Below are 55,048 nucleotides of genomic sequence, written 5' to 3'. Positions count from 1 at the left end.
TCAACCCGTTCGGCTGGCGTTTCATGGTGGCGGTGCTCGGCACGCTGTCGGTGCTGCTGCTCTGCCGGATCGGGCGGCGGCTGTTCCGTTCGACGTTCCTGGGGTGCCTGGCGGGGGCGCTGCTGACCGTCGACGGCCTGCACTTCGTCATGAGCCGTACGGCACTGCTCGACCTGATCCTGATGTTCTTCGTACTGGCCGCGTTCGGATGCCTGCTGATCGACCGCGACTGGGCCCGGCGCAAGCTGGCCGCCGCGCTGCCCGAGGACGCGGAGGGTGTCCTGCGCCCGGACGTCAGGATCGCGGAGAACCTCCGGCTGGGCTGGCGGCCCTGGCGGCTCGCGGCCGGGGTGATGATCGGGCTGGCGATCGGGACGAAGTGGAGCGGTCTGTACGTCCTGGTCGCCTTCGCGATCATGACGGTCCTGTGGGACGTGGGCGCGCGCCGCACGGCCGGTGCCGTACGTCCGTACCGGGCTGTGATCCTGCGGGACATCCTGCCCGCCTTCGTGTCGACGGTGCCGGTGGCGGTGGCGACGTATCTGGCGTCGTGGACGGGCTGGTTCGTCACGGACGACGGCTACTTCCGGGACTGGGCGACCAAGGGCGAGGGCAAGGGCGGGCACTTCACGTGGCTGCCGGACCCGCTCCGGAGCCTGTGGCACTACGAGTACGAGGTCTTCCAGTTCCACACGAACCTGACCTCGGGCCACACGTACCAGTCGAACCCGTGGAGCTGGATCGTCCTGGGCCGGCCCGTCTCGTACTTCTACGAGTCCCCGACGGCCGGCACGGACGGCTGCCCGGCGACGACGACGGGCAAGTGCGCCCGCGAGGTCCTGGCGCTGGGGACGCCGCTGCTGTGGTGGACGGCGGCGTTCGCCCTGCTCTTCCTGCTGTGGCGGTGGATCTTCCGCCGCGACTGGCGGGCGGGCGCGATCGCGTGCGCGGTGGCGGCGGGCTGGCTGCCGTGGTTCCACTACCAGGAACGCACGATCTTCCTCTTCTACGCGGTCATCTTCGTCCCGTTCCTGTGCCTGGCGGTCGCGATGATGATCGGCGCGATGGCGGGCCCACCGGGCTCGGACGAACGCCGCCGCACGATCGGCGCGGTGGGCGCGGGCGTGCTGGTCCTGCTGATCGTCTGGAACTTCATCTACTTCTGGCCGCTGTACACGGGGACGTCGATCCCGGTGGACTCGTGGCGGAACCGGATGTGGTTCGACACGTGGGTGTAGCTGTCCCCGCGCACGTCCCCGCACACCGCGCGCCGGGGGCGAACGTGATTCCGGCCGGCCGCTGCCGGAGCCGTGCGGTTCGGGCTCAGGTGTCGAGGTGGGGGCGGAGCGAGTGGGCAAGGTGGTCTGCCCGGTCGGGCGTCACCTGTTGCTCCTTCGGGAGTTGGAGCATTCCGAAAACGCCTGGTCCACGGTGCTCAGGGGGCAGGTCCGCCGGGCGCGGCACGATGTGGAAGTGCACGTGGGCGAAGCCTTCGGCTTCGGCGAACTGGACGACGTAGGTCTTGGCGCATCCGGTCGCGGCGCGCAGGGCCCGGGAGAGCTTGACCTGCCAGGTGCCCAGTGACGCGGCCTCGGTGTCGGTGAGGTCGTGGACAGCGGTGACATGGCGGCGGGGCAGCAGCACCAGCCAGCCGGGCAACGCGGTGTTGAACGCGTGGGCCACCCGCCAGTGCTGGTCGAAGGCGACGCGCTCCCGTGCGGGGAGTTCGTCGAACCGCGATTCCTGGGCGCACGCGTAGCAGGCGGGAGTCGTCATGATCAGGATCGTAGGACCGTCTCGCCCCGGACACGGGCCACGGCGGGCGCGGGGAGTGTGACAGGCCTGTTGCCGGAATTGTGTGGTCCGTCACATTCCGCGTGGGGGTGGGCTGGTGCACTCTGCGGATGGTGCTTCTGCTGCTCATCCGGCCGGTCTGGTCACCGCCTTCGGGTTTGCCGGGTACGGCTTCGGCGGGCTCGGGCGGGCGCGGAGGACGAGGGCGCCGGCTCCTCGCCGCTCTTGCCCTGCCGGACGCCGGGGCAGTGGGAGCGCGCGTCGCGAGTCATCGACTACGTACCCTCCGCTTCACCTGCGAGACGACGGACGGCGGAAGCTTCGCCGCCGACGCCATTCCCGGTTACGTCAACCCGGTCGTCGTGGGTTTCGCCCTGGGCGCCGTCGTCTGCGCCGGAACGTCCGCCGTCATGGCGGAGATGTCCGAGCGCCGGGCGGCGAAGGGGCCGGTGCGTGAGCGGCCGGTGCGTGAGCGGCCGCCCCTCTTGTCTTGTGGGGCGTCAATCCGTCAAGGGGTGCCAGTCGTCCTCCTCCCCGCCCCACACCAGCGCCCCGTCCCTCAGGCCCGGCCTGTCCCTCGTCGCCAGGGCCGGGGCCTGGAGCATGTCGGCCGCCTCTTCCAAGTACGTGACCAGGGTGTCGAGTTCGTCGGCCGGGGGTTCGTCGTAGCGGGACCAGCCGCCCAGGAAGCCGGTCTCGGTGTCCAGGTACAGGCCCGACGTGCTGTCGGCCGGGGACAGGGAGACCACCGGAATCCAGGTGGCCCTCCACGCGGTGAACCGGTCGTATTCCGGGCGATGGGCCCGGGTGGTGTCCATGCGGTGCCGGTACGACTCGGCCACGGCGTCCAAGGTCATCAGGGCCCGGTTGCCCGGCAGGCATCCCCGGCCGCCTACCCCGTCGTCGCCCGCCGTCAGGGACCACAGGGCACGCAGCGCGGGGGGTATCGGGGTGCCGAGGTGGTGTTCCAGGGCGGTGAGGGTCGTAGGGTCGGCGCCGGGGCGGAGGGCCGCGTGGGAGGCGGGGGCGTGGCGCCGGAGCCAGTGGGTCACGCGCTGCCAGGCGTCCTTGACCTCTCGTACGGTGAGCGCTTCCGCCGCCGGGTCCTCCGGCTGGTCCCGGGGCCGGGCGCGTGCGGCCGGACCGGCGCCGTGGGTCGCGGTCGCGTGGCGTATCTCGATCCTGTCCGGCCCCCGGAGGTAGTCGACCGCCAAGGTAGGGCATTCCTCGAACAGGTCACCGTCCACCATCACGGTGAGGACGCCCGGCGGACCCATGGGCCGGCCCAGCTCCGGCTCCTCTGCCAGCCGGCCGGCCAGGACCTTCAGGGCGTAGGGGACCCCCGCCCCCAGTTCGGTGGCTGCCTCGCGTAAGCGCGGGGAGATCTCGACGTTCATCACGGCCTGGTGCTCCTTGTCGGTGGTCCGGGGGTGGTACGGGCGTGGTACGGGGGGCCGGGGGGCCGAGGGGGTGGTGCCCGGCCTGGGGGCGGGAGAGACTTCGGAAAGTCTGTAGCAGTGTTACGAACAGCAAGGACGGATCAGCGGATGCGCCATTACGACCTCGTCATCATCGGTTCCGGTTCCGGTAACTCGATCGTGGACGAGCGGTTCGCCGAGTGGGACGTGGCGATCGTGGAGAAGGGCATCGGGCCCGACTCCGTGTACGGAGGGACGTGTCTGAACGTCGGGTGCATTCCGACGAAGATGTTCGTGCACGCCGCCGACACCGCCCGTACGCCCGCCGGTTCGGCACGGCTCGGGGTGGATCTGGAGCTGCGCGGCGTGCGGTGGGGCGAGATCCGGGACCGGATCTTCGGCCGGATCGACCCCATCGCGGCCGGTGGTGAGCGCTATCGCGCCGAGGGCAGCCCCAACGTCACGCTCCTCAAGGGGACCGCCCGCTTCACCGGCGTACGGGAGTTGGTGGTCGAGACCGCCGCCGGTCCCGAGGCCGTCACCGCCGACCGGGTCGTCGTCGCCGCCGGGAGCCGGCCCGCCGTCCCCGCGCTGCCGGGGATCGACACCTCCGGTTACCTCACCAGCGACACCGTGATGCGCCTGGACGAACTGCCCCCGCGCATGATCATCATGGGCACGGGGTTCGTGGGCGTCGAGCTGGCGCACGTCTTCTCCGCCCTCGGCGTCGAGATCACCGTCATCGGGCGCTCGGACCTGCTGCTGCGCCACGAGGACACCGACATCGCCCGCCGCTTCACCGACCTTGCCGGGCAGCGCTGGGATCTGCGCATGGACCGGACCGCGTCGCGTGTGGAGCGGGAGGGGAGTCTTGTACGGGTGTACGTGGACGGGCCCGAGGGGCCCGAGACCATCGAGGCCGAGGAACTCCTCGTCGCCACCGGCCGCGTCCCCAACACCGACCTGATCGACGCCGCCGCGGGCGGGCTCAAGCTCACCGACGACGGGCGGGTGTACGCCGACAGCACCCAGGCCACGTCCGTGGAGGGCGTCTGGGCGCTGGGCGACATCAGCTCCCCGTACCAGCTCAAGCACGTCGCCAACCACGAGGCGCGGGTCGTGCAGCACAACCTGCTGAACCCGGGCGCCCCCATCGAGTCCGACCACCGGTACGTGCCGCACGCCGTGTTCTCCGCGCCGAAGATCGCCTCGGTCGGCCTGACCGAGGACCAGGCGCGCGCGGCCGGGATCGAGTACGTCAGCGCGACACACGCGTACGCGGACATCGCGTACGGCTGGGCGATGGAGGACACCACCGGCTTCGTCAAACTCCTCGCCGACCCGATCACCGGCCTGCTCCTCGGCGCCCACCTCATCGGCCCCGAGGCGCCCACCCTGATCCAGCCGGTCATCCAGGCCATGCACTTCGGCCTCGACGCGCGCACGATGGCGCGCGGTCAGTACTGGATCCATCCGGCGATGCCGGAGCTGGTCGAGAACGCCCTGCTCAAACTGGATCTGCGGATGGCGCCCGCGTAGGTGGGACCGTCGACGCCGGGGGTACGGGGCACCCGTACGTCATCCGTACACCGCCCGAATGTCGACCGTACGCCGCCCGAATGTCATCGTCGCAGTCCGATAACACCCGGCCGATCTGTCACACCTGTCCCGTAGAGTTCCCCCGACTGCCTCCTTGAACATGTTCAAAGGAGGCCCGGGGGAGGGGACAGCAGGATGCGCAGCGGAGCGAAAGTGGCCATCGTCGGCGGGGTGTTCGCCGTGGTTGTCGGTGGGGTGGGGTACGGGGCGGTCAACGTCTACAACGGGCTCGGCGACAGCGGGACGGACGGCACGACCACCACCTCGCAGTCCGAGGAGGTCAAGACCGGACCGCTGAGCGCCGAGGAGATCGACACGGCGGCCAAGGGCTTCCTCGCCGCGTGGGCGAGCGGCAAGGACCCGGCCGCCGCCGCGCAGTTGACCAACAACGCCGCCGAGGCCCAGTCGGTGCTCACCGACTACCGGGACACGGCGCACGTCGCCTCCGCCGTCATCACCCCCGGGACCCCGGTCGGCGCGAAGGTGCCGTACACCGTCAAGGCCACGGTCACGTTCGACGGCAAGAGCAAGCCCTGGTCGTACAGCTCCGAGCTGACGGTGGTGCGCGGCCTGACCACCGGCAAGCCGCTCGTCGACTGGGCGCCGAGCGTGATCCACCCCCAGCTGACCGCGACCACGTCGCTGGTCACGGGTGAGGCGTCCGTCCCGCCGATCGAGGCGGTCGACCGCAACGGGACGGCGCTGACGGCGGAGAAGTACCCGTCGCTCGCGAGCATCCTGGACGAGCTGCGCAAGAAGTACGGCGAGGACGCGGGCGGCACGCCCGGCATCGAGCTGTCGCTGAGCAGCGACGACGCCACCACGCCCAACCGGACGCTGCTCACGCTGGCGAAGGGCAGGACGGGCAAGCTGCGGACGACGCTGGACGCGACCGTCCAGGCGGCGGCGGAGACGGCGGTGAAGAAGTTCAGCGAGGCGTCGGTCGCGGCCGTGAAGCCGAGTACGGGCGAGATCATCGCGGTCGCCAACAACCGGAGCGACGGCTGGAACGCGGCGATGCTCGGCAAGCAGGCGCCCGGCTCCACGCTCAAGATCCTGACGGCCGCGATGCTGATGGAGAAGGGCCTCGTCTCCCCGGACGGAGCGGCGGACTGCTCCCCCGATGTGCTGTACCAGGGGCGTACGTTCACCAATCTTGAGGGGTTCTCGATCCCGGGCGGCACCTTCGCGCAGAGCTTCGCCCGCTCGTGCAACACCGGCTTCATCCACTTCATCGACGACACCCACGACGACGCGGCGCTGAGCAAGGAGGCCCAGGAGGTCTTCGGGATCGGGCTCAACTGGCAGACGGGCGTGACGTCGTTCGACGGCAGCGTGCCGGCCGCGGCGGGCGGCGAGGCGGCGGCGCAGTACATCGGGCAGGGCACGGTGCAGATGAATGTGCTCAACCTGGCGTCGATCACGGCCACCGCGAAGAACGGCACCTTCCGGCAGCCGGTCATCGTGTCCAAGACGCTGGACGACCGGCAGATCGCCTACGCGCGGCGCTCGCTGCCGTCCGCCGTGTCGCAGAACCTGCGGTACCTGATGCGGCTGACCGCGACGAGTTCGTACGGCACGGCGACGCAGGCGATGTCGGGGCTCGGCGGTGACAAGGGCGCGAAGACCGGCTCCGCCGAGGTCGACAACCAGGCCGACTCCAACAGCTGGTTCACCGGCTACCAGGACGACCTGTCGGCCGCGGCGGTGGTCCAGTCCGGCGGACACGGGGCGGACGCGGCGGGGCCGGTGGTGGCGGCGGTGCTGGGGGCAGGGTGAGCCGGCAGCACGCCGGTCGCGGGCGCGAAAGCGGTTCGCGGAGCCCGTACCCCGCCGACTAGCGTGCCAGCCATGAACGAACCCGACACCACGGCACCCGGCGCCATGGCACCTCACACCGCGGCACCCACCACCGCGGCACCCGCCTCCGCCGCTCACCCCCGCTTCGCCGAGGCCCTGCGCGAGCTGGGCCTCGGCCACCTGGCCGGGGAGATCCGCCGCTTCCCCGACGCCACCCGCACCGCCGCCGAAGCCGCGGCGGCGGTCGGCTGCGCGCTGGACGAGATCGTGAAGTCCCTGGTCTTCGAGGCCGACGGGGTCCCGGTCCTGGTGCTGATGGACGGCGCCTCCCGGGTCGATCTGGAGCGGGTACGGCAGGAGTTGGGCGCCGTGGCCGTCACCCGGGCGAACGCCGATCGGGTACGGGAGACCACCGGGTACGCCATCGGCGGCATCCCGCCCTTCGGCCACCGTACGAAGACAACCGTCCTCGCCGACCGGGGCCTGCTCGACCACGCCCTGGTGTGGGCGGCGGCGGGCACCCCGCACACCGTCTTCCCGATGGACCCCGCGTCCCTGGTGGCCCACGCCGGCGGCACCCTGGTGGACGTCCGCGAGCGCAAGGCGTGACTCCGCTCGTCGCCCTGGCGGTCCTGGTGGCCGCGCTCACCCACGCGACCTGGAACGCCATCGCGCACACCATCCGCGACCAGCTCCTCGCCTTCACCCTGATCGCCGGGGGCGGCGCGGCGCTCGGCGCGGTGGCCGCCTGCTTCGCCCCGCTGCCGCACGCGGCGGCCTGGCCGTACCTCCTCGTCTCGGCGGCGCTGCACATCGCCTACCAGGCGCTGCTGATGCGGTCGTTCAGCCTCGGGGACTTCGGCCAGATGTACCCGATCGCGCGCGGTACGGCGCCGCTGGTGGTCACCGTGCTGGCCGCGCTCTTCGTGGGCGAGAAGCTCGACGCCTGGCAGGCGGCGGGGGTGGCGGTGGCGTCGGCGGGACTCGTGGGGGTGGCCCTGTGGGGCATCAAGGGCTCGCGCACCAAGCCCCACTGGCCCGCGCTGGTGGCGGCGCTGGCGACGGGCCTGTCGATCGCCGCGTACACCGTCGTGGACGGGGTGGGGGTACGGAACTCGGGTTCGGCGGTCAGCTACCTCGCGTGGCTGATGATCCTGGAGGGCGTCCTGATCCCGGCGTACGCGCTCCACGTGCGCGGCGCCCGCGTCCTTCTCCCCCAACTCCGCCCGCACGCCGCGCTGGGCCTGCTGGGCGGCTTCCTGTCGGTCATGGCGTACGGGCTGGTCCTCTGGGCCCAGACCCGGGCGGCGCTGGCCCCGATCGCGGCGCTGCGGGAGTCGTCGATCATCGTGGGGGCGGCGATAGGGGCGGTGTTCTTCAAGGAGCGCTTCGGCACGCCGAGGATCGCGGCGGCGGGGCTGATGGTGGTGGGGATCGGTCTGATGCTGCATACGTGAGAGCCCCGGACCGCATTTGTCCGGCTCACGTACGGGGCGCGCGCACCAGCTCCCGTACGTACGTGATCCCCGGCCTCCCGCCCAGGACGCTCTCGCCCGTAGGGGTGAACCCGGTGCGGGTCAGGACGGCCCGCGACGCGAGGTTGTCGCGCGCCGCGCCCGCGCGCAGGGAGGTCAATCCGTACTCCGTGGCGGCGAGGGTGAAGATCCGGCGGACGGCGACGGTCGCCAGCCCTCTCCCCGCGGCCTTCTCGGCGATCCGGAACCCCAGTTCGGCGGAACCGTCCGCCACGTCCACCAGGTTGACGCGCCCCACCACCTCTCCCCCGCGCTCCACCAGCAGGTGGAAGTGGCAGAGCCCGGCGGCCTGTTCCGCGAGCAGCGCGTCGTGGCGGGCGTCGAAGTGCGCGAAGTACGCGTCGCCGCGATCCGTCACCGACGCGGCGAAGTAGGCCCGGTTCCCGCGCTCGAACGCGAGGAGGGCCGGGGCGTGGTCGGGGCGCAGGCGCTGGAGTTCGGGCATGGGGAAACGGTACGGGGACGCGTGAGGGCGGCGCGGCGGCAGGTGGCCGTCGCGGCCGCCGCGTACCGGACGACCCGGCTCAGTCCTCGCCCCCGAGGGCACGTCGCAGGCCCAGGTTGCTCGTCAGGATGCCGCCGTCCACCGGGAGCGTCACGCCGGTGATCCACGCCGCGTCCGCGGACGCGAGGAACGCCACCGCCGACGCGATGTCCCCCGGGGTGCCCACCCGGCCCGCCGGGTAGTGCGCGGCCGCGCGGTCCAGCGCGTCCTCGCGGCCCGCCCAGCCCTCCGTGCGGATGGTGCCGGGGGCGACGAGGTTCACCCGTACCCCTCGGGGGGCGGCGTGTCCCGCGAGGGTACGGGTGAGGCTCGCGAGGCCCGCCTTGGCCGCGCTGTAGGCGTGGTTGCCGAAGTCCTGCTCGCCGTTGACGGAGCCGATGGAGACGATCGCGCCGCGCCCCGAGGCCGCCAGGTGCGGCAGCGCGGCCCGCGCGCAGCGGAACGCCCCGGTCAGGGTGATGTCGAGGTCCCTGGCCCAGACGTCGTCCGGCTCGTCCTCGAAGAGCGGGGCGTCGGGTGCGCAGGCGTACGCGTTGTTGACCAGGACGTCGAGGGAGCCGAAGTGCTCCACGGCGTACGCGACCGCCGCCTCGATCTCGGTACGGTCGGCGACGTCGCAGCGGTACGCGAGGGCGCCGGGGAGGGACTCGGCCGTGGCCCGCGCCCGCTGCTCGTCCAGGTCGGTGACGAGGACGCGGGCGCCCTCGGCGGTCAGCCGGCGTGCGGTGGCCGCGCCGATGCCCCGGCCGGCGCCGGTGATCAGCACGCCGTACCCGTCGAACCGCCGGACACCGGGCGGCACCTCCCCAGCCGTTGAAGGGCCCGCCCCGGTCCGTCCCGCCTCCGGCTGATCCACCTGTCGCATGCCACTCACTCCGTCCGGCCACCCGGCCCGTCCGGCCGGTGGTCCGGTGATCATGCCGCCGAACGCACCTCCCGCACCAGAGCCGGGCGCCGGTCGGTCGCTTCCAGGCGTGGCCACACTGATCCATCCGCGCCACGACCTCCCACGCGCTTCTCCTCGTCCCCGGTCGGCATTGACAACCGCCCTCGCACCCCTCCATCATCATTCCACTAATCAAGTAGTGGAATGGTGGTGAGCGTGGAGTACCGCATCGACAGGCGGAGCGGGGTCCCCGCCTTCCAGCAGATCGTGCAGCAGACCAAGCAGGCCCTGCGGCTGGGCGTACTCGTGCCGGGTGACCGGCTGCCCACCGCCAAGGAGGTCGCCGCGACCAGCACGGTCAACCCGAACACCACCCTCAAGGCGTACCGCGAGCTGGAGCGCGAGGGCCTGGTCGAACCGCGACCGGGCCAGGGCACGTTCGTACGCCGCACGCTGGGCCGCCCCGAGACGGGCACCGACTCGGCGCTGTACGCGGAGCTGGTGGCGTGGATGTCGAGGGCGGCCGGGGACGGTCTGGAGCAGGAGGACGTGGCCGCGCTGGTCGCGTCGGCGATGGAGAAGCAGTACGCCGCCGGGAACGTGGCGGCGACGAGGTCCACGACAACGGGGTCCACGGGGGCCACGACAACCAGGAGCACAGGTGAGTGACGGTATGTACGCGGGGGAACCGGCGATCGAGGCGTACGGGCTGGGGATGCGCTACCGGCGGGGCTGGGCGTTGCGGGACTGCTCCTTCCGGCTTCCGGCGGGACGGATCTGCGGCCTGGTGGGACCCAACGGGGCGGGCAAGACCACGCTGCTGAGCATCGCGGCCCATGTCCTCCAGCCGACGAACGGCTCGATCAGCCTGTTCGGTGACGCTCCGGGCTCGGTGGAGTCCGGCCGGCGCACAGCGTTCCTCGCCCAGGAGAAGCCCCTGTTCCGCCGCTTCACCGTGGCGGAGACCCTGCGTCTGGGCCGGGAGCTGAACCCCGGTTGGGACCAGCGCGCCGCCGAGGACATCATCCGCGCGGGCGGCGTGCCCTTCGACGCGAAGATCAGCACCCTCTCCGGAGGCCAGCGCACCCGCGTCGCCATCGCCCTCGCCTTCGGAAAGCGCCCTGACCTGCTGATGCTCGACGAACCGATGTCGGACCTCGACCCGGTCGTGCGCCACGAGATCATGGGCACCCTCCTCGCCGAGGCCGCCGAGCGCGGAACCACCGTGCTGATGTCCACCCACGTCCTCGCCGAACTGGAGAACGTGTGCGACTACCTCGTCGTCGTCTCCGGCGGCGGAGTGCGCCTCGCCGGTGACGTGGACGAGCTGATGTCCGTGCACACCCTGGTCACGGGCGCCAAGGACGGTGACGGCATGCCTCCCGCCCTCGGGCACCACACCCTCGTCGAGTCCCGGACCAGCGGACGGCAGTTCACCGCGCTCATCCGCCCCGTGGGCCCGGTCACCGGCCCCTGGGACATCAACGCCCCGAACATGGAGGAACTCCTGCTCGCCTATCTCCGCTCACCCGACGCACCACCGCTGATCACCCCCACCGCCCAGGTCCACGGCCAGGGGTTCGGCACCGGGGCGGTGGCGGCATGAGCACCTCCACCCGCGGCTCGACCAGCACCTCGACCAGCACCTCGACCGGCTCCACGAGCGACGGCAAGAACGGGACCATGAACGGGACCACCGGCGGGACCTTGGACACGATCACCACGAAGGTCGGCCGGCGCCCCCGGCTCAGCGGTATGACCTGGCTGATCTGGCGCCAGCACCGGGCCGCGTTCTGGACGATCCTCGCCGGCACCGCCCTCGCCGCGGCCTGGATCGTCTACCAGCGCGGCCAACTGGTCGACTTCCTCGACGGCTACGGCTATCCCGGCAAGAGCCTCGCCGAGGCGGGCGGCACGTTCCAGCAGTACGTCGACGCGTTCTCCGTCGTCTCCATGGGTCTCCAGGCGATACCCATCCTGCTCGGTGTCTTCCTCGGCGCCCCGCTCGTCGCGGGCGACCTGGAGAACGGCACCGCCAAGCTGGTCGCCGCCCAGTCCACGAGCCGGACCCGCTGGCTCGGCACGAAGCTGGCGCTGGCCGGACTGGTGGTCGTGGTGAGCACGGGCGCGTTGTCGGCGGTGTTCGGCTGGTGGTGGAACCCCGTCAAGTCCGAGGCCATGGTCGTCATGGACTGGACCTCGGCCCAAGCGTTCAACACGACGGGCCCGGTGCCCGTCGCCCTCAGCCTCTTCTCCGTCTTCGGCGGGGTAGCGATCGGTGTGGTGCTGCGGCGCACGCTGCCGGCCATGGTGGTCACCTTCGGTTTCACCGTCGTGCTCCAGCTCGTCTGGGGCTACTTCCTGCTGTCGCTCGGCAACGTCGTCACGGTCACGACGGACAAGGGGGTCACAGGCGGGAACGAGTCCCCCTCGCTCCCCCACGGCGCCTATGAAATCGACCAGTCGTTTGTCACCGGCAGCGGGGATCTGCTGGGCTGGGGCACCTGTTCGAACTCGCAGACCGAAGCGGCACGGCAGGTGTGCCTGGACAAGGCCGATGTCGTGGGCTGGTCGGTGCGGTACCTCCCGCTGTCGCAGATGAACGCCATGCAGTGGTTCGGGGCGGCGATCCTGTTCGCCCTGACCGCCGGTGTCGTGGCGTTCCTCTTCTTCTGGGGTCGTAAGCGGCTCCTCTGAGGGGCCGGACCGGCATCGAGCTCCAGCGCCTGGCCCCGTGGGGGTCGGTGGCCAGGCGCGTGGTCCACGAACCGAGTGAAGCGCGGGTCGAACTCGTCATCCCGAAGCGGCGGATGTCCGGCTCCCCCGATCCCCTCACGGAGCCCCCCGCCCCGGCGGTCAGATCGCCGCGCGCACCGCCCGTACCAGCGCCTGCGCCCTCGGGTCCGCCGTGACGCCCTGGCGCATGCCGTTCGTGACGTACCCGAAGGCGATGCCCGACTCGGGGTCCGCGAAGCCCAGGGCGCCGCCGCGGCCCGGGTGGCCGAAGGAGCCGGGGCCCAGCAGCGGGGCCGCCGGGCCGTGGAGCATGAAGCCCAGGCCGAAGCGGGTGGCGACGACCAGGACCCGGTCCGGGCCCGCCGACTCCTCCGTACGGGCCAGCGTGAGGGTGGCGGGTGCGAACAGCCGGTGGCCGTCGACCGGTCCGAGCATCGCCGCGTAGACGCGCGCCAGCGCCCGCGCCGTGGAGATCCCGCCTCCGGCGGGCAACTCGGCGGCGCGGTAGGCGGGATCGTTCTCGTCCGCGCGTGGGGCGATCGCACCGAACGCCCGCCGCGTCAGCGACTCCGGGTCCTTGTACGCCTCCGACACGGACCGCTTCGGCCGCAGCCGCAGCTCGCCGCCTCCCTCGGCGGCGGGCGGGGCCTCGGCGGGGCCGATACGGCCGACCCGGTGGGCCTCCTCGGCGGGCAGCCCGACCCAGAAGTCCAGCCCCAGCGGTCCGGCGATCTCCTCCGCGATCCAGCGGCCGACGCTCCGGCCGGTGACCCGGCGGACCAGTTCGGCGATGAGCCAGTTGTGGGTGAGCGCGTGGTAGCCGTGGTCGGTGCCCGGCTCCCACAGGGGCCGCTGGGCGGCGAGCGCCCGCGCGCCCGATTCGCCGTCGATCGCCTCGGCCGGGGTCAGCGGCCGGTCCAGGACGGGGAGTCCGGCACGGTGCGTGAGCAGATGCCGTACGAGCACCCGTTCCTTGCCCGCCGTCTTGAACTCCGGCCAGTACGTGCCCACCGGGGCGTCGAGGTCGATCTGCCCGCGCTGGTGGAGCAGGAGGAGGACGGCGGCGGCGATGCCCTTGGTGGCGGACCGGACGGTCTGCGCGGTGTCCAGGGCCCAGGGTTCCGTCCCGTCGACGTCCCGCGTGCCGGCCCACAGGTCCACGACCTTCCGCCCGTCGCGGAAGACGGCGACGGCCGCGCCGCGTTCACCGAGCCGCTCGAAGTTCCGTACGAAGGCATCCCTGACCGGCTCGAAGCCCGCCGCCACCGTGCCCTGGACGTCCACGCCCGCACTCCCGCCCGTCGTACCGCTCGTTGTTCCGATCCGGTCGCCGCTTCCGCGCGCGTACCGCTCGGAAGAAACATACCTACGACGCGACGGGTCCCGGCGCCACGGACTTCGGGTCGAAACCGAACGGCAACTCCAGCCGGTGCGCGCCCATCAGCGCCTCGTCACCGAGCAGATCGCGGGTGGCACCGTCCGCGACGATGGCGCCCTCGCTCAGGATGACGGCGCGGGGGCAGAGTTCGAGCGCGTACGGCAGGTCGTGCGTGACCATCAGCACGGTGATGTCCAGCGACCGCAGGATGTCGGCGAGTTCACGCCGGGACGCCGGATCGAGGTTGGACGACGGTTCGTCGAGGACGAGGATCTCCGGCTCCATGGCCAGGACGGTCGCGACCGCGACCCGGCGGCGCTGGCCGAACGACAGGTGGTGCGGGGGGCGGTCCGCGTACTCCGCCATGCCGACCCGTCCGAGCGCGGTGGTGACCCGCGCCTCCAGCTCGGCGCCGCGCAGCCCGGCGGCGGCCGGGCCGAACGCCACGTCCTCCCGGACGGTCGGCATGAACAGCTGGTCGTCCGGGTCCTGGAAGACGATGCCGACCTGCCGCCGGATCTCCGCCAGGTTCCGCTTCTCGACGGGCAGCCCGGCGACGGTGACCGTGCCGGCCCCGGCGTCGAGGATGCCGTTGAGGTGCAGGACGAGCGTGGTCTTGCCGGCCCCGTTGGGCCCGAGCAGCGCCACCCGCTCCCCGCGCGCGACGGACAGATCGACGCCGAAGAGCGCCTGGTGGCCATCGGGATAGGCGTAGGCGAGGCCCCGGACATCGAGGGACACCGGCCGGGCGGCGGAGGGAGCGGGCGCGCGGTCCTGAGGTGTGGGGTCCTGGGGCGCCGGGTCCTGGGGCTTGGGGTCCAGGGGCTTGGGGTCCAGGGGCATGGCGTCCTGCGGTACGGAGTCCGGCCGAGTCATAGGGTCCAGCCAAGCAGACACACGGCGAGCGCCGACACCGGGAGGGCGGCGGCGTAGCGCCACTGGGCCCGCGAGGCCGTCACCTCGTCGATGACCGGCATCGTGCCCGTGTACCCCCGGCTCACCATCGCCAGGTGGACGCGCTCGCCGCGCTCGTACGAGCGGATGAACAGGGCGCCCGCCGTCTTGGCCAGCACCCCCCAGTGCCGTACGCCCCGCGCCTCGAAGCCGCGCGAGCGCCGGGCGATGGACATCCGGCGCATCTCGTCCGTGATGACGTCGCCGTACCGGATCATGAAGGAGGCGATCTGGACGAGCAGGGGCGGCAGCCGCAGCCGCTGGAGGCCCAGCAGCAGCGACCGCAGCTCGGTGGTCGAGGCGAGGAGGACGGACGCGGCGACGCCGAGGGTGCCCTTCGCGAGGACGTTCCAGGCGCCCCAGAGCCCGGGGACGCTCAGGGGGACACCGAGGACGTGGATCTCGTCGCCGGGGACCACGAAGGGCATCAGGACGGCGAAGGCGACGAACGGCACCTCGATGAGCATCCGCCGCAGCAGGAATCCGGCGGGGACACGGGCCGCCGCGGCGACCGCCGCCAGCAGCACCGCGTACAGGCCGAACGCCCAGACCGCCTCGCGCGGGGTGGAGACCACCACGAGGACGAAGCAGAAGACGGCGGCGAGCTTGCAGTGCGGCGGCAGGTCGTGGACCGGGCTGTGGCCGTGCCGGTAGAGCTTGTGGGCGTGACCCGCGCCCATGTCAGGCGCTCCCGCCGGCGAAGGACGTCACGGAGCCGTCCCGGTCGGCCGCGCGGCGCCGGCGCACCGCCCAGAAGATCCCGCTGCCGACGGCGACGGTGCCGGCCACGCCGATGACCCCGGCGAGGCCGCCGGAGATCCGGGCGTCGGTGATGTCCTTGACGCCGTAGTCGGCGAGCGGGGAGTCGGCGGTGTGGTGCGGCTCGGTCTTCTTGTCGATGCCCTGGTCGGCGGCGACCTTCTCCAGGCCGTCGGGGTTCGCGGAGGCGTAGAAGGACACAAAACCGGCCAGTACGAGGGCGGTGACCAGGCCCGTCGCCCAGACCGCGCGGGTGGACCGCGCCGCCACGGGCACGGGCGCGGCGGCGGGCGCCGCGTCCACCAGCTCGCCGCCGACCCGCAGCTTGAGCGGGGCGGAGAGGCCGCGGGCGCCGTGGACCAGGTCGGGGCGTACGGCGATGACCGCGCCCACGGTCAGCGCGGTGATGGCGGCCTCGCCGACGCCGATCAGCACGTGGACGCCGACCATGCCGGTCAGGACCTTGCCGATCGGGATGTCGGTGGTCCCGCCGATCGCGTAGAAGAGGGTGAAGCCGATGGCGGCGGCCGGTACGGAGACCAGCGCGGCGACGAAGGACGCGACGGTCACGGAGCGGCGGGCGCGGGGCAGGATCTTCACCAGGGCGCGGAAGAGCGCGTACGAGACGACGGTGGTGATCACGGCCATGTCCGTGATGTTCACGCCGAGCGCGGTGAGGCCGCCGTCCGCGAAGAGGATGCCCTGCATCAGCAGTACGACGGAGATGCAGAGCACGCCCGTGTAGGGGCCGACGAGTATCGCGGCCAGTGCCCCTCCCAGGAGGTGGCCGCTGGTGCCGGTGGCGACCGGGAAGTTGAGCATCTGTACGGCGAAGATGAAGGCGGCGACCAGCCCGGCCAGGGGCGCGGTGCGCTCGTCCAGCTCACGGCGCGCGCCGCGCAGGCTGACGGCGACGGCGCCCACGGCGACCACGCCGGCGGCGGCGGAGACGGGAACGTTGATGAATCCGTCGGGGACATGCATGGCGGGCTCCGCTTCCTGCGGGGGCTGTTGAGAACCGGGCGGTGGGGGAACCGTCTGTCGGCGGTGGGGGAACCATCTGTCGGCGGCGGGTGACCGTCTGATGATAGGGCCCTCTTGCGAACAGCTCGCAAGAGCAGGTTGTATGCAAACCGCCCTCCCGGGGAACGGGGGGTTGCGGGGAAGCATGAGGCGACCCGGCCTCACGGGCAGCATGTCCCCATTTGACTGTTTTGTGTGACTATGAAATGAAGGTCCGATAAAGCCTGCGGGGTCGTGACGCCAGACTCACCGTCCCCGGCTCTCACCCCAGAGGAGCGAGCCGATGCCACCCGTCGTGGAACAACCCGCCAAAGCCCGTCTGATCACGGACGCCGCCCAGCACAAGACCGTCCCTGTCACGCTGCTCTACGACGGCGCGGATCCGCTCGCGATGCGCATCGTGTTTCCCCCCGAGGTCTCCCTCGACCGGAGCGAGGTGGTCTGGGCCTTCGCCCGCGACCTGCTCGAAACCGGTCTGCGGCTGCCGTCCGGCACGGGTGACGTGCTGGTGTGGCCGTGCGGGCGGGCCCAGACCGTACTGGAGTTCCACTCGCCGGACGGGGTCGCTCTGGTGCAGTTCGACAACGCGCCGCTGCGGCGGTTCCTGGAGAGTTCGTACGCGATGGTCCCGGCGGGCAAGGAGCACCACGAGATCGAGGTGGAGAACGAGCTGGGGAACCTGCTCCACAAAACCTGATCGCCCCCGTGACGCGCCGTGGCCCGGTCCCGCACCCCCTCTCAGGGATGCGCGACCGGGCCACGCGCCGCTCCCGGCCCCCGTCCCCACGGTGCCGGTGCGTGTCCGGGGTGCTGGTGCCGCTCACACCCACCCCGGAGCACTGGGACGGCGTACTTCAGTAGCTGTACGCCGGGCCTTCGGTACGTCAGACGCGCACAAGCTCACGCTCGGAGCCGTCCGACTCCTCCGCGTCGTCCCCCAGCTGCTTGCGCAACTGCTCGCCCTCCACGTCCACGTTGGGGAGCGCCCGGTCGAGCCAGCGCGGCAGCCACCACGCCCGCGTGCCGAGCAGGGCCATCACGGCGGGCACGATCGCCATCCGGACCACGAAGGCGTCGAAGAAGACCGCGACGGCGAGGCCGAACCCGATCATCTTGATCATCGCGTCACTGGCCCCGATGAAGCCGGAGAAGACCGCGATCATGATCACCGCCGCGGCCGAGACCACCCGCGCCCCGTGCCGGAACCCGGTCACGATCGCCTCGCCGGGCCGCTCGCCGTGGACGTACGCCTCTCGCATGCGGGTGACCAGGAAGACCTCGTAGTCCATCGCGAGGCCGAAGACCACACCCACCAGGAAGATCGGCATCATCGACATGATCGGGCCGGTCTGCTCGACCCCGAGCAGCCCCCCGAGCCAGCCCCACTGGAAGACGGCGACCACGGCGCCGAGCGCCGCGACGACCGAGAGCAGGAAGCCGAGGGCGGCCTTCAGCGGGACCAGGACCGACCGGAAGACCAGCATCAGCAGCAGGAACGCGAGCCCGACGACCAGCGCCAGGTACGGCAGGAGGGCGTCGTTCATGCGCTGCGAGAAGTCGATGTTCAGGGCCGTGGCGCCGGAGACGTACACCTCGGCACCGTTCTCCGCCCGCGCCTTCGCCGCGGCCGACCGGATGTCGTGCACCAGCTCCTCGGTCTTGATCGAGGAGGGCCGGTCCTTGGGGATGACCGTGACGGTCGCGGTGTCGCCCGCCTTGTTCAGGACGGGGTCGAGGACGGTGACGACGTCGTCCATCTTCTTCACCGTGGCCGAGATGCCGAGCGCGGCGGCCTTGGCGTTGTTGTCCGCCTGGCCGTCGACCACCAGCATGAGCGGTCCGTTGAACCCGGGGCCGAAGCCGTCGGAGAGCAGGTCGTACGCCTTGCGCTGGGTGGTGCTCACCGGCTGCGAGCCGTCGTCGGGCAGGCCCAGCTCCAGCGAGGTGGCCGGGAGGGCGATGGCACCGAGGCCCAGCACACCCACGACCAGCACGGCGACCGGGCGGCGCAGCACGAACCGCGCCCAGCGGGTGCCCATGTTGGGCTTCTTCTCCACGGGCACGGCTCCGGCGCGCACCTGGGCGTCGGTGTGTTCCATGGCCTTACGGGCCTTGCGGCCGAACACCCGCTTGCCCACGAACCCGAGCATCGCGGGGGTGAGGGTGAGGGCGATGAGGACGGCGATCACCACGGTCGCGGCCGCCGCGAGGCCCATCTTGGTGAGCATCGGGAGGTTGACCACGGCGAGGCCGGAGAGGGCGATGACCACGGTGAGCCCGGCGAAGACCACGGCGGAGCCCGCCGTGCCGACGGCCCGTCCCGCCGCCTCTTCCCGTTCCCGGCCGTCGGCCAGCTCGGCCCGGTAACGCGAGACGATGAACAGCGCGTAGTCGATGCCGACCGCGAGGCCGATCATCATCGCGAGGATCGAGGTGGTGGAGCCCAGGTCGAGGACGGTGGCGAGCGCGGTGATCCCGGAGATCCCGACGCCGACCCCGAGGAGCGCGGTGACCAGCGGCAGTCCGGCGGCGATCAGCGACCCGAAGGTGATGACCAGCACCACCGCCGCGATGGCGACCCCGATGATCTCACCGGAGCCCGTCTCCGGGGCGACCTGGAGGGCGTCCCCGCCGATCTCGACCGCCATGCCCTCGGCCTTGGCGTCGGCGCCGGCGTCCTCCAGCGCGGTACGGGTCGCGTCGGTCAGCGACTCCGAGCCGACCTTGTACGAGACGCTCAGGTACGCGGTCGAGCCGTTCTTGGCGACCCCGCCCGTGGTGAACGGGTCGTTGACGGACTTGACCTGCGACGAACCCGCCTTCAGCTCGTCGGCGATCTTCTTGACCTCGGCCTTGTTGCCGGCCGCGGTGATCTTCTCGCCCGCGGGCGCCTTGAAGACGACCCGGGCGGTGGCACCGTCGCTGCTGGCCCCGGGGAACCGCTGGTCGAGCAGGTCGAAGGCCCGCTGGGCCTCCGTACCCGGGATCGAGAAGGAGCTGGAGGTGGGGGTGGACGCGGAGGCCGCGGCGACTCCGGCGAACGCCAGCAGGGCCACCCAGATCAGGGCGACATAGCGGCGGCGCCGGAAGGCGAGCCGGCCGAGCTTGTAGAGGAACGTGGCCACGAGGGCGTACTCCCGGTCTGTGGACGAAACAAGGGCATGGGGAGCCGACCCGACGGCGAGAGAGCGGCACGCGTCAGGGAAATGCGGGGTGCTACGGGGAGGTGATACGGGGACTGCGGGGACTACGGGGGACTGCTCGAACCGTCAGACGCCGAGGGCGGGGAGGACCACGGCATCCAGGTACGCGGTGAGGAACGCCCGGTCGACGGACCGGTCCTCGATGAGCTGCCGGGCGACGAAGGCGCCGACCAGCATGTGCAGGACGAACGGCAGCGCGGGATGGTCCGCGGCGATCTCGCCGCGGTCGACCGCCCGCCGGAGCAGTGTCTTGAGTCCGCTCGTCTCGGGCTCGACCACCACGTCGCGCAGCGCCTCGCGGAGGTCGGGGTTGTCGTGGACGGCATGGAAGAGCCCCCGCATCAGCGCGGAGTCCCGTTCCATCTGGGATTCGTCGGTGAGCGCCGTCATCGCGTGGAAGTCACCGCGCAGGGAACCGGTGTCGACCTCCAGCAGCGTGTCGGGCTTGGTGTGCCGCAGCGCCCGCGCGACCAGCACGGGCTTGCTCCCCCACTGGCGGTAGAGGGTGGCCTTGCTGGAGCGGGCGCAGGTGGCGATGGCGTCCATGGTCAGGGCGTCGTACCCCACCTCACGCAGCAGGTCGAGCACGGCGCCGTACAGCTCGGTCTCACGCTCGGGCGTCAGCCTGGTACCTGCCATGATCCACCTCCTGCCCGGCCATACGAACGAAACGGTTTCGTACAGTACGACGATAGCCCGGAGCCGAGCGAAACGAAACCGTTTCGCTTGTGGCCTGCGCCACAGAGGTGAGTACGACATAAATGTGGGCGCAAAAAGTCCCCTGCCAGAAGTTGCCGCACCCCCTCCGCGCGGAAAGCATTGGGGGGTGAGTGACGACGTCGCGTATCTACGGTTCCCGCACCTGCACGACGACCTGCTGTGCTTCGCCGCCGAGGACGACCTCTGGGTCGCTCCCCTCGTGCCGGCGGGGCACCGGCCCGGACGGGCGTGGCGGGTGACCGTCGACCGCACCAGGATCGGTCATCCGCGCTTCTCGCCCGACGGCCGGCAGATCGCCTACACGACGTGGCGCAGTCTCGACCCGGAGATCCACCTGGCCCCGGTGGACGGGGGCCCGGCCCGCCGGCTCGGCTACTGGGGCTCCACCGACACCCGGGTCTGCGGCTGGACCCCGCCGGGTGAGGACGGGGAGTCGCAGATCCTGGCGGTCTCCTCGCACGGCCAGCCGTTCTCGTACTACTCCTGGGCCTACAGCGTCCCCACCGACGGCTCGCCGGGCAGCCAGCTGCCGTGGGGCCCGGTCGCGGACCTGGCCGTGGCGGACGTCGACGGCGAACACCGCACCCTGCTGCTCACCGGGAAGCCGCCGCACGAGCCGGCGGCGTGGAAGCGGTACCGGGGCGGGGCGACGGGCCGCCTGTGGCTGCACGGCGAACGCCTGCTTCCCGACATCGGGGGCCACCTGGACTGCCCGATGTTCGTGGACGGGCGGGTGGCGTTCCTCTCGGACCACGAGGGGGTGGGGAACCTGTACTCGGTCCTGCCGGACGGTACGGACCTGCGCCGCCACACCGACCACGACGCGTTCTACGCCCGCCACGCCTCCTCGGACGGGCGCCGGGTGGTCTACCAGTGCGGGGGCGGCATCTGGCTGGTGGACGCGCTGACGCCGGACTCGGTGCCGCGCAAGCTGGACGTACGCCTGGGCGGCCCGCGCGCCGGCCGCCGCGCGTACCAGGTCCCGGCGGCGAGCCACGTGGACGCGATCTCGGTGGACACGACGGGCCGGGCAAGCGCGGTGTCGGTACGGGGCAGCCTCTACTGGCTCACCCACCGCGACGGCCCGGCCCGCACGATCGCGGACACTCCAGGGGTACGGGTACGGCAGCCGGACATGCTGGGCGGCGGCGGCCAGGTCGCGTACGTCACGGACGCGGACGGCGAGGACGCGATCGAGATCGCCCACCTCCCCCGGGCCACGGGCGACCGCCCCCCACGCCGCCTGGCCTCGGGCCACCTGGGCAGAGTCCACGAAATGGTCTCGTCCCCCACGGGCGACCGCATCGCGATCGCGTCGCACGACGGCAGACTGCTCCTGATCGACACGACGGAGGAGGACGGCCCGGAGGCACCCACGACTCAGCCCGGAGCGGGTACGACTCCGCCCGGGGCAGGTACGACTCAGCCCGGCGCCGACGCGAGCCCGCCCGGTACGGGTACCGCCGCCGGGACGGGAGCCCTGCCCCCGCCCCCGGCTGGGTCGACACCCACGGACGGGCCCACCGCAGGTGGCGGCCCGACATCCGAGGCCGCACACGGCCCCGAAACGGGGCCCACGCCCCCGGGCCCCACAGGGACGACACCCACGGGCGCCGAGCCCACCGCAGGTGGCGGCCCGACAAGCGGGGCAGCACGCGGTACCGGCACCGGCACCGGCACCGGCGGAACCAAGCCCGGCGGCTCCGCCGCAGGCGCCCCGGCGGCAGGGACCGCACGCGGCGCCGACGGGCCCGCGCGCGGCGGCTCCGCCTCAGACGTGCCGCCCGTCCCGCCCCCCGCAGGGGCAACACCCGCAGGCGGCCCCGGCGCCGCAGAATCCGGGCCGCACACGGCCGGGCCCGCCGCAGGTGGCCCGGCAAGTGGGGCCGCCGGGGGCGCCGCCCCCGGTGAGCCCAGCCCCGGTGGCCCGGCCGCCCACGCCGCGCCCGGCGCCGCAGGGCCCGGGCCGGCCAGCGACGGGCCCACCGCGGAGGCGCCCCCCACCGGGGCGATCCGCACCGGGTCCACCCTGTGGAAGCCCCCGGGCGGGCCCGGGATCGTCACCGAGGTCATCCGTTCCATCAACGGCCCCGTCGCCGACCTCGCCTTCTCGCCGGACGGCGACTGGCTCACCTGGTCGCACCCCGGCGTCGGCCGCACCCTGCGCCAGATCAAGATGGCCCGCATCGGCGGCAGCGCCGACCGTACGATCATCGACGTCACCAACGGCCGCTTCGAGGACGAGAACCCCGTCTTCACCAGCGACGGCCGCTATCTCGCCTTCCTCTCCTGGCGCGGCTTCGACCCCGTCTACGACGTCCACACCGGCGACCTCTCCTTCCCTCTCGGCTGCCGCCCCTACCTCGTACCGCTGTCCTCCGCGACCCCGTCCCCCTTCGCCCTCTCCCCCGACGGCCGCCCCGCCGCCGGCGGCCTCGACCCGGCCATGAGCGACGCGGACGCCGGCGAGGGCACGGTCACCGTCGAGGAGGAGGGACTCGCCGCGCGCGTCACCCCGTTCCCCGTCGCCGCGTCCAAGTACTCCGCGCTGCACCCCGTCAGCGGCGGCGGCCTCGTCTGGCTGCGCTGGCCCATCTCCGGCGCGCTCGGCGAGACCTTCGCCAACCCCGCCGACACCTCCGGCCGCCCCACCCTCGAACACTTCGACCTGACCAAGGCCCGCAAGAGCGAACTCGTCGCGCACCTCGACTGGTTCGCCCCCAGCGGCGACGGCACCCGCCTGGTCGTCGTGGACGACGACGAACTCCGCGCCGTCCCCGCCACCGAGCCCGGCGACTCCGACTCGACCGTCCACCTCGACCTCCGCCGGATCCTCCACGAGGTCGACCCGGAGGCGGAGTGGCGCCAGGCGTACGAGGAGGCCGGCCGCCTGATCCGCACGTACTTCTGGGAGCCGGACATGTGCGGCATCGACTGGGACGGCGTCCTCGCCCAGTACCGCCCCCTCGTCGAACGCGTCGCCTCCCCCGACGAGTTCGCCGACCTCCTCCGCGAAGTCGTCGGCGAGCTGGGCACGTCCCACGCGTACGTCACCCCCGCCCGCCGCAACGAGGGCCCCCGCCACTACCAGCGCGCCATGGGCCTGCTCGGCGCCAACCTCGTCTGCCGGGACGGGAATTGGATGGTCAAGCGCATCCTCCCCGGCGACTCCTCCGACTCCAAGGCCCGCTCCCCGCTGGCCGGCACCGGCATCCGCGAGGGCGCGATCCTCACCCACGTCGACGGGCGCCCCGTCGACCCCGTGGCCGGCCCCGGCCCGCTGCTCTCCGCCGCCGGCGGCACCACGGTGGAGCTGACCTTCCGCCCCGCCGGCGCCGACGGCCCCTCCCGCCGCGTCGCCGTCGTCCCCCTCATCGACGAACGCCCGCTCCGCTACCAGGACTGGGTCGCCAAACGCCGCGAGGTCGTACGGGAGATCAGCGGCGGCCGCTGCGGCTACCTGCACATCCCCGACATGGGCGGCTCCGGCTGGGCGCAGTTCAACCGCGACCTGCGGCTCGAAGTCTCCCGGCCCGCCCTGATCGTGGACGTACGGGGCAACGCGGGCGGCCACATCAGCGAACTCGTCGTGGAGAAGCTCACCCGCCGCATCCTCGGCTGGGACCTGACCCGCGACGCCCAGCCCGTCTCGTACGCCTCGAACGCCCCGCGCGGCCCGGTCGTCGCCATCGCCGACGAGGCCACCGCCTCCGACGGCGACATGATCACGGCCGCCTTCCGGCTGCTGAACCTCGGCCCGGTGGTCGGCCAGCGCACCTGGGGCGGAGTCGTCGGCATCACCGGCCGCCACCGGCTGGGCGACGGCACGGTCATCACCGTCCCGATGAACGCCGCCTGGTTCGACGCGTACGGCTGGTCCGTCGAGAACCACGGCGTGGACCCGGACATCGAGGCCCTGCGCACCCCGCTCGACTGGGCGGAGGGCCGGCACGCGCAGCTGGACGACGCCGTGTGGGTGGCGCTGGACCTGCTGGCCGCGCATCCGGCCGCGACCCCGCCGGGGTACGGCGCGGTCCCGGACCTGCGCCGCCCGAAACTCCCCCCGCGCGGGACGGCCTGACCTCGGGCCCCACCGGCCGCAGGCCGCACGGGAAGGAGGCGCACCCCACGATCGGGGTGCGCCTCCCGTACGTACGGTACGTACCGGGCCGAAGGCTCAGGCGTCGCGCGCGCCGCCGCGCATCCCGTCCCGGTCGGCCCGGTCGCGGTCGGCCCGGTCCTGGTCGCGGCTCATGTCGCGGTCCATGTCGCGGTCGCCACCCATGTCCCGGTCCATGTCGCGGTCCATGTCCCGGTCCTTACGACCGTCCGTGCCACGGCCGTCCGTGCCACGGCCGTCCGTACCACGGCCCTTGCCCTTCGCCTTCGCCTTGTCCTTCTCCTGGTCGCTCATCCGCGACCGCGCCTGGTCCTGGAGCTCCTGCGCCTTGTCCCTGAACTGGTCCGAAATACCCATGAAAAGCCACTCCTGAAAGTCTGTGGGGCGCTACGGGGGGGGTGGATCCCGACCAGACTGACACGGCCCGACATTCCGCGCATTTCGATCAGTTACGCAGCGTACGGCCCCGCTCGTCCGCCGCCCCGCCCGCCCCCACCAGCCCCGTACGCACCCCGTCCAGCCGGGGCCCGAAGCGCCGCATCTCGCGCCGCCCCACCGTGGCGATCAACCCGGGCAGATACCCCCGGACGGACTGCATCCCCCGCAGCCACCCCTGTCCGTACACATGCGCGGACCGCCGCTCGATCCCCGCGACGAGCCGGTCCACGGCCGGGCCGAGCGGATACGTACGGCTGGCCGGCCACGGCAGCCGCCGCCGCAGTTCCCGCATCACCTCGTCCTCGTCCGCGCCCCGCACCATGTCGGTGTCCGTCCAGGACAGATACCCGACACCGACCCGCACCCCCCGGTACCCGACCTCGGCGCGCAGGCTGTGCGCGAAGGCCTCCGCCCCCGCCTTGGACGCGCAGTACGCGGTCATCATCGGCGCAGGGGTGAGCGCGGCCAGCGACGCGATCTGGAGGAAGTAGCCCCGGCTCTCCAGCAGCACCGGCAGGAACGCCCGCGCCGTCACCGCGCCCCCGATCAGGTTCACCTCCACGACCCGCCGCCACGCGTCCGGGTCGGAGTCCACGAACGGCCCCCCGGACGCCACCCCCGCGTTCGCGACGACGAGGTCCACCTTCCCGAAGCGCTCCTTGACCTCCCCGGCCACCCGGGCCATCGCGGTGTGGTCGGTGACGTCCGCGTACCAGTGGCCGGCGTCACCGTGCAGCCGCCCCGCAACCCGCTTCAGCTCGTCCTCCTCCAGCCCCACCAGCGCGACCCGCGCGCCACGGGCGGAGAGCTTGCGGGCGAGGTGTTCCCCCACGCCGCGCGCCGCGCCGGTGACGACGGCGACCTGTCCTTCGAGACGGTTCGATCCGGTACGGCTCATGCCACGTCCTCCGTCGTACTGGCGTCGGCGGTACGTTCGTCGGCCGCGGGGGAGCCCTCCGCCCCCAGATACGCGACAACCAACCCTCGAATCGCCCCCGTCACCGCCTCCGGCGCCTCCACCGGCGTCATGTGCCCCACCCCCGGCAGGACGGTCAGCCCGGTGCAGTCGGGCAGCGCGGCGGCCAGCGCCCGCGCGTGTACGGGCGGGGTCATCCGGTCGGCGGTCCCCACCAGGACGGCCGTGGGCACCCTCAACTCCCGTACGTACATGTCGAGATCGAGCGTGTCGAGCACGTGCGACCACGCGACACGCGCCCGCCGCCCGCACGCGTGCACGATCCGCGCACACCGCGCGACCCGGTCCGGCGCGGTGGCGGGACCCATCGTCGCGTAGCGCAGGATCCGCCGGGAGAGCGGTGTGACCGGACCCAACGGGGCCCGCGACCCCAACACCACCCGGGTGAGCCGCGTCCGCAGCCGCCCGGCGCGCAACGGCAGCACCCGCGACTCCGCGACCAGCCCCGAGCTGCCCGTACTGCACAACAACACAGCCGCCGCGTGCTCCCGGAGGACCGGCCGCCGGGCGGCGGCCATGATCGTCATGCCGCCCATGGAGTGCCCGGCGAGCACGGCCCGCTCGCCCGGCGCGAGCGTCGCGGTGAGGACCGCTTCCAGGTCGTCGGCGAGAGCGTCGGCGGTACAGGCATCGGGGCCGGGGAACACGGTCCGCCCGTGCCCCCGCTGGTCGTAGACGATCACCCGGTGACCGGCGGCGAGTTCGGCCGTCTGCGCCGACCAGAAACGGGTCGAGCAGGTCCACCCGTGAGCGAGCACGACTGCGGGCCGACCCTCGGAGCCGTACACCTCCACATGGATCCGCGACCCGTCGGCGGAGACGGCGGTCAGCGCACGGCGGGTGGACGTGGGCAAGGGGCTCATCGGACGGTCTCCTTCGTGGCGGCCTGCTGGGGCGCCGCGCCGCCGTCACCGGCGCGGATCACGTCGTACTCGGCCAGGTCGACAGCCCGGGTCTCACGGCGGAACTCGCGTGTGGTGCCCGGCCAGATGGTGGTGTTGCGGCCGTTGGCGTCCAGATACCAGCTGGTGCAGCCGCCGGTGTTCCAGACGGTCCGGGTCATCCGCTCCTGCACCCGGCGGTTCCAGGCGCCGACGGCAAAGACGCGGGCGTCGAGGGCGGCACGCCCCCCACCGAGGCCACCCACCTGCCCCAACTGCCGCAGATAATCGGCCAGATAGTTCAGCTGAGCCTCGATCATCAGAATCATCGAGGAGTTCCCGAGCCCGGTGTTCGGCCCGGTGATCATCATCCAGTTGGGGAACCCGGCCGCCGTCGTCCCGCGCAGCCCCTCCATGCCGTTCTTCCACGCCTCGGCCAGCGTGACTCCGCCCGCCCCCACCACCCGCTCGGCGATCGGGACGTCCGTCACGTGGAAGCCGGTCCCGAAGATGATCACGTCCGCCTCCGCCTCCGTCCCGTCGGCCGCGATGAGCGTCGACCCGCGCACCTCCGCCAGCCCCGAGGCGACGACGTCCACGTTGGGCCGCGCCAGCGCCGGGTAGTACGTGCTGGAGAGCAGGATGCGCTTGCAGCCGATGCGGTACGAGGGGGTCAACGCGGCCCGCAGCGCGGGGTCCTTGACGCTTCTGGCCATGTTGGCCTTGGCCAGCAGCTCCACGCCCCCCAGCAGCTCCGGCCGCTTCGTAAAAGCCCCCACCTGCAACTCCCGTACACCCCAGAGGAATTGACGCCGGAGGGCACCGGTGGCGGGGAACGCGCGATGCAGCCGACGCTCGACCCACGAGATGGCCCGGTCGGTACGGGGCATGACCCACGGCGGGGTCCGCTGAAAGACCGTCAACCGCTCCACCTCCGGCTGGATGGCGGGCACGATCTGAATGGCGGAGGCCCCGGTGCCGATCACGGCGACACGCTTGCCGCGCAGTTCGAGGCCGTGGTCCCAGCGGGCGGAATGGAAGACCTCCCCCGGGAACGTGTCCAGCCCCGGCACGTCCGGCACCTGGGGATCGGACAGCGCCCCGCCGGCCGACACGACCACGTCGGCGGTGAAGTCCGCTCGGGAGGTGGTGACTTCCCAACGCAGCGCCTCCCCGTCCCACCGGACCTTCTCCACCTCGTGGTGGAACCGCAGATGCGGCCGGACCCCGAAGGTGTCGGCGATCCGTTCCAGATAGGCCCGGATGTACGGCTGCCCGGAGAACGTGCGCGGCCAGTCGGGTTCGGGCGCGAACGAGAACGAGTAGAGGTGGGAGGGCACATCACACGCGCACCCCGGATAGGCGTTGTCCCGCCAGGTCCCGCCGACCGATCCGGCCCGCTCCAGGACCACGAAGTCGGTGATCCCCTCACGCCGCAACCGGACGGCGGCCCCGAGGCCCCCGAATCCCGACCCGATGACCGCAACGCGTACGTGCCGCACGTGCTGACCGACAACCACAACGCCTCCCGCGACCGCGCCGAACCGTGCCAGTCATCACTGGCACGGTCAAGCAGCCTAGGGGCAGCGCACTACCCGTGGGGAGGGTCCGGACGACAGAAGTTACCGACGGTACGACATAAAGTGACGCCCATGGAGTACCGCATGGACGACCTGGCCCGCGAGGCGGGCATCACGGTGCGCACCGTGCGCTTCTACCGCGAGCGCGGCCTGCTCAGCCCGCCGCGCCGCGAGGGCAGGATCGCCTGGTACGACGACCGGCACCTGGCCCGACTCCGCACGATCGCCGCCCTGTTGGAACGCGGCCACACCCTCAGCGGCATCGCGGACCTGGCGGCGACCTTCGAGGCGGCCCAGGCCCCCGGCGGCTTCGCCTCCGCACTCGGCCTGAACGAACCCCCCACCGAGGAGACCCCGGTCCGCCTCTCCCCCGAGGAGCTGGCCGACCACTTCGAGGGCGAGGTCACCCCGGAGAACCTCGCCGCGGCCCTGGACCTCGGCTACCTGGCCGTGGACGGCAACGACATCGTCCACATCAGCCGCCGCCTCCTGGACGCCTCCGCGGCCCTGGTCCGCGAGGGCGTCCCCCTGGCGGCGGTCCTGGCAGCGGCGGTAGAGGTCCGCGCCCACGCGACGGCCCTGGCCGACCTCTTCACCACCACACTCCAAACCCACACCACCCACGCAAACCCCACCACCCTCCGCCCCCTGGCCCAGACCGTGGTGGAAGCGGAACTGTCCATGGCCCTGGACCGCAGACTGCGCCGACCGCGACAGCCCCAGGACTGAGGTCCACCACAAGGTTTGTCCAAGGTTTCCTCAAGGCCGGTGGAGCAGAGTGCTGCCACGCACGAAGCGCCACGTCGTCGGAGAGGGAGCCGCTCATGCGTCTTCGCAGGTCTTTGGTGACCGCCGCTCCTGGCGGCGCGTCCGCTCCCGCCGAACCCGCCACACCGCGGGGGTCAGCGAGTTCCGTTGAGATTCCTTCGAGGGAGACGTCTGTGTCCAATCGACTGTCCAACCACCTGCGGCGCACGATCGCGACCGTCGCCGCTTCGCTGGCGACCCTGGCCGGCCTGGGACTTGCCCTGCCGTCCTCGGCACAGGCGGCGGGGTGTACGACGCTGAGAGCCACCGTGACCAACTCGGCGGGAAATCCCGGCGGCCACGTGCAGGCCACGCTGTGCTCAAGTTCCTCCGCGCCGTACTCCTGGGACCTCAACCAGTCCTACTTCAACTTCGTCGAGGACTACCAGGCCGACGGTGTCGCCGCCCGCGCCTACATCCAGAGCGGAGGTATCACCAACGGCCCCCTGGGCGTGGACGACACCTCAACCTCCGGGGGGACGCAGCTGGACTGGTGGGAGAGCACCGTCTCCAGCAGCACTGCCCGTGCCTACGTCTGTCTGGGCACAAAATCCCCCGGAACCTCCGGAGCGCGCTGCGCGTACGCCTCCGCGTCGGCCTGACCCCTGTCCTCGTAGAACATCCGTGCACGGGCCTTGAGGAGAACCAGCACCATGCATGTACGCCGCATCGCCGCCACCGCCGCCGCGACGACCGCCCTGGTCGCCGGCAGCCTGATGCTCGCTCCCGCGTCGCAGGCCACCGTCGCCTCCTGCTACGGCGACGCCACCCCCTACAGCAAGCCCGCCGGCACCTTCTGGCTGCCCGCCGGCGACACCTTCACCACGTCCAGCTCCTGCACGGACATCAACATCAGATCCAACACCAACCGGTACGTGAAGGTGTGCTTCGAGACCAACGGGTCCTTGAACTGCCAGGCCAACTACACCCTCACCACCGCCGGACAGTGGACCACCGTCGCCACCAACGTGAGTGACGGCGTACGGTTCGCCTTCGAGTTCCGTTCGGACGCCCTCTCCAACGGAAGCTGGGCGGCCTGACCTGTCCCGCTGAACCGACCGTCCCGCCGCCTCGGTCCCACGGCGGAGACCGAGCGCGCTGGGCAGCGGCAGCCGGCGAAGGACCTGACGAGGTACTCGTGCCCCAGGCCGGCGAGTTGTGTCAACGACCCGGCAAGGCCGGAAGCGGCCGGGGGCGTCGACCGGCTCGTACCGGTCGACGCCCCCGTCGTCCGTTCCCGCCGGACAGGCCCTAGAGGTCGAAGACCACCGTCACCGGGGCGTGGTCGCTCCAGCGCTCCCCGTGTGTCGCCGCGCGCTCCACGTACGCCTTCACCGTGCGCTCCGCCAGGCCGGGGGTCGCCGCGTGGAGGTCGATGCGCCAGCCCGTGTCGTTGTCGAAGGCGCGGCCGCGGTACGACCACCAGGAGTACGGGCCCTCCTGGTCCGGGTGCTGGGCCCGTACGACGTCCACGTACCCGACCTCGTCGAAGACCCGGGTCAGCCAGGCGCGTTCCTCGGGGAGGAACCCGGAGGACTTGGCGTTGGCCTTCCAGTTCTTGAGGTCTGCCGGGGTGTGGGCGATGTTCCAGTCGCCGCAGACCAGCACCTCGCGCCCGTCCGCCGCCGCCCGCTTCCGCAGCTGCTCCAGGTGGACGAGGAACTCGTCCATGAACCGGTACTTCTCGTCCTGCCGTACGGTCCCCACCTCGCCCGAGGGCAGATAGAGGCTGGCCACCGTCACCCCGGGCAGATCGACCTCCACGTACCGCCCGCTCGTGTCGAACTCCGCGCTGCCGAAGCCGATCCGGGTACGTTCCGGCTCCCGCCGCGTGTACAGCGACACCCCCGCCCGGCCCTTCGCCGCGGCCGGCGCGTGCACGGTGTGCCAGCCCGCCGGCTCCCGTACGCCGGCGGGCAGCTGCTCCGGCTCGGCCCGTACCTCCTGGAGGCACACCACCTCGGCGGAGGTCCCGGCGAGCCACTCCACGAACCCCTTCTTGGCGGCGGCGCGGAGGCCATTCACGTTCACGCTTGTCACGGTCAGCACCCCGGCACAGTACCGAACCGGCCCAGGCCACCCGGGGCGACGGAACCGACAGACCGGATGTGTTCATGTCACCAAACGTTCACCGGCCAACTTCGCACGCCACGCCCCCAACCCCACACTTTTCGGCTTAGGTCGAGATCGACAACGAACTCGGCGCCCGCACCCCGGGCCCGGACACCGTGGAGGAACCATGTCAACGACTGTGCGAGGCCGCCGACTTGGCGCCGCCGTCGCGACGGCCACCCTCGTCGCACTGGCCGGCGCGACGGACGCCCAGGCGTCCACACCGGCCCCGGCACCCGCCGCCGCGACCGCCGCCGCCGTCGACTACGCCACCTGGCAGGCCAACGTACGCAAGGTGACGGACGAGGCCCGCCCGTACCTCGAACAGCGCATCGCCGACGGCACCGGCGAAAGGCAGGCGATCGTCCTGGACATCGACAACACCTCCCTGGAGACCTACTTCTCCCCCTTCCCGCCCTCGCCCGCCGTCGCCCCCACCCTCGACCTGGCCCGCTACGCCGACGCCCACGGCGTGGCGGTCTTCTTCATCACCGCGCGCCCGGACTTCATCGGCTGGGTGACCAAGCCGAACCTGACGTCCGTCGGCTATCCCGTCACCGGTCTGTACGAGCGCAGCATCGGCGACCTCTTCGGCGACGCGGGCACGTACAAGGCGGCGAAGAGAGCCGACATCGAAAGCCGCGGCTACACGATCATCGCCAACATAGGCAACAACACCTCCGACTTCGTGGGCGGCCACGCGGAGAAGACGTTCAAGCTCCCCGACTACGACGGCGCGCTCTCCTGACCCGTACGTCCCCCACAAAAGGCGCGACAGGCCTCGGGCCGCCCCCAGCGGCGGCCCGGGGCTTCTTTTTGTCGACGGATCCGAATTCCCGAGGACCCATTCACGGACGCCCCTGCCTGCTCCACTTGTTCCGCTCGGCCACCCGCGCGCTGAGTTCCTGGGCCGGGGATGCGGCGGGCTTGTTGTCCGGACACAAGGAATGCCCGCATTCACAGGCCGGCCACCGAAGCCCCGACCCGGGCGCGAGATCCGCCCCTTCGGCACCGGCCTCCGGCTCTCCCCCGTCCCCGGCCGTCCACACCACCAGCGCCCCGTCCACCCCGAACGCGTCCACGAGCCGGGACAGAAACCGCCGCGCCTCACTGCCCGCCATCGACCGACCGCCTCAGCCCGAGCGCCACGCGCTCCACCAAATCCCTTGTCGGCGGCGCGAATTCCCCGGGAACCCAGTCCGGTGTGATCCGCCAGAACCCACCCTGCTCGATTAACGCCGCCAACTCGTCCTCGTCGGCGCGTACCTCCGCCATTCCTGGTTCCTCTCTCCGAGTGCATCTGAATGATTCCGCCTCCCAGCATGACCACCACCCCCTACGCTGAACAGCGGAAATGGGGTTCCAAACCACCGGGAACACAGAGGAGTTGAACGAATGAGCGAGGCCGCCGTCGAGGAATCCGCCGAACCGCAGGACGGAGCGGCGTTCTTCGGAAACGAGGTCAGGCACGCGAGGGAGTTCGCGGGAATGACCCAGGAACAACTGGCCGACGCGACGCACTACAAGCGCCCGTACGTGTCAAAGGTCGAGAGCGGCACGCTGCTGGCGTCGCAGCAGTTCGCGGACGCGTGTGACCGGGTCTTCGGAACGCCCGGCAGCTTCGGCCGGCTGAGGCGGCGGGTGAGCGAGCGCGGACATCCGGGCTGGTTCATCCCGTACGTGAAGCTGGAGCAGGCGGCGAAGACAATCTCGAACTATTCCAACGCCTTCATCCCGGGGTTGTTGCAGACACCGGCTTACGCAGAGGCCACCTTCCGGGCGACGCATCCCCGCGAGGACGACGAGCAAATCAGCTCTCGCGTGCAAGCGCGCCTGCACCGCCGCGAGGTGATGGAACGCGCGGAGCCGCCTCTGCTGTGGGTCATCCTCCACGAGAGTGTGCTTCACACCGTGGTCGGCGGTCGTACCACCATGGCCGACCAACTGAGGCACTTGGCCACGCAGGCCACAACACCTCATGTCACAGTGCAGGTGCTCCCGTTCACGGCGGGTGCCCCGGCTTCCAGCCTTCCCTTTATCCTACTAACGCTGCCCGACGCGGCACCCGTCATGTACTCGGAGGCAAGGGGACTCGGCCACGTAACCGACTCGGTGGCAGCTGTGGAAAGCGCGCAAGCCACGTACGACCGGCTTCGTGCAGCGGCTCTCTCACCGGACGACTCGCTGGCCCTCATCCGCAAGATCACGGAGGATCACGCCAAATGACCACCATCCACCAATGGGTCAAGAGCACATACAGCGGCGGCGAAGGCGGCGACTGCGTCGAGTGGTCCCCCACCTACGCGGCAACGCACCACACCGTCCCGGTGCGGGACAGCAAGAACCCCACCGGCCCCACCCTCATGGTCTCCGCCACAGCCTGGACAGCCCTGCTGTCCCTCGTGACGGACGGAAACTGACCGACAGGTGAGGGGCCGCGCGGCCCAGATGCGCGCGGCCTCCGCCAACACCCCTCACGCGGTGGACGGTTCGGTCTCTCCGGCGAACACGATGATCTGGTCGATAAGGCTCCGCCGTAGATGGACGACGTCGGTTCCCGCCAGGCGGGGGCCTCCGTCAGGCGTGGCGAAGACCCACTGGTAACGGGCCCACTCGTCCGGCATGTCCACCGCCGAACAGCGCACCATCGAACCGGGCCCCGCCGGGTGCTTCCGGACGTCCAGTACGAACCGCTCGACGGCCTCGATCCCCTCACTGCGGCCCAACGGCCCCCAGAAGACCACGTCCGACGTGAGTGCCTGGGAGAGCAGAGCCGTCACATAGCTGTCCTCCAAGGCGTTGAAGGCGGAAATGAACGTGTCGATCGCGGCCCGCGCTGTCTCTTCCTGCATGAACCAGTAGTACCAGCCACTCCCCGCAACGCGCCCTGTCCACAGGATCTCGGAGGAGCACCCCGCATGATCAGCAACCACGAGTGGGTCAAGAGCACATACAGCGGCGGCGACGGCGGCAACTGCATCGAGTGGTCCCCCACCTACGCGGCAACCCACCACACCGTCCCGGTCCGGGACAGCAAAAACCCCACCGGCCCCACCCTCATGCTCACCCCCGCCGCCTGGACGGCCTTCCTCACCCTCGTCACCGACCCAAACTGACAGGAACCCTCACGACGGCGCGTTGACCTTCGAGTTGGTTGAAGCTCAATGATGGCGCGGTGCCTAATTCTGAGTTGATGCCGATCGGGTTCTTTGCCCAGCGCAGTGGTCTGACCTCCAGCGCGCTGCGGTTCTACGCCGACTCCGGGCTGCTGCCCCCCGCCGAAATCGACCCGGTCTCGGGTTACCGCTACTACAGCGCCGACCAGGTGGCACGCGCCACCGCGCTGCGCCGGCTCCGGGAGATCGCCATGCCCCTCGCCGGCATCGAGGCGGTACTCGGTTCCGGGGCCGACGAGGCGTCCCGGCTGCTCGACGAGCATGTGTCGAGAGTCGTCGAAGACGCGGCGGCGGCACACCGTAAGGCCGCCGTCATCAAGTCCGCGCTCGGCAAGGCGCCAGGTCTCACGATGACGGCGATGAAGGGTCCCGTACTCGCGGATGCCGTCGAGCAGGTCCTCACCGCGACCGCCCACGAGCCCGGGATGCCGGTTCTCGGCGGTCTGCACATCGAGGTGAGTCATGACGCGATCACTCTGACCGCGACCGACCGTTACCGGCTCTCCACCCGAACCCTGGTGCCGGCCGAACCACCGACGCGGAACTGGACCGGCACGGTCAACGGCGACGAACTGCGCGCCGCCGTCGGCGAGATCCGCCGCAGCGCGCTGGTGCGACTCGAAGCGGTGCCGTACGGGATCTGGCTCCGCGTGGCCGGCCGGGAGGACCGGCATTGCCGGTTGCTGACCGAGGAGTTCCCCGACCACCGCCAGATGCTCGCCTCGCTGGGCGAGATCACCACCCGTACGACGGTCTCGAAGGAACTGCTCCTGCGAGCCCTGGAAGAACACCCCGGCGAGCGCCTGGCGCTGCACATCGCCTCCCACGAAGTGAACGTCCTCTCAGCGGACGCGGTGGACGACGGACACGCCCACCACCCCCTCCCGGCCACCACCACCGGCCCCCCACTCCGCATCTCCTTCGAACTGACCACGCTCTACCCCGCCGTGAGCACCGCCATCGGCCCCGACGTCATGCTCGACCTGAGAGGGGACGACCAACCCGTCACCCTCCGCTCCGCCGCCCGAGGTGACCTCACCACCCTCGCCATGCCGATCAAGTCCGCCCCCGCCGAGTGAGAAAGAGCGCCCGGGTCAGCCCCCGAACGCCTCTCGCCGCGCCGCCCGCGCCGCCGCGCCATTGGCGGTGAGGATGTCGGCCAGGGGCGCGATGTCCCGCGCCTTCGTCCCGGCCATCGGATCCCACTCGGCCCGGACCTGTCCAGGTCCGTGCTCGTCGGAGACGGCGGTAGGGTCCGGGGCACTGGAGCCGAACGGACAGGAAGCCTCATGGCCACCAAGTGGACCTTGACCATCGACTGCGCGCACCCGGCCGAACTGGCGCGGTTCTGGGCGCTGGCGCTCGGGTACGACGAGAAGCCGCCGCCCACGGGGTTCGCGAGCTGGGAGGAGTGGTTCGCGCACCACGGCGTGCCGGAGGAGGAGTGGGACGAGGGTGCCTACCTGTCCGACCCGGACGGAGTGGGACCCAGCATCTCCTTCCTCCAGGTGCCGGAGGCGAAGGTCGCGAAGAACCGGCTCCACCTGGACGTCCAGGTCGGCGGCGGCCGTGAGACCCCCTGGGAGATCCGCTGGCCCCGGGTGACGGCGGCGGTGGAGCGCCTGACGGCCGCCGGCGCCACGGTCATCCGCCAGGACGAACTCCAGGGTCGGCCCGATCACGTGGTGATGGCAGATCCTGAGGGGAATGAGTTCTGCCTGGTGTGAGCCGAGGGGAAGGCGGAGGGGAAGGCGAAAGCCCACGGACCCCGGACAGCGCGAAGGCCCGGCCCGGCGTCAGGACGCCGGGCCGGGCCTTCGGGGCGATTAGTTGTTGCCGACGCCGTTGCCGGACAGGACCGGGATGTCGTCCAGGATGTGCGACAGCGGCTCGTCGCCCTTCGCCTGGGTCGAGTTCTCGGTGCACTGCTGGTTCTGCGGCGAGGACAGGACGTTGATGTCCTGGACCGCGATCGGGACGAGGCCGATGAGCGAACCGGCGTTGACCTTGGCGGGCAGGCCGATGCAGGGCTTGTTCAGCGAACCCTGGACGAGGCTGAGCTGCGGGCTCATGTCCCCGTGGGTCGCGGAGTTACCGAAGGCCTGCTCGGCACCGTTACCACTGAACGACGTCGTGCCCGTGTCGTTCCCGACGGCCAGGGCCGGCGACGCGACGGCGGCCGAGGCCCCGACGAGCGATGCCGCTACAGCAGCGGTTGCCCACAGCTTGTTCATTTAAATGCCTTTCCGGAAAGTCGGACTCCACCGGTGGAGTACCGAATTACTCAACTCGCCACGGGGCGGATAGTTTCGGGCATTCCCCCGAACGGCCCAACGACTTTTCTGTTTAGCCGCAGTCCAGAGCCACGCCCGACACCGGGACGTACTCGCTCTCGTGCCAGGTGCCGGGCGGCGGGGCGTCCAGGCCCGCGGCCCCGAGGGGCTCGTCGGCGCGCAGGGCGGCGAAGACGGACCGGGACTTGCGGGTGTCCCACTGGAGCGTCTCGCCGACGCCGGGGATGCGCTTCCTGAACCCGCTGACCGGTACGGTCGCGAACTCCGTCGCCGCCGGGGGCAGATCGCGCAGCTGGAGCGCCAGCGTCAGCAGCTCCGCCGCCGAGAAGCCGCGGTCGACCCGTACGGCGCCTGATCCACCCAGCAGCGCCGCGACCAGCGCCTTCATCCGGGACGGGTCCCGCGCCGTGTCGTCGCGGGCCATCCGCCGCAACACCCCGACCAGGAACCGCTGCTGCCGCTGGATCCGGCCGAAGTCGGCCGTCCGGTCGACCTTCCTGGACCGTACGTACTGAAGGGCCCGGCTCCCCTTCGCCTCCGACGTGCCCGGCGCCAGGTCCAGCGCGGTCGACGGATCCTTGAGGTGGCGTGTCGTACAGATGCCGACCCCGCCCAGCGTGTCGACGGTGTTGATGAAGCTGCGGAAGGTGAGTTGCAGATAGCGGTCGATGTGGACGCCGGTCATCCGCTCCACCGTCCGTACGGCGAGCGCCGGGCCGCCCTGCTGGTAGGCCGCGTTCAGCTTGGCGGCACGCTCCGGGCGCGGCCGTCCGTCGCGGCGGTCGCGGTGGGCGGGGATCCGCGCGTACGAATCCCTCGGCAGGCTGACGACACTGACGCGGTCACGGCTGCCCGAGACATGGACGAGCATCATCGTGTCCGTACAGTCGCAGGCGATCCCGCCCATCCGGTACACACGTTTCTCGTACGGTGTGACGGTCTCCCGGCCGTCCGTGCCCACCAGCAGGATGTTCATCCCGGGACCGGCCTCGGGGCGGTTGTCGAGACTGCCGAAGACGTCTGTCCGTTCGACCCGCGGTACGGCGGACGGGGCGCAGCCGAGGCCCGTGCCGACGAGCACGGTCAGGGCCACGGCCCGGAGGGTGAAGCGGACGCGGGATCGTCTGGACACGAGCGCGGCACCACCGATGTGAGCGGGAACGGGGGGAAACCGTGAGCGGGCGCGAAAGGGCCGGACCGCCGCGGGGTTCAGCGGGGGTCCGGCCCTCGGCCGATCGCTCGGCCGGCGTCTCAGCTGTCGTCTCAGCTGTCGACGTGTCAGCTGTTGCCCGCGCCGTTCCCGGACAGGATCGGGATGTCGCTGAGGAGGTGCGACAGCGGCTCGTCGCCCTTGGCCTGCGTCGAGTTCTCGACACACTGCTGGTTCTGCGGCGAGGACAGGATGTTGACGTCCTGGACCGCGATCGGGACGGCGCCCACGAGGGAGCCGAGGTTCAGCTTCGCGGGCAGACCGATGCAGGGCTTGTTGAGCGAGCCCTGGATGAGCGCCATCTGCGGGCTCATGTTCCCGTACGTCGCGGAGTTGCCGTACTGCTGGCTGGCGAAGTTGCCACTGGCGGACGTGGTGCCGTGGTCGTTGCCGACGGCCAGCGCCTGCGGGGCGGCCGTGGCGGAGATGCCCACGACGGAGGCGGCGACAGCGGCGCCGGCCAGAACCTTCTTGATCACGATGAGTCCCCTTCTGACGGATGCCCCAAAGTCTCCGGGGCGCACTGAGCAACTTCGCATCGTCGGTTTAGTTCTTTCACTTCACTCCAACGGCCTATTACCGGCGTTCAACAAGCCGATCGAGTGAAGCACCGCAACCAAACACCTGGGAGGCGGTTGTGCAGGTCGCTCGACACGCTCGACCTGCCCGACCCGGTCGACCTGAATTTCTTTGAGAAAAGGACACTCTCGTGATCAAGAAGATCATGGCCGGCGCCGCCGTCGCCGCCTCCGTAGTCGGCGTCTCCGCCGCGGCGGCGCCCACGGCGCTCGCGGTCGGCAACGACCACGGCACGACCTCCGCGAGCGGCAACGGCGCCGGCTCGGCGTTCGGGAACAACTCGACCAAGGGCGACATGAGCCCGCAGGGTGAGCTGGTCCAGAGCTCGCTGAACAAGCTCTGCGTCGGCCTGCCGGTCAAGGTCAACGCCGGTGCGCTCGTCGGTGTTCTCGTGCCGGTCGCCGTCCAGGACGTCAACGTCCTGGCCTCGCCGCAGAACCAGCAGTGCGCCGAGAACTCCACCCAGGCGAAGGGCGACGAGCCGCTGTCGCACATCCTGGACGACATCCCGGTCCTCTCGGGCAACGGCGTCGGCAACAGCTGATCCGCCGTACGCGCCATCGCCGGGACCCTGGTCCCGGCCGACGGGCCGGCCGGGGCACCGACGCCCCGGCCGGCCCGTGTCGCTACCCGTGTCGGCAAAGGCCGTCAGGAGAGCCCGCAGGCCCTCCGCATACGCGATTCCGGCGCAGAAACGAAACCTCCGGACGCGGCAGTCGGGTGAACCCGAGAAAGCCGAAAAGGGGCCAGTTTCCTCGAATCGGCCGGGCTCGTTGGAGTTCCAGCAGCGGACGTATGAGCCGGCTTTACGAGGCTCGCGTGCCACGACAGTCGTGCGGACGTTTTCTCCGCTGCGGAAAGGGCTCAAGATGAAGTGCAAGAAGGCCGCAACCATCGTCGCGGGGCTGTTCCTGGCCGTCGGTGCCGCCGCCCCCGCCGTCGCCGACGCGGGCGCCGAGGGTGCCGCCATCGGTTCCCCGGGTGTCCTGTCCGGCAACGTCATTCAGGTGCCCATCCACATCCCCCTCAACCTGTGCGGCAACAGCATCGACGTCGTCGGCCTGCTGAACCCGGCCTTCGGCAACGTCTGCGTCAACGCCTGACGTTGCACGGACGCCCCCTCGGGGGCTGCTTTTCCGGCCGGTCCCCGAGCGCGTGCGACACGTGCTCGGGGACCGGCCTCAGTTGGGACCTGTTCCACCCGCGACAACTGCTTGCCGAATCCGCCAGCAGGAGGAGAACCAGATGCGAGACCTCATCAGCAAAGGACTGCTCACCGCCGCTGCGGCGTCGAGCGTCCTGTCCATGACGGGCGGCTACGCCGTAGCGGCCGAGGCCGACGGGGCGGCCGTCGGATCACCCGGTGTGCTCTCGGGCAATTCCATCCAGGCGCCGCTGGAGGTCCCGGTCAACATCTGCGGCAACACCGTGGACCCGGTGGGCGTGCTCAACCCGTCCTTCGGCAACACCTGCGGGAACACGTCCGGTTCCGCGCACTCCTCCGCCCATGAGACGTACCGGCAGTACGCTCCGCAGGCCCCGGCGCCCGCCCCGGCGCCCCGCCCGCAGGCGCACGAGAACCACCACGCCCCGTCCCACGCGGCCCCGAGGCCCGCCCACGCCGCTCCGGCATCGGCCCACGCCCGACCCGCACCGCCCGCACCCGCGCCGGCCCACGCGGCCCCGGCTCCCGCCCACGCGGCGCCTCACGCGCCCGCCCCCGCCTCGCGCCCCCAGCCCGGGCCCGCCGTCCACGAGGCGCCCGTCTCCCCCCGCCCGCACCACCAGGCGGCCAGTTCCACCCACGCCAACGGCGCCGCCGTCGGATCCCCCGGTGTGCTGGCGGGCAACCTCCTCGAAGCCCCCGTCGAGCTGGCCCTGAACGCCTGCGGCAACACCGCGGACATCGTGGGCCTCCTCAACCCGGCCTTCGGCAACAACTGCGGCAACGGCACCGTGGCGCCCCCGCCCCCCGTCCGCCACGTGCCCCCCGTCAAGCCGCCCGTCGACGACGGCTCCGTGGTCCCGAACACGCCCCTCACGCCCCCGCGGCACACCCCGCACACCCCGAACACGCCCGTCCCGCACCACGCCGCCCCGCCGGTGGTCCCCGCGCAGTACCACCCCGCCGCCCCGCCCCGCGCCGAGGCCCCGCAGCTCGCCGAGACCGGCAGCGACCACCTCCTCGCCGCCGCCGCGATGAGCGCCGGCCTGCTGCTCGGCGGCGGGATCCTCTACCGCCGCAGCACCGCGAAGGCCCGCGTCTGAGGCCAGTGCTGATGGCCCGCAGGGCCAGTCGTCCATCGCCGGACGGCGCCTCCTCGAACCCGTCCGGCGATCGATGACGCAGCAGGACCCGCCACCGCGCGCGACCAGCTGACGCGCCGTCCGCTCCCTCCCCAGCAGGAACGTTCCTTCCCGATCGTTCCCTGCCATGCCGTGCTCCGCCCTGCCATTCCGTGCTCCGCGCTGCCGTGTTCTGCATTTCGGTAACCCATGCGGGGGATCAAATGCACGAACGGGCTACTGGAAAGCCAACCCGGGTTCCCCATTGGCTTATTAGAAATACTTTTGAACCAGAAGCTGAGCAATGGAAGCTGAGGCTCGATCACGAGGAGCGGACATGTCCCGACGTCGACGGCTGGCGAGCACCTGTCTGGGTGCGGTCACGGCAGGCCTTCTTGCCACAGGCGCGGGGCTTCCGTTGCCGACCGCCACGACGGGACCGGTGGACCCGCCGGACCCGAAACCGCCCCAGGCCCCGGCGCCCGCGTTCGGCGCCTATCTCGACTACGGGCCGCGCGGGGTGCGGCGCATCGCCGAGATGCAGAAATGGCTCGGCGGTACGGAACTGCGCGTCGGGCACACCTACCTCCCCGGCGACGTCTGGTCCAACATCGAGGGCAGCCCCAGCTTCCTGGAGGACTGGGCGGAGTGGCGCAAGGCCGGGTCCGACCGGCTGTTCGTCCTCAACGTCCCGATGCTGGAGCGCAACGAGGACCGCGTCCCCGACGGTCTCGTACGGCGTGAGCTGCGCAAAGGCGCCTGGGGAAGCTACGACGGCCACTTCAGGGCCCTCGCGGAACGGCTCGTCGCGCTCGGAGTCCCCGACACGGTGATCGTGCTCGGCTGGGAGATGAACGGCACCACGTACACCCACCGCTGCGGGCCCGACCCCGAGTCGTGGAAGAAGTACTGGAAGAACATCGTCACCACGATGCGCGCGGTGCCCGGCCAGAAGTTCCGTTTCGACTGGGCGCCGAACCGGGGCAGGGACGCCGTTCCGTGGACCGAGTGCTATCCGGGCGACGACGTCGTGGACATCATCGGAATGGATTCGTACGACCAGCCGCCCGGCCGGACCTTCGACGAGCAGGTGAATGAGCCGTACGGCCTGCGACAGCACGTCGACTTCGCCGCCGAGCACAAAAAGGTCGTCTCCTATCCCGAATGGGGTCTCTACCGGAACGGCGACAACCCCACCTACATGCGGCGCATGCTCCAGTGGATCGACACCCACAAACCGCTCTACAACACCGTCACCGACTATTGCCCGCACGGCGTGTGGCAGTGCGACGAGAATCCCCAGTCGTCGAGGGTGTTCCGTTCCATGTTGTACGGACGGCTGCCGGAGCCCGTACCGACCACGCCTCCCGTACCGACCCCCACGGTGCCGACCCCGACCGTGCCGACGCCGCCCGTGCCCACCCCGACGGTCCCGACGCCCCCGGTCCCGACGCCCCCCATCCCCCCCATCCCCACCATCCCCGTCCCGCCCGTCCCGCCCGTCCCGCCCACGCCGGACGGCTGCACGCCGATGAACCTCGGCAGCTGGGTCGAGTCCTGGCTCGGCGGCAAGATCTGCCTCCGGGTCGACTGGTGGAAGCGCGAGAACTCCTGACGTCTCCCGCACGTCGGCGGCGGGGCGGCGGCACGGCGGACCGTATCCGGGTCAGGCCTTGTCGCCGCCCCGCCGCAGCCGTTTGACCAGCGCCGCCGCCCGGCCCCGCCCCGCCGCGCGGGCGGCCAGCAGGTGCAGCCACGGCGTCAGATACCTCCTGGCCAGGAGATACCGCTGGTTGCACACGGTGTCCGGGCGCCAGTGGTGTTTGTACGGCTCGTTCCCGCGCAGCATGCTCAGCGTCGTACGCCCACTGGCGCTGATCTGCCGCGCGCACGTACGCAGCAGCATCATGGCCACGTCGACCTTCTTGGCGCGCAGCACCGGATCGGCCCCGTAGAGATAGCCGCCGGCCAGCTGGGACGACATGAGGGTCAGGTCCGAGGCGACCAGCTCCCCGGCCAGCCGGAATTCGGTGATCATGGCGTCGCCCTGCTCGACCATGGACCGGACCGAGCGGGTCAGGTGCGCGGCGAAGCGGGTGCTGAGGTGTTCGGGGGTGACCCCGCGGCCCTGCCACTGGAGCCGGTGCAGTTCCAGGAGCCGTTCGACCGCGCCGGGGATCTCGTCCTCGGGCACGGTCCGCTCCTCGATGCCGAGCGCGTCGAGCTTGCGCAGCTTGGCGCGGGCGCGCTGGGCGCGGGCGGAGGCGAGGCGGCCGAGCAGCTCGTCCATGGGGACGGCGGGCAGCTCCAGGCAGGGCGAGTCGGCCAGCTGCCTGCGCGTACCGGGCCAGCAGGCGTGGACGCGCTCCGCCGCGGCTCCGGGCCGTACCTCCCGCAGGTCGATCACGGCGGTACGGGCCGCGCGGGCGAGGGCCTTCGCGAGGGCGGCGGCCGCGGCGTCGGCGCAGTTGTCGTCCAGCAGGACGTCGGAGAAGTCGGAGATGGAGCCGCCGAGCTGGATCAGTACGGGGAAGGGGCGGTGGATCAGCATCAGCGGGGCGGCGGCGACCAGGACCCCGCCCCGGCGGACCAGGACGACGCGCAGGCGGCCCGGGGTGCCGTACGACAGCCACCAGGAATGGAGCCAGGCGTGGCTCTGGAAGGGGGTGGCGGTGCGGGAGCGGCGGTAGAGGTCGTTCCAGGCGGGGGCGAGGGCGGCGAATCCGTCGGCGTCCCGGACCAGTTCGGTGGTGAACACCGAGCGGGAGAAGGACCCGGCGAGGGGTGAGGAGACGGTGGTGGAGGGGGTGACCCTGGCGGGGGTGGCGGGGGCCTGGGCCGTGGTCCTGGTCGTGGGGGACGCGGACGTCGTGCGTGTCTTCGGTGGGGTGGCCATCACACCGTTTCCGGTTGGGGCTGGGGCTGGGGCTGCGCGGAGTGCGACGGGGATTCCGGGGTCGACGGGTTCGGTACGGACCCGTAGGCCGCGGCCGTCCGCCGCCGCTTGGGCCTGACCAGGAGGCCGAGGCCGCCGAGGAGGCCGCCCGCGCTGCCGCCGACGAGGGCCGCCAGCGGCGCGGAGGGCGAGACCGGGTCGGTGGGCTTCACGGCGCGGGAGAACTGGAGCACCTTGACGTTCGTGCTGGTCTGGAGGTGCGCGCCGTTGACGACGAGGGAGCGGGCCACCCCGTCGGCCATGCTGACCGCGACCGACGCGTCGGACGAGGTCGCCGTGACGGAGATCATCGGCGCGTCCGGCGAGGTCGACGTCCGTACGTTGGCCTTGAGGGTGGCCGCGGGCACCCTGGCCCACACCTGGGCGTCCCCGAGGATCGCGACCTGCGAGGCGACCCGTCCGTACGCCGTGGCGAAGCCGAGGGCCGCCGCCGGGTCGGACTTCTCGGTCGGGACGACGAGGACGTAACTGGTGGCGCTGTACTGCGGGGTGCTGACCGTCCCGTACACCCAGCCCGCCAGCGCGCCGAGCGCCGCCGCGGCCGGCACGAGCGTCCACAGCGGCGGCTTCCTGAACCGTGAGGGCGCCGGCGGGGTCCTGTCGCCCTCGCGGCGCGGAGAACTCGATTCCTTGGTCATGGGCAACTCACTTCTCGGGTGGGAGCCGGGCCGCGCAGCGCGTGCTCGTAGACGGCCATCAGCTGTTCGGCACTGTGGGAGATGTCGTAGTGGCGCGCGGCGGCCGGCACGGGCAGGCGGTGGACGCCGGACCCCCGGGCCGCGTCCTGGAACTGCCGCAGCTCCGCGATGAGTTCGGGAACGTTTCCGCTGATCTGCCGTGCCCCCGGGGCCGCTTCGGCGGGAAGGTCCTCCAACGCGGGGCAGGTGACGTGCAGGACGGGCAGTCCGGCGGCCAGCGCCTCGACCACCGCGAGCCCGAAGGCCTCGTCCTGGGAGGTGGAGACGAAGACGTCCATGGCGGCGAGCAGCGCGGGCAGGTCGGGCCCGTCGGCCGGGTCGAGGGTCGAAGAGCCGGAGCCGGAGCCCGAGCGGGTCCCGGACCCGGTGTAGGCGTCCGGCGGCGGGTCCTGGCACGCGCCGTGCAGCACGATCCGGTCCGCCGCCCCCCGTACGTACGCCAGCCGCTGGAGCCTGACCTGCTCGGCACCCTCGCCGACGAGCAGCAGACGCGCGTCCGGGAGGTCGGAGACGGCCCGCACCAGCGTGTCGAACCGCTTGCCGCCGGTCAGCCGGCCGACGCCGCCGACCACAAAGGCGTCCTGGGGCAGTCCCAGGCGCTCGCGGGCGTCACGGCGGGCGGCGGGGTCGTAGGCGAAGCGGTCCACCTCGATGCCGTTGGGCACGACGTGGATGCGGTCGCGCCGTACGCCCCAGCGTTCGAGCCGCCGGGCGACGGTCGCGGAGACGGCGACGGTGGCGGTGCCGAGGCGCTCCCCCGCGAGGTAGAGGGCGCGGGCGCCGGTGGACAGCGGGCGGCCCTCGATCTGCGCGGAGCCGAGGGAGTGTTCGGTGGCGACGACGGCCCGTACCCCCGCGAGTCGCGCCGCGAACCGCCCGTACAGGCAGGCGCGGTAGAGGTGGGTGTGCACCAGGTCGTACTGACCGCGCCTGACCAGCCCGGTGAGCCGGGGCAGCGCGCCGACGTCGCGGTTGCCGGTCATCGCGAGGTCCCGGACGCGGACCCCGTCGGCGACGATGCCGCGCGCGACCGCCCCCGGGTTGGTGAGGGTGATGACGTCGCTGTCGGTGGGCAGCTTCCTCAGCATCAGGCGCAGTTGCTGCTCGGCGCCCCCGATGCCCAGACCGGTGATGACGTGCAGGACTCTCATGGGCGGGCCTGCTCGGGCTCGTAGGGGGCGGTGTACGGGACCGGTTCGCGGCGCCAGCGGTGCAGCCGCCACTTGAGGTGCAGGCGCGGGCCGGTGTCGTTCTCGCCGACGTGGATGCGCGGGAGGGCGAACAGGCCGGTGAGCGGGCCGGGGTCGATGCCGACGGCGTACGCGTACCCCGCGTGCCGTACGGCCCCGATCACACGCTCGTCGACCGTCCCGTACGGATAGCAGAAGCCGGTCACCTCGGTGCCGGTGATGTCCTGAAGGAGGGCGCGGCTCTGCGCGGTCTCGGCGGCGAGTACCTCGTCGTCGGCCGCCGTGAGGTCGAGGTGCCGCAGCCCGTGCGAGCCGATCTCCATGCCCGCCTCGGCGGCCAGCCGGATGCCGTCCGCGGTGAGGAGGGGCTTGCGGGGGCCGAGGCTGTCCCACTCGTTCTCCCCGCCGAGGCGGCCGGGCAGGACGTAGACGGTGGCGGTGAAGCCGTACCGGTGGAGCAGCGGTACGGCCGCCTCGTTGAAGTCGGCGTACCCGTCGTCGAAGGTCAGTCCGACCATCCGGGCGCCCCGGCCCTCGGCGCGGGCGCGGAGCAGCTGCGCCATGCCGACGCCCGCCAGGCCCCGGCGGCGCAGCCACCTGAGCTGGCGTTCGAGACGTCCGGGCGAGACCGTCACCTGGTAGGGGTCGTCCGTGCGGTCGGCGACCGAGTGGTACATGACTGCCCACAAGGGGCCTGCGGACGCTGTGTCAGCGGGCATGAGCGAGCTTTCGTGTGACGGGACGGAGGACGGTGTCGATCTCGGGGGCCCGCAGCGCGCGGGCGATCCCGAGGAACACGACGGCGATCACCACGAACGCGGCCGTGGCGCCGAGGACGGGTGACGGGACGAGGACGCCGCACAGCCAGCCGGAGCCGGTCGAGGCCGCTGCGGCGGCGATGAGTTTGACCAGGGCGCCGGTCATGTACCGGGTCCTGAGGGGCACGCTGTGGCGGGCGAGGCCGTGCAGGAGCAGCACGGCGGTGACGGTGATGCCGAGCGCGTTGGCGGCGGCGATGCCGAGGACGCCCCAGACCTGGACGAGGAGGGCGCCCGCGACGGTGGTGAGGGCGAGGCCGACCAGCATGGCCAGGGCCGGGAACCAGAGGGGGCGGGCGGCGGAGAAGTAGCAGCGCACCAGCGCGCCGACGAGGGTGTGGCCGAGCAGGCCGAGCGCGTACACCCGCATCACGGCCGCCGTGGCGGCGGTGTCCGCCTGGTCGAACGCGCCGCGCTGGAAGAGGACTTCGATGATCTGCGGCGCGCAGGCGATGACGGTCGCGGCGCCGACCAGGACGATGATCCCGGCCATCGCGAGGTCCCGTTCGACGCGGCGGCGCGCCCGGTCGGTCTCCCCCGCCGCCATGGCGCGCGCGACCACCGGGAAGGTGACGGTGCAGAGCATGAGGGAGAGCACCATCGGCATCTGCGCGACCTTCTGCGCGTAGTTGAGGTGCGAGATGGCCCCGGCGGGCAGCGGCGCCGCGAGGAACCGTTCGATGAGGACCTGGGACTGGCGGCTGAGCGCGAACACGATGACGGGCGCGAGGAGTCCGAGCGCGACGGGCGGCACGCGGGGGGTGCCCTTGGGCTCCCGCCCGGTCACCGGCCGGCGTTCCTTGAGCCTGCGCCAGAGGGCCGGGCCCTGGACGAGGACCATCAGGACGCCGCCCGCCGCGACTCCGGCGGCGGCGGCCCGTACCCCCAGCCGGTCGCTGAGGAGCAGCATCGTCGTGATGATGCCGACGTTGTACGAGGTGTAGATCATCGCGGGCGCGACGAAGCTGCCGTGCGCCCGCAGCGCCGCGCTCATGTATCCGGCGAGGCCGAAGGAGAAGGCGCAGGTGGCGGTGAGCCGGGTGCAGTCGACGGCGACCTGCGGCTCGGGCAGTCCCGGCGCGAGGGCGGCGACCACCCAGGGGGCGGCGGCCACGAGCAGGGCGGCCCCGGCGGTGAGGGCGAGGAACAGCCGGGGCAGGGTCGTGCGCATCAGGACCCGTACGGGATCGGGTTCCGGGGCCTGGTGGGAGGCGCGGCGGGCGAGCGCGAGGCTGAACGCCGGGACGAGGATGAGCGCCATGGCGTCCTCGATGAGGAGCGTGGAGGCGACCTCGGGCACGGTCCAGGCGACGAGGAAGGCGTCGGTGTCGGGGCCGGCGCCGTACAGATGGGCGATGGTCTGGTCGCGGAGGAGGCCGAGGAGGGCGCCGGCGGCGGTCAGCAGGGCGGTGAGGAAGGCGGCGCGCGCCAGGAACTTCCCGGAGAAGAGTCCGCCGCCGGTCGCGCCGGACTCGCCGGTCTTCGTGCCGCTCGTCCCGCTCGTACCGCCCGTCCCGCTCGCGCCGGTCTCCCCGGTGGCCGCGCGGGGCGGGCCGGGCTGCGGGGGGATCCCGGGAAGGGACTGCCTGGTCTCGCTCACGCCTGGGCAGCCCCGCTGTTCGCTCGGTGGTCCTGCGGTGGCCGGCCGTCGCCCGGCACCCGGTGGTCCCGCGGCCCTCGGCCGTCCGCCGGTACGGCGGCCCGGTTCAGGCCCCACCAGGCGGCGAGGCCCAGCATCACCGCGGTCAGTACGGTCGAGGGGCCGCCGATGTCCGCGTACCCGAAGTCCACCAACTGCCAGACCAGCAGCCCGCCGGCGACCAGTCCCGGTCCCGCGCCGGCCCGGGAGCGGCGGGCGCCGGGCACCCGGCGCAGCACGCACACCAGCAGCGCCGCCCAGCTGCCGACGAGCGCGACCACGCCCACCAGCCCCTGTTCGCTGAGGACGAGCAGGTACATGTTGTGCGGCGAGAGCAGCGGCTGGCGCTGGAAGCCCGCCCCCGCGCCCGCCGTGTCGCTGGCGGCGGAGAGGGCGAGCGAGGAGTGGCTGTCGCGGTACGCGGGGAAGCCCTTGAGCCCGACCCCGGTGACGGGCCGCTCGCGCCACATGTCGGTGGCGGCGGCCCACATCGTGTACCGGTCGGTGACGGACTGGTCGGGCGCGTCGGCGACCTGGGTGATGCTGCTCAGCCGCTCGGTGATCATCTGCGAGCCGATGCCGAGTCCGCCGACGAGCACCACGCCGAGCGCGGCGGCGGCGAGGACGACCAGGGTGGCGCGGCGTACTCCGGAGAGCGCCAGCTGGAGGAGGAGGGCGGCGGCGGTCGCGATCCACGCGCCCCGGCTGAACGACAGGACGAGCGGGAAGAACAGCAGCCCGGCGCAGACCAGCGCCACCGCACGCTGCCTCCCGGTCACGTCCCGGTCCTCGCCGAGCGCGTACCCGACGCAGATGACCAGGGCGTACGCGACGACGGTCGCCATGCCCATCACGTCCGTCGCGCCGAACGTGCCGACCGCGCGGATGTCCTCGCCCATGTACGAGGCGCCGGTGCCGGTCAGGTACTGCACGACCCCGAGGGCGCCCTGCCCCAGCCCGAGGGCGACGACGGCCCCGGCGACGACCCGGAAGTCGCGGCGGTCGCGCAGGAGGAGCAGCAGCGCGGCGGGGACGAGGACGAAGATCTGGAGGTAGCGGGCCACGCCGGGCAGGCCGGCGGCGGGGTCGTGGGAGGTGATCGACGCGACGGACACGCCGAGGACGGGGAGTCCGAGGACCAGTGCGGCGGTACGGGTCAGGGGGCGGGCCCGGTCGCGCAGGACCCGTACGAGGCAGAAGAGGACGAGCAGCCCGGAGGCGGCGTCGGCCACGGTGCCGGAACCGGCGGAACCGTCCCCGGCGGGCGCCGCCGGTACGGCGAGCAGCGCGACGACGGCGAGCGCGGGGAGGAGGGGCGCGAACCTCCGCGGTGACCCGGGCCGTCGGGGGGTGCCGGGGACATCGGCCGGCGGGCGGGCGGGCCGCCGATGGCCGGCGGTCGCCGGGAGGGACGCGGTGGCGGCCGTCATCAGCTGCCGGCCGGTCGGACGAGGGACATGGCGGTCCGCAGGAGGATGCACACGTCCTGCCACAGCGACCAGTGGTCGATGTAGTGGTTGTCGAAGCGCGACCGGTCCTCGATGGAGGTGTCGCCGCGCAGGCCGTGCACCTGCGCGAGACCGGTGATGCCGACGGGCATCCGGTGGCGGGCTGCGTACCCGGGGTGCGTCTTGCTGAAGTTGGCGACGAAGTAGGGGCGTTCGGGGCGCGGGCCGACCAGGCTCATGTCACCGCGCAGGACGTTCCAGAGCTGGGGCAGCTCGTCCATCGACGTACGGCGCAGGAAGTTCCCCACCGCGCTCATCCGGTGGTCGCCCGCGACGCTCCAGCGGGTGGCGGCCTCGTGCGGATCGGCGCGCAGGGTACGGAACTTGAGCAGGGTGAAGGGGCGGCCGTCCTGGCCCACGCGCTCCTGGCGGAACAGCACGCCCGGTCCGTCGCAGAGCCGGACGGCGAGGGCGCAGGCCAGCAGGAGCGGGGAGACGGCGAGCAGGACGGGGGCCGTCATGACCACGTCCAGCAGGCGCTTGGCGAGCGCGCCGCGCCGGCGCGCGGCCGGGGGCTCCAGGCGGCGTCCGGCGAAGCCCCAGACGTGCCGGGCCATGTGGCCGGACCCGGCGGTACCCTCGGCCGGGGCGCCGCCGTTCGCGAGGGCCGGCTCCCACGGGCCCGTACCGACGAACCAGGTGGCGCAGCCGTACTCGTGGAACAGGCCGACGAGCGCGGGGCGGTCCCAGCGGCCGGAGCGGTCCGTGCCCGAAGCGCCGGGGGAAGCGATGCCGGAACCGAGGGCGAGATCGGTGCCGTGGCCGGTGCCGTGGTCCGTACCGGAGCCTGTACCGGAGGCCGTACCGGAGTCGACGAACACCGCCTCTGCCACCCCGTTCTGGATGACGGCGCGGTGGATCTCCTCGGTGGAGGTGAGGACGGGCAGGGCGCCCCCGTCGCCGCCCTCCTCGTGCGCGGGCGCGGCGATCCCGACGGGCCGCAGGCCGTACTCGGGGTGCTGGGCGAGGAGCGCGGCCACACGCCGCGCCGCCGGGACCGTACCGACGACGAGGGTGGAGCGCGGCCGGTTGCGGGCCAGGGCGCGGCGGCGTCCGTGGACGAAGGAGCGGCAGGCACACGCGGTGGCCAGTTGCAGCGCGCCGCCCGCGAGGAGGGCCGGAAGGCCGAGGGTGTGGTCGGGGAGGAGCGCGGCGAGGAAGGCGGCGACCGCGCACCAGGACACCGCGATCCGGGCGGCGAGCGTGGGCAGTTGGTCGAGGCCGGACAGGACGAGGCCGGGGCGGTAGAGGCCGGCGAGCGCGTTCAGCATCGTCACGCAGAGGACCAGCGGGAGCAGGACGGCGTCGCGCTGCTCCTCGCTGAGGAAGGCGGTGGAGAGCACGGCGGCGAGCGAGTCGCCCGCGACGAGCGGCAGCCGGAAGCGCAGCGGGGCACCCGCCGAGCGTCGGGCGGGGACGGCCACGCGGTCGGGTGTGTCCCGGCGCGGGACGGCCACGGAGATCCGCCCCCGGGGCCGGCGCCCGGGGGGATGCGGGCCGGAGGGATGCGGGCCGGGGGCATGCGGGCCCGGGGGATGCGGGCCCGGGGGATGCGGGCCGGGTGCTTGCAGACCGGGTGCCTGACGGCCGGACGGCTGACGCACCGTCGACGGGCGTCCTGTGGACGGGCCGGCCCGGCGCGCGCGCCCCGACGGCGGGGGAACGCTGGTGCTTTCCGTGGTCACTGGGGGATCGGCTCCCTGCGTTCGGGGCGCGGCACGGCGGCCACGTCGCGGTACACGTCCGCGATGGCCCGCGCGGTCTGCCGCACGTCGTAACTGCTGAGTACGTGCCGGCGGCCCTGACTGCCGACGGCTTCGCGCAGTGGCCTGTCGCGGAGCAGGGCGCTCACGGCCTCCGCCAGCGCGGGCGGGTCCTCGGGTGGAACGAGGCAGAGAGCCTCCCGCCCCGGCGGCAGGCTCTCGCGCGCGCCGTCGACGTCACTGAGGACAACGGGGCGGCCGCACGCCATCGCTTCCAGCGGGGCGACCGCCATGCCTTCCCAACGGGAGGGAAGGACGACCAGATCGGCCGCCCGGTACCAGGGCGTGGCGTCCGGTACGGCTCCGGCGAACAGGACGGAGGGCGGTGCCGCGTCCCGCAGCGCCGAGGACTCGGGTCCTTCGCCGACGAGCACCAGCCGCGCCCCCGGGACCTGGCGGGCGATCAGCGGCCAGGCGCGCAGCAGGATGTCCTGCCCCTTCTGGCGGCACAGCCGGCCGACGCACACGACGAGCGGGGCGGTCGCGGGCAGTCCGGCGAGGAGCGGGAGCGCCGCGCGGAGGGCGGCCGGGTCCGCCGCCGGTTCGGCGGCGGGCCGGAAGCGGTCGAGGTCGACGCCGTTGTGGACGACGGCCCAGGAGGCCCGTACACCGGCGTCCTCGCCCGTACGCCGCTCCGCCTCGCTGACGCAGACGACCCGGTCGGTCCAGCGGGTCGCCCACCGTTCCCAGCGCCGCGCCAGGAGGCCCGTCACCCCGCCGACCGCCTCGAACGACCAGGCGTGCGGCTGGAAGACGGTCGGGACACGGCCCCGGACGGCGAGCCGTCCGGCGAGGCCGGCCTTCGCGCTGTGGGCGTGGACCAGATCGGGGCGTACGTCCTCGACGAGCCGGACCACCTGCCGCGTCTCCTCGTACAGACCGGGTCCGGGATCGCGGGTGGCCCGCCACTCCCGTACCTCCGCACCCCTGCGGGCGGCTTCCGCGGCGAGCGGCCCCTCCGCGGGACAGGCGACCACCACCCGTGTCCCGGCGGCGGCCTGAGCCCCGGCCAGGTCCAGGACCACCGTCGCGACCCCGCCGTCGACCGGCTGGACGAGATGGAGCGCCGTGAAGCCGGTCCCCGGCCGGTGCCGCTGTGGCTGCACGCGCAACTCTTTCCACTCGTGGACCCACGGAGCCGAGCCCCGTGCTGCTGCCTCTACGAGAAACGCACCGGGAGGGGCGGAGTCACGCCCGACAACGAATCGAACGCAATGCCGATACGGTCCGGGCGTGTCGCTGAATTCCATACACAAACACCCGGGAACCTTTACAGAGACCGGGCTGAAAATCACGCCAGACGCGCTGGAACTCACGGAAAAACGCTGAACGTACAACCGGACTCGCGTTTATGGAAAACGCCCCGGTTCGAACGGTGTCGGACACCGCCGACAACCACCGGTCACGTGGCCCGGCGACAACCTCCGCTATCGGGAACGGGCACCTTTTGTGGCCGCGCGTGCCCGGCCGGCGGGCTCGCTTCACTCATTCGGGCGCGCAACCGATGGCCCGCTGCGGCGTTGATGGATGAGTCGGGCAACTGCGCCCGCCATGCCGTTCCCTTTATCTCCGAGGAGCTCTCTCCCATGTCGCGTATCGCCAAGGCTGTTGTTCTGTCCACCGCGGCTGCCGCCGCCGTCGCCGGTGCGTCCGGCGTTGCCTTTGCCGACGCCGGCGCGAAGGGCGCGGCTGTCGGTTCCCCGGGCGTGCTCTCCGGCAACCTGCTCCAGGTCCCGGTCCACATCCCCGTGAACCTCTGCGGCAACACGGTCAACGTCATCGGCCTGCTCAACCCGACCTTCGGCAACACCTGCGTCAACGCCTGACCCCTGGTCACCGTCGTCGCCGACGCCGGGAAGAGCCGCCCACCCCTCGGGGGCAGGGCGGCTCTTCCGCTGTACGGGTCCGCCCCCGCCACCCTTTCGGCGGGCGGGCGCCGAGCGGCGTGGTGCCGGGCGGTGACAGGTCGTACCAGGTCAGGGGAGGTACGACCACCGGTTGGCCGACAGTGCGTCAGATGCCCGATCGGTTGCGGGCCGCAGTCGTGGAACCCACGGTGAGACCAACGTTCCCGACGCTCCCCCCGAAAGGACACCCCGCATGCGTCCCCTGCTGTCACGTCGCGCCGCCACCGCCGCCGTCTGCGCCGCGCTGATCCTCGGTACCGCGGGCCCGGCCGTCGCCGCCTCCCACGCCGCCGGCGAAGCCGCCTCGCTCGGCGCGGCCCTCTCCGCCCGCCACGACGCCGGCAGCGCTCGCGCACCGCTCCCCACCGCCGACGCCCTCGGCAAGCAGGTCGAGCTGCTGACCGAGGTGGCCGGTGCGGCCGTTCCCGGTCCCGAGCAGACGGACGACACCATCCACACGCTCCCGGCCGACGCGAGGAGCGACGCGCTCGCGGCGGTGCGGACGTCGACGGACGGCCTGGTCGAGGCCACCGCCGCCGCGGCTCCGGCCGACGTGCTCGCCCAGATCCAGGCCGTACTCGCATCGCTCATCACCCTGCTCACGAACCTGCTGAGCGGTGTCCTGCCCGACCTGCCGACGCCGCCCCCCGTCCCGGGGGCGCCCAAGCTCCCGGCAGTTCCCACGACACCCGCGACGCCCACGACGCCGACGACGCCCCAGCTCCCGGCGCTCCCGGCGACCCCCGGGCAGTCCTCCTGAGCGCACTCCGCCCGTGAGAACGGGCCGCGACACACCCCCGCGCCCGGGTCCCTCGTCGAGGGATCCGGGCGCGGGGGATTTGATACGAGAATAGGCCGAGTCCCCTTCATTCGGGTGGCCTGCCCAGAATTCCTTCCGCACGGAGTTTCCGGGGCGCCCAGGAATCGTTACCCATGACGAGGCCGCGCGAGGGAAACCTCCAAGAGGCCCGCGCGAAAGGCGAGTTGTCTCGCCGCCTGTCCTGCCGCTTGTCCCGCCGCCTCACAACTGACATCGCTGAAAGAAGGATTCAAGAATGAAGCCCATGAAGGTCGCCGCGGTCGTCGCCGGTTCCATGATGGCGCTGGGTGCCGCCAGCCCCGCGTTCGCCGCCGAAGGCTCCTCCTCGATGAGCCTGAACGGCGCCGTCGACACCCTGGCGAGTGAGGGGCTGCGCAGCGGTTCGCCGCTGAACACCAACGCGCTCGACTCCAAGAACAAGGGCTCGCTCCTCAACGCGGTGAAGGACACCGCGGCGAGCCTGAGCAAGTCGAAGGGCAACAAGCTGCTCGGCGGGATCCCGCTGGGCAAGGCGCTGGGCAAGTAGCACCGGACCTTCCGGAACGCGGTCCGCCGCCGCGAAGTTCGCCGTGCCGGCCCCCGCCCCGCTCGCCGGGGCCGGGGGCCGAACTGCTCGTACCGGCCTGATCAGCGGTCGGTCAGCTGATCCAGAAGTCCCACCAACGGGTGAGGATCAGCATCCCGATGATCCCGATGTGCAGCACGGGCAGCACCCAGGTGAACTCACCCAGCAGTCCGCGCAGCCCGGCGGGCGCGGGGATGATCCCGTGGCGGAGGTTGTGGGAGGTCACGTACCAGAACATGACGATCGTGCCGGCCCAGGCCAGACAGCACCACAGGCACAACGAGTTGATCCGGTAGAGCGACTCGTACTGGAGCCAGGTGCAGAACGCGACACCAAAGAGCGTGCCCGCGTTGAGGCCGAGCCAGAACCAGCTGCGGTAGCGCGCCCCGGCCAGCAGCGCGATCCCGATCCCCAT

At 72.0% G+C, this 55,048-nt stretch carries 56 protein-coding genes (2 of these 56 only partly in view); 26 read left to right on the top strand and 30 right to left on the bottom strand.

What is annotated here, in order from left to right:
- On the top strand, positions 1-1,238 hold the 3' portion of the coding sequence (locus tag OG349_RS21930) for a dolichyl-phosphate-mannose--protein mannosyltransferase (protein ID WP_327236228.1). It extends 490 nt beyond the left edge of the window; only the last 1,238 of its 1,728 coding nucleotides appear in the window; its start codon lies beyond the left edge, outside the window; it ends in the stop codon at positions 1,236-1,238.
- 85 nt (positions 1,239-1,323) lie between these two features.
- Here OG349_RS21930 and OG349_RS21925 read toward each other — a convergent pair whose 3' ends face one another.
- Both OG349_RS21925 and OG349_RS21920 read right to left on the bottom strand, forming a co-directional pair.
- Complete coding sequence (locus OG349_RS21925; protein ID WP_327236227.1) at positions 1,324-1,776, bottom strand: HIT family protein; 453 nt, start codon at positions 1,774-1,776, stop codon at positions 1,324-1,326.
- Between the two features lie 518 nt (positions 1,777-2,294).
- Positions 2,295-3,191 (bottom strand): hypothetical protein, encoded by an 897-nt coding sequence (locus OG349_RS21920; protein WP_327236226.1) that lies wholly within the window; start codon positions 3,189-3,191, stop codon positions 2,295-2,297.
- A 150-nt stretch (positions 3,192-3,341) separates the two neighbouring features.
- On the opposite strand from OG349_RS21920, the gene OG349_RS21915 reads away from it, so the two are divergent.
- The 4 genes from OG349_RS21915 to OG349_RS21900 all read left to right on the top strand — a co-directional run bounded on the left by OG349_RS21915 (position 3,342) and on the right by OG349_RS21900 (position 8,068).
- Positions 3,342-4,751 (top strand): mycothione reductase, encoded by a 1,410-nt coding sequence (locus OG349_RS21915; protein WP_327236225.1) that lies wholly within the window; start codon positions 3,342-3,344, stop codon positions 4,749-4,751.
- Positions 4,752-4,946: 195 nt separating this feature from the next.
- On the top strand, positions 4,947-6,590 hold the full coding sequence (locus tag OG349_RS21910) for a penicillin-binding transpeptidase domain-containing protein (protein ID WP_327236224.1): 1,644 nt from the start codon (positions 4,947-4,949) through the stop codon (positions 6,588-6,590).
- A gap of 105 nt (positions 6,591-6,695) precedes the next feature.
- Positions 6,696-7,220 carry a YbaK/EbsC family protein gene (locus tag OG349_RS21905; RefSeq protein WP_327238661.1) on the top strand — a complete coding sequence of 175 codons (525 nt, stop codon included), beginning with the start codon at positions 6,696-6,698 and terminating at the stop codon, positions 7,218-7,220.
- Positions 7,217-8,068 (top strand): DMT family transporter, encoded by an 852-nt coding sequence (locus OG349_RS21900; RefSeq protein WP_327236223.1) that lies wholly within the window; start codon positions 7,217-7,219, stop codon positions 8,066-8,068. Before OG349_RS21905 ends, OG349_RS21900 begins: the two co-directional genes overlap by 4 nt.
- A gap of 25 nt (positions 8,069-8,093) precedes the next feature.
- Here the strand turns inward: OG349_RS21900 and OG349_RS21895 are convergent, their stop codons facing one another.
- Together OG349_RS21895 and OG349_RS21890 are read right to left on the bottom strand one after the other, a co-directional pair.
- Complete coding sequence (locus OG349_RS21895; protein WP_327236222.1) at positions 8,094-8,591, bottom strand: GNAT family N-acetyltransferase; 498 nt, start codon at positions 8,589-8,591, stop codon at positions 8,094-8,096.
- Positions 8,592-8,670: 79 nt separating this feature from the next.
- On the bottom strand, positions 8,671-9,516 hold the full coding sequence (locus OG349_RS21890) for an SDR family NAD(P)-dependent oxidoreductase (protein WP_327236221.1): 846 nt from the start codon (positions 9,514-9,516) through the stop codon (positions 8,671-8,673).
- Positions 9,517-9,741: 225 nt separating this feature from the next.
- Between OG349_RS21890 and OG349_RS21885 the strand changes: the two genes are divergently transcribed.
- The 3 genes from OG349_RS21885 to OG349_RS21875 are packed head-to-tail and all read left to right on the top strand — an operon-like array spanning position 9,742 to position 12,234.
- The gene (locus tag OG349_RS21885) at positions 9,742-10,206 is read left to right on the top strand and encodes a GntR family transcriptional regulator (RefSeq protein WP_327236220.1); all 465 of its coding nucleotides are present in this window, start codon (positions 9,742-9,744) and stop codon (positions 10,204-10,206) included.
- A gap of 4 nt (positions 10,207-10,210) precedes the next feature.
- The gene (locus tag OG349_RS21880) at positions 10,211-11,143 is read left to right on the top strand and encodes an ABC transporter ATP-binding protein (RefSeq protein WP_327238660.1); all 933 of its coding nucleotides are present in this window, start codon (positions 10,211-10,213) and stop codon (positions 11,141-11,143) included.
- A complete protein-coding gene (locus OG349_RS21875; RefSeq protein ID WP_327236219.1) occupies positions 11,140-12,234 on the top strand; it encodes an ABC transporter in 1,095 nt (364 codons plus the stop codon). The genes OG349_RS21880 and OG349_RS21875 overlap by 4 nt, the downstream gene beginning before the upstream one ends.
- 159 nt (positions 12,235-12,393) lie before the next feature.
- On the opposite strand, the gene OG349_RS21870 is transcribed toward OG349_RS21875, so the two are convergent.
- The 4 genes from OG349_RS21870 to OG349_RS21855 form a co-directional block, all read right to left on the bottom strand.
- The gene (locus OG349_RS21870; RefSeq protein WP_327236218.1) at positions 12,394-13,557 is read right to left on the bottom strand and encodes a serine hydrolase domain-containing protein; all 1,164 of its coding nucleotides are present in this window, start codon (positions 13,555-13,557) and stop codon (positions 12,394-12,396) included.
- 82 nt (positions 13,558-13,639) lie between these two features.
- Entirely contained in the window at positions 13,640-14,527 is an 888-nt protein-coding gene (locus tag OG349_RS21865) for an energy-coupling factor ABC transporter ATP-binding protein (protein WP_327236217.1), read from the bottom strand.
- Positions 14,524-15,285, bottom strand: coding sequence for a cobalt ECF transporter T component CbiQ (cbiQ, locus tag OG349_RS21860; RefSeq protein WP_327236216.1), 762 nt, complete (start codon positions 15,283-15,285; stop codon positions 14,524-14,526). The genes OG349_RS21865 and cbiQ overlap by 4 nt, the downstream gene beginning before the upstream one ends.
- Position 15,286: 1 nt before the next feature.
- Positions 15,287-16,348, bottom strand: coding sequence for an energy-coupling factor ABC transporter permease (locus tag OG349_RS21855; protein ID WP_327236215.1), 1,062 nt, complete (start codon positions 16,346-16,348; stop codon positions 15,287-15,289).
- 322 nt (positions 16,349-16,670) lie between these two features.
- Between OG349_RS21855 and OG349_RS21850 the strand changes: the two genes are divergently transcribed.
- Positions 16,671-17,084, top strand: a complete 414-nt coding sequence (locus tag OG349_RS21850) for an SsgA family sporulation/cell division regulator (RefSeq protein WP_327236214.1) — start codon at positions 16,671-16,673, stop codon at positions 17,082-17,084.
- 187 nt (positions 17,085-17,271) lie between these two features.
- Here the strand turns inward: OG349_RS21850 and OG349_RS21845 are convergent, their stop codons facing one another.
- Together OG349_RS21845 and OG349_RS21840 are read right to left on the bottom strand one after the other, a co-directional pair.
- On the bottom strand, positions 17,272-19,512 hold the full coding sequence (locus tag OG349_RS21845; RefSeq protein ID WP_327236213.1) for an MMPL family transporter: 2,241 nt from the start codon (positions 19,510-19,512) through the stop codon (positions 17,272-17,274).
- 144 nt (positions 19,513-19,656) lie between these two features.
- On the bottom strand, positions 19,657-20,229 hold the full coding sequence (locus OG349_RS21840; RefSeq protein WP_327236212.1) for a TetR/AcrR family transcriptional regulator: 573 nt from the start codon (positions 20,227-20,229) through the stop codon (positions 19,657-19,659).
- Positions 20,230-20,416: 187 nt separating this feature from the next.
- On the opposite strand from OG349_RS21840, the gene OG349_RS21835 reads away from it, so the two are divergent.
- On the top strand, positions 20,417-24,391 hold the full coding sequence (locus OG349_RS21835; RefSeq protein ID WP_327236211.1) for a S41 family peptidase: 3,975 nt from the start codon (positions 20,417-20,419) through the stop codon (positions 24,389-24,391).
- Between the two features lie 96 nt (positions 24,392-24,487).
- Here the strand turns inward: OG349_RS21835 and OG349_RS21830 are convergent, their stop codons facing one another.
- The 4 genes from OG349_RS21830 to OG349_RS21815 all read right to left on the bottom strand — a co-directional run bounded on the left by OG349_RS21830 (position 24,488) and on the right by OG349_RS21815 (position 28,245).
- Entirely contained in the window at positions 24,488-24,787 is a 300-nt protein-coding gene (locus tag OG349_RS21830) for a hypothetical protein (RefSeq protein WP_327236210.1), read from the bottom strand.
- 88 nt (positions 24,788-24,875) lie between these two features.
- Positions 24,876-25,766 carry an SDR family oxidoreductase gene (locus OG349_RS21825; RefSeq protein ID WP_327236209.1) on the bottom strand — a complete coding sequence of 297 codons (891 nt, stop codon included), beginning with the start codon at positions 25,764-25,766 and terminating at the stop codon, positions 24,876-24,878.
- Positions 25,763-26,707 (bottom strand): alpha/beta fold hydrolase, encoded by a 945-nt coding sequence (locus OG349_RS21820; RefSeq protein WP_327236208.1) that lies wholly within the window; start codon positions 26,705-26,707, stop codon positions 25,763-25,765. Before OG349_RS21820 ends, OG349_RS21825 begins: the two co-directional genes overlap by 4 nt.
- Positions 26,704-28,245, bottom strand: coding sequence for a flavin-containing monooxygenase (locus tag OG349_RS21815; RefSeq protein WP_327236207.1), 1,542 nt, complete (start codon positions 28,243-28,245; stop codon positions 26,704-26,706). Before OG349_RS21815 ends, OG349_RS21820 begins: the two co-directional genes overlap by 4 nt.
- 144 nt (positions 28,246-28,389) lie before the next feature.
- Here OG349_RS21815 and OG349_RS21810 point away from each other — a divergent pair, with 144 nt between their 5' ends.
- The 3 genes from OG349_RS21810 to OG349_RS21800 all read left to right on the top strand — a co-directional run bounded on the left by OG349_RS21810 (position 28,390) and on the right by OG349_RS21800 (position 30,152).
- Positions 28,390-29,034: a MerR family transcriptional regulator gene (locus OG349_RS21810; RefSeq protein WP_327238659.1), complete on the top strand. Its 645-nt coding sequence runs from the start codon at positions 28,390-28,392 to the stop codon at positions 29,032-29,034.
- Positions 29,035-29,246: 212 nt separating this feature from the next.
- Positions 29,247-29,714, top strand: a complete 468-nt coding sequence (locus tag OG349_RS21805; protein ID WP_327236206.1) for a hypothetical protein — start codon at positions 29,247-29,249, stop codon at positions 29,712-29,714.
- 51 nt (positions 29,715-29,765) lie between these two features.
- On the top strand, positions 29,766-30,152 hold the full coding sequence (locus OG349_RS21800; protein WP_327236205.1) for a hypothetical protein: 387 nt from the start codon (positions 29,766-29,768) through the stop codon (positions 30,150-30,152).
- A 211-nt stretch (positions 30,153-30,363) separates the two neighbouring features.
- Here the strand turns inward: OG349_RS21800 and OG349_RS21795 are convergent, their stop codons facing one another.
- Positions 30,364-31,161 (bottom strand): exodeoxyribonuclease III, encoded by a 798-nt coding sequence (locus OG349_RS21795; protein ID WP_327236204.1) that lies wholly within the window; start codon positions 31,159-31,161, stop codon positions 30,364-30,366.
- A 190-nt stretch (positions 31,162-31,351) separates the two neighbouring features.
- Here OG349_RS21795 and OG349_RS21790 point away from each other — a divergent pair, with 190 nt between their 5' ends.
- Positions 31,352-31,972, top strand: coding sequence for an HAD family acid phosphatase (locus OG349_RS21790; RefSeq protein WP_327236203.1), 621 nt, complete (start codon positions 31,352-31,354; stop codon positions 31,970-31,972).
- Positions 31,973-32,072: 100 nt separating this feature from the next.
- On the opposite strand, the gene OG349_RS21785 is transcribed toward OG349_RS21790, so the two are convergent.
- Together OG349_RS21785 and OG349_RS21780 are read right to left on the bottom strand one after the other, a co-directional pair.
- Positions 32,073-32,345: a hypothetical protein gene (locus OG349_RS21785; RefSeq protein ID WP_327236202.1), complete on the bottom strand. Its 273-nt coding sequence runs from the start codon at positions 32,343-32,345 to the stop codon at positions 32,073-32,075.
- On the bottom strand, positions 32,332-32,499 hold the full coding sequence (locus OG349_RS21780) for a hypothetical protein (protein WP_327236201.1): 168 nt from the start codon (positions 32,497-32,499) through the stop codon (positions 32,332-32,334). Before OG349_RS21780 ends, OG349_RS21785 begins: the two co-directional genes overlap by 14 nt.
- A 120-nt stretch (positions 32,500-32,619) precedes the next feature.
- On the opposite strand from OG349_RS21780, the gene OG349_RS21775 reads away from it, so the two are divergent.
- Both OG349_RS21775 and OG349_RS21770 read left to right on the top strand, forming a co-directional pair.
- Positions 32,620-33,450, top strand: a complete 831-nt coding sequence (locus tag OG349_RS21775; RefSeq protein WP_327236200.1) for a helix-turn-helix domain-containing protein — start codon at positions 32,620-32,622, stop codon at positions 33,448-33,450.
- Positions 33,447-33,644, top strand: coding sequence for a DUF397 domain-containing protein (locus tag OG349_RS21770; RefSeq protein WP_327236199.1), 198 nt, complete (start codon positions 33,447-33,449; stop codon positions 33,642-33,644). Before OG349_RS21775 ends, OG349_RS21770 begins: the two co-directional genes overlap by 4 nt.
- 54 nt (positions 33,645-33,698) lie before the next feature.
- Here OG349_RS21770 and OG349_RS21765 read toward each other — a convergent pair whose 3' ends face one another.
- Positions 33,699-34,076, bottom strand: coding sequence for a nuclear transport factor 2 family protein (locus OG349_RS21765; protein WP_327236198.1), 378 nt, complete (start codon positions 34,074-34,076; stop codon positions 33,699-33,701).
- 66 nt (positions 34,077-34,142) lie between these two features.
- On the opposite strand from OG349_RS21765, the gene OG349_RS21760 reads away from it, so the two are divergent.
- The 3 genes from OG349_RS21760 to OG349_RS21750 all read left to right on the top strand — a co-directional run bounded on the left by OG349_RS21760 (position 34,143) and on the right by OG349_RS21750 (position 36,127).
- Positions 34,143-34,340 (top strand): DUF397 domain-containing protein, encoded by a 198-nt coding sequence (locus OG349_RS21760; RefSeq protein WP_327236197.1) that lies wholly within the window; start codon positions 34,143-34,145, stop codon positions 34,338-34,340.
- 59 nt (positions 34,341-34,399) lie between these two features.
- Entirely contained in the window at positions 34,400-35,479 is a 1,080-nt protein-coding gene (locus tag OG349_RS21755; protein WP_327236196.1) for a DNA polymerase III subunit beta family protein, read from the top strand.
- Positions 35,480-35,689: 210 nt separating this feature from the next.
- Entirely contained in the window at positions 35,690-36,127 is a 438-nt protein-coding gene (locus OG349_RS21750; protein ID WP_327236195.1) for a VOC family protein, read from the top strand.
- A gap of 99 nt (positions 36,128-36,226) precedes the next feature.
- Here the strand turns inward: OG349_RS21750 and OG349_RS21745 are convergent, their stop codons facing one another.
- The 3 genes from OG349_RS21745 to OG349_RS21735 form a co-directional block, all read right to left on the bottom strand.
- Positions 36,227-36,634: a rodlin gene (locus tag OG349_RS21745; RefSeq protein ID WP_327236194.1), complete on the bottom strand. Its 408-nt coding sequence runs from the start codon at positions 36,632-36,634 to the stop codon at positions 36,227-36,229.
- 112 nt (positions 36,635-36,746) lie between these two features.
- Positions 36,747-37,826, bottom strand: a complete 1,080-nt coding sequence (locus tag OG349_RS21740) for an LCP family protein (RefSeq protein ID WP_327236193.1) — start codon at positions 37,824-37,826, stop codon at positions 36,747-36,749.
- 146 nt (positions 37,827-37,972) lie between these two features.
- Positions 37,973-38,383, bottom strand: a complete 411-nt coding sequence (locus tag OG349_RS21735) for a rodlin (RefSeq protein WP_327236192.1) — start codon at positions 38,381-38,383, stop codon at positions 37,973-37,975.
- A 233-nt stretch (positions 38,384-38,616) separates the two neighbouring features.
- Here OG349_RS21735 and OG349_RS21730 point away from each other — a divergent pair, with 233 nt between their 5' ends.
- From OG349_RS21730 to OG349_RS21715, 4 genes are all read left to right on the top strand, one after another.
- On the top strand, positions 38,617-39,027 hold the full coding sequence (locus OG349_RS21730) for a rodlin (RefSeq protein WP_327238658.1): 411 nt from the start codon (positions 38,617-38,619) through the stop codon (positions 39,025-39,027).
- Between the two features lie 325 nt (positions 39,028-39,352).
- Positions 39,353-39,586: a chaplin gene (locus OG349_RS21725; protein WP_327236191.1), complete on the top strand. Its 234-nt coding sequence runs from the start codon at positions 39,353-39,355 to the stop codon at positions 39,584-39,586.
- Between the two features lie 142 nt (positions 39,587-39,728).
- Positions 39,729-40,751: a chaplin gene (locus OG349_RS21720; protein WP_327236190.1), complete on the top strand. Its 1,023-nt coding sequence runs from the start codon at positions 39,729-39,731 to the stop codon at positions 40,749-40,751.
- Positions 40,752-41,106: 355 nt separating this feature from the next.
- Positions 41,107-42,384, top strand: a complete 1,278-nt coding sequence (locus OG349_RS21715) for a glycoside hydrolase family 26 protein (RefSeq protein ID WP_327236189.1) — start codon at positions 41,107-41,109, stop codon at positions 42,382-42,384.
- A 51-nt stretch (positions 42,385-42,435) separates the two neighbouring features.
- Here the strand turns inward: OG349_RS21715 and OG349_RS21710 are convergent, their stop codons facing one another.
- From OG349_RS21710 to OG349_RS21675, 8 genes are all read right to left on the bottom strand, one after another.
- Positions 42,436-43,665, bottom strand: a complete 1,230-nt coding sequence (locus tag OG349_RS21710) for a GNAT family N-acetyltransferase (protein WP_327236188.1) — start codon at positions 43,663-43,665, stop codon at positions 42,436-42,438.
- Positions 43,665-44,363, bottom strand: a complete 699-nt coding sequence (locus OG349_RS21705) for a lipopolysaccharide biosynthesis protein (protein WP_327236187.1) — start codon at positions 44,361-44,363, stop codon at positions 43,665-43,667. The genes OG349_RS21710 and OG349_RS21705 overlap by 1 nt, the downstream gene beginning before the upstream one ends.
- On the bottom strand, positions 44,360-45,574 hold the full coding sequence (locus OG349_RS21700) for a glycosyltransferase (protein WP_327236186.1): 1,215 nt from the start codon (positions 45,572-45,574) through the stop codon (positions 44,360-44,362). The genes OG349_RS21705 and OG349_RS21700 overlap by 4 nt, the downstream gene beginning before the upstream one ends.
- Positions 45,571-46,332 (bottom strand): polysaccharide deacetylase family protein, encoded by a 762-nt coding sequence (locus tag OG349_RS21695; RefSeq protein WP_327236185.1) that lies wholly within the window; start codon positions 46,330-46,332, stop codon positions 45,571-45,573. The genes OG349_RS21700 and OG349_RS21695 overlap by 4 nt, the downstream gene beginning before the upstream one ends.
- Positions 46,322-48,031 carry a murein biosynthesis integral membrane protein MurJ gene (gene murJ / locus OG349_RS21690; RefSeq protein ID WP_327236184.1) on the bottom strand — a complete coding sequence of 570 codons (1,710 nt, stop codon included), beginning with the start codon at positions 48,029-48,031 and terminating at the stop codon, positions 46,322-46,324. The genes OG349_RS21695 and murJ overlap by 11 nt, the downstream gene beginning before the upstream one ends.
- Positions 48,028-49,500 (bottom strand): O-antigen ligase family protein, encoded by a 1,473-nt coding sequence (locus OG349_RS21685; RefSeq protein WP_327236183.1) that lies wholly within the window; start codon positions 49,498-49,500, stop codon positions 48,028-48,030. Before OG349_RS21685 ends, murJ begins: the two co-directional genes overlap by 4 nt.
- Entirely contained in the window at positions 49,500-51,002 is a 1,503-nt protein-coding gene (locus tag OG349_RS21680; protein ID WP_327236182.1) for a sugar transferase, read from the bottom strand. Before OG349_RS21680 ends, OG349_RS21685 begins: the two co-directional genes overlap by 1 nt.
- A gap of 257 nt (positions 51,003-51,259) precedes the next feature.
- Positions 51,260-52,447 carry a glycosyltransferase family 4 protein gene (locus OG349_RS21675; protein ID WP_327236181.1) on the bottom strand — a complete coding sequence of 396 codons (1,188 nt, stop codon included), beginning with the start codon at positions 52,445-52,447 and terminating at the stop codon, positions 51,260-51,262.
- A 480-nt stretch (positions 52,448-52,927) separates the two neighbouring features.
- Between OG349_RS21675 and OG349_RS21670 the strand changes: the two genes are divergently transcribed.
- The 3 genes from OG349_RS21670 to OG349_RS21660 all read left to right on the top strand — a co-directional run bounded on the left by OG349_RS21670 (position 52,928) and on the right by OG349_RS21660 (position 54,594).
- A complete protein-coding gene (locus tag OG349_RS21670) occupies positions 52,928-53,167 on the top strand; it encodes a chaplin (RefSeq protein ID WP_327236180.1) in 240 nt (79 codons plus the stop codon).
- 274 nt (positions 53,168-53,441) lie between these two features.
- A complete protein-coding gene (locus OG349_RS21665; RefSeq protein ID WP_327236179.1) occupies positions 53,442-54,008 on the top strand; it encodes a hypothetical protein in 567 nt (188 codons plus the stop codon).
- A gap of 295 nt (positions 54,009-54,303) precedes the next feature.
- A complete protein-coding gene (locus OG349_RS21660) occupies positions 54,304-54,594 on the top strand; it encodes a hypothetical protein (protein ID WP_327236178.1) in 291 nt (96 codons plus the stop codon).
- Between the two features lie 112 nt (positions 54,595-54,706).
- Here the strand turns inward: OG349_RS21660 and OG349_RS21655 are convergent, their stop codons facing one another.
- Positions 54,707-55,048, bottom strand: the 3' portion of a protein-coding gene (locus OG349_RS21655; RefSeq protein ID WP_327236177.1) for a vitamin K epoxide reductase family protein. 327 nt of this gene lie beyond the right edge of the window; the window shows 342 of its 669 coding nt (coding positions 328-669); its start codon lies off the right edge, out of view — the gene reads right to left on this strand; it ends in the stop codon at positions 54,707-54,709.

This window comes from Streptomyces sp. NBC_01317 (genome assembly GCF_035961655.1).
In the GTDB taxonomy this organism is placed as follows: Bacteria; Actinomycetota; Actinomycetes; order Streptomycetales; family Streptomycetaceae; genus Streptomyces.
The sequence above is the reverse complement of the archived record's forward strand: the minus strand, read 5'-3'. Positions and strand labels throughout refer to the sequence as shown.

Coding starts and splice junctions, on each gene's coding strand:
- OG349_RS21925 (WP_327236227.1), bottom strand. CDS start 1,776: ATGACGACTCCCGCCTGCTACGCGTGCGCCCAGGAATCGCGGTTCGAC.
- OG349_RS21920 (WP_327236226.1), bottom strand. CDS start 3,191: ATGAACGTCGAGATCTCCCCGCGCTTACGCGAGGCAGCCACCGAACTG.
- OG349_RS21915 (WP_327236225.1), top strand. CDS start 3,342: ATGCGCCATTACGACCTCGTCATCATCGGTTCCGGTTCCGGTAACTCG.
- OG349_RS21910 (WP_327236224.1), top strand. CDS start 4,947: ATGCGCAGCGGAGCGAAAGTGGCCATCGTCGGCGGGGTGTTCGCCGTG.
- OG349_RS21905 (WP_327238661.1), top strand. CDS start 6,696: ATGGCACCTCACACCGCGGCACCCACCACCGCGGCACCCGCCTCCGCC.
- OG349_RS21895 (WP_327236222.1), bottom strand. CDS start 8,591: ATGCCCGAACTCCAGCGCCTGCGCCCCGACCACGCCCCGGCCCTCCTC.
- OG349_RS21890 (WP_327236221.1), bottom strand. CDS start 9,516: ATGCGACAGGTGGATCAGCCGGAGGCGGGACGGACCGGGGCGGGCCCT.
- OG349_RS21885 (WP_327236220.1), top strand. CDS start 9,742: ATGGTGGTGAGCGTGGAGTACCGCATCGACAGGCGGAGCGGGGTCCCC.
- OG349_RS21880 (WP_327238660.1), top strand. CDS start 10,211: ATGTACGCGGGGGAACCGGCGATCGAGGCGTACGGGCTGGGGATGCGC.
- OG349_RS21875 (WP_327236219.1), top strand. CDS start 11,140: ATGAGCACCTCCACCCGCGGCTCGACCAGCACCTCGACCAGCACCTCG.
- OG349_RS21865 (WP_327236217.1), bottom strand. CDS start 14,527: ATGACTCGGCCGGACTCCGTACCGCAGGACGCCATGCCCCTGGACCCC.
- cbiQ (WP_327236216.1), bottom strand. CDS start 15,285: ATGGGCGCGGGTCACGCCCACAAGCTCTACCGGCACGGCCACAGCCCG.
- OG349_RS21855 (WP_327236215.1), bottom strand. CDS start 16,348: ATGCATGTCCCCGACGGATTCATCAACGTTCCCGTCTCCGCCGCCGCC.
- OG349_RS21850 (WP_327236214.1), top strand. CDS start 16,671: ATGCCACCCGTCGTGGAACAACCCGCCAAAGCCCGTCTGATCACGGAC.
- OG349_RS21840 (WP_327236212.1), bottom strand. CDS start 20,229: ATGGCAGGTACCAGGCTGACGCCCGAGCGTGAGACCGAGCTGTACGGC.
- OG349_RS21830 (WP_327236210.1), bottom strand. CDS start 24,787: ATGGGTATTTCGGACCAGTTCAGGGACAAGGCGCAGGAGCTCCAGGAC.
- OG349_RS21825 (WP_327236209.1), bottom strand. CDS start 25,766: ATGAGCCGTACCGGATCGAACCGTCTCGAAGGACAGGTCGCCGTCGTC.
- OG349_RS21820 (WP_327236208.1), bottom strand. CDS start 26,707: ATGAGCCCCTTGCCCACGTCCACCCGCCGTGCGCTGACCGCCGTCTCC.
- OG349_RS21810 (WP_327238659.1), top strand. CDS start 28,390: ATGGACGACCTGGCCCGCGAGGCGGGCATCACGGTGCGCACCGTGCGC.
- OG349_RS21800 (WP_327236205.1), top strand. CDS start 29,766: ATGCATGTACGCCGCATCGCCGCCACCGCCGCCGCGACGACCGCCCTG.
- OG349_RS21790 (WP_327236203.1), top strand. CDS start 31,352: ATGTCAACGACTGTGCGAGGCCGCCGACTTGGCGCCGCCGTCGCGACG.
- OG349_RS21785 (WP_327236202.1), bottom strand. CDS start 32,345: ATGGCGGGCAGTGAGGCGCGGCGGTTTCTGTCCCGGCTCGTGGACGCG.
- OG349_RS21780 (WP_327236201.1), bottom strand. CDS start 32,499: ATGGCGGAGGTACGCGCCGACGAGGACGAGTTGGCGGCGTTAATCGAG.
- OG349_RS21775 (WP_327236200.1), top strand. CDS start 32,620: ATGAGCGAGGCCGCCGTCGAGGAATCCGCCGAACCGCAGGACGGAGCG.
- OG349_RS21770 (WP_327236199.1), top strand. CDS start 33,447: ATGACCACCATCCACCAATGGGTCAAGAGCACATACAGCGGCGGCGAA.
- OG349_RS21765 (WP_327236198.1), bottom strand. CDS start 34,076: ATGCAGGAAGAGACAGCGCGGGCCGCGATCGACACGTTCATTTCCGCC.
- OG349_RS21760 (WP_327236197.1), top strand. CDS start 34,143: ATGATCAGCAACCACGAGTGGGTCAAGAGCACATACAGCGGCGGCGAC.
- OG349_RS21750 (WP_327236195.1), top strand. CDS start 35,690: ATGGCCACCAAGTGGACCTTGACCATCGACTGCGCGCACCCGGCCGAA.
- OG349_RS21745 (WP_327236194.1), bottom strand. CDS start 36,634: ATGAACAAGCTGTGGGCAACCGCTGCTGTAGCGGCATCGCTCGTCGGG.
- OG349_RS21725 (WP_327236191.1), top strand. CDS start 39,353: ATGAAGTGCAAGAAGGCCGCAACCATCGTCGCGGGGCTGTTCCTGGCC.
- OG349_RS21720 (WP_327236190.1), top strand. CDS start 39,729: ATGCGAGACCTCATCAGCAAAGGACTGCTCACCGCCGCTGCGGCGTCG.
- OG349_RS21715 (WP_327236189.1), top strand. CDS start 41,107: ATGTCCCGACGTCGACGGCTGGCGAGCACCTGTCTGGGTGCGGTCACG.
- OG349_RS21710 (WP_327236188.1), bottom strand. CDS start 43,665: ATGGCCACCCCACCGAAGACACGCACGACGTCCGCGTCCCCCACGACC.
- OG349_RS21705 (WP_327236187.1), bottom strand. CDS start 44,363: ATGACCAAGGAATCGAGTTCTCCGCGCCGCGAGGGCGACAGGACCCCG.
- OG349_RS21700 (WP_327236186.1), bottom strand. CDS start 45,574: ATGAGAGTCCTGCACGTCATCACCGGTCTGGGCATCGGGGGCGCCGAG.
- OG349_RS21695 (WP_327236185.1), bottom strand. CDS start 46,332: ATGCCCGCTGACACAGCGTCCGCAGGCCCCTTGTGGGCAGTCATGTAC.
- OG349_RS21685 (WP_327236183.1), bottom strand. CDS start 49,500: ATGACGGCCGCCACCGCGTCCCTCCCGGCGACCGCCGGCCATCGGCGG.
- OG349_RS21670 (WP_327236180.1), top strand. CDS start 52,928: ATGTCGCGTATCGCCAAGGCTGTTGTTCTGTCCACCGCGGCTGCCGCC.
- OG349_RS21665 (WP_327236179.1), top strand. CDS start 53,442: ATGCGTCCCCTGCTGTCACGTCGCGCCGCCACCGCCGCCGTCTGCGCC.
- OG349_RS21660 (WP_327236178.1), top strand. CDS start 54,304: ATGAAGCCCATGAAGGTCGCCGCGGTCGTCGCCGGTTCCATGATGGCG.